The 57,671-nt window shown below is 70.2% G+C and carries 47 protein-coding genes and 1 pseudogene (2 of these 48 running past the window's edge); 18 read left to right on the forward strand and 30 right to left on the reverse strand.

Annotation, left to right across the window (positions count from 1 at the left end):
- The 7 genes from AB0G47_RS12935 to AB0G47_RS12965 form a co-directional block, all read right to left on the reverse strand.
- A protein-coding gene (locus tag AB0G47_RS12935; protein WP_360767859.1) for an ABC transporter permease crosses the window boundary here: on the reverse strand, positions 1-560 show its 5' portion. Its footprint begins 403 nt before the window's first position; 560 of the gene's 963 nt are visible here — the first part of the coding sequence; it begins with the start codon at positions 558-560; its stop codon lies beyond the left edge, outside the window.
- Positions 553-1,482 carry an ABC transporter permease gene (locus tag AB0G47_RS12940; RefSeq protein ID WP_360767861.1) on the reverse strand — a complete coding sequence of 310 codons (930 nt, stop codon included), beginning with the start codon at positions 1,480-1,482 and terminating at the stop codon, positions 553-555. Before AB0G47_RS12940 ends, AB0G47_RS12935 begins: the two co-directional genes overlap by 8 nt.
- Positions 1,483-1,563: 81 nt before the next feature.
- Positions 1,564-3,192, reverse strand: coding sequence for an ABC transporter substrate-binding protein (locus tag AB0G47_RS12945; protein ID WP_360767864.1), 1,629 nt, complete (start codon positions 3,190-3,192; stop codon positions 1,564-1,566).
- A gap of 603 nt (positions 3,193-3,795) precedes the next feature.
- Positions 3,796-5,670, reverse strand: coding sequence for a translational GTPase TypA (typA, locus tag AB0G47_RS12950; RefSeq protein WP_360767867.1), 1,875 nt, complete (start codon positions 5,668-5,670; stop codon positions 3,796-3,798).
- Between the two features lie 167 nt (positions 5,671-5,837).
- Complete coding sequence (locus AB0G47_RS12955; protein ID WP_360767870.1) at positions 5,838-6,143, reverse strand: helix-turn-helix transcriptional regulator; 306 nt, start codon at positions 6,141-6,143, stop codon at positions 5,838-5,840.
- Positions 6,140-6,490 (reverse strand): type II toxin-antitoxin system RelE/ParE family toxin, encoded by a 351-nt coding sequence (locus AB0G47_RS12960; RefSeq protein ID WP_360767873.1) that lies wholly within the window; start codon positions 6,488-6,490, stop codon positions 6,140-6,142. The genes AB0G47_RS12955 and AB0G47_RS12960 overlap by 4 nt, the downstream gene beginning before the upstream one ends.
- A gap of 169 nt (positions 6,491-6,659) precedes the next feature.
- On the reverse strand, positions 6,660-8,975 hold the full coding sequence (locus tag AB0G47_RS12965; protein WP_360767874.1) for an ABC transporter family substrate-binding protein: 2,316 nt from the start codon (positions 8,973-8,975) through the stop codon (positions 6,660-6,662).
- Between the two features lie 338 nt (positions 8,976-9,313).
- Between AB0G47_RS12965 and AB0G47_RS12970 the strand changes: the two genes are divergently transcribed.
- The 6 genes from AB0G47_RS12970 to AB0G47_RS12995 all read left to right on the forward strand — a co-directional run bounded on the left by AB0G47_RS12970 (position 9,314) and on the right by AB0G47_RS12995 (position 15,337).
- Positions 9,314-9,619, forward strand: coding sequence for a hypothetical protein (locus AB0G47_RS12970; RefSeq protein ID WP_360767877.1), 306 nt, complete (start codon positions 9,314-9,316; stop codon positions 9,617-9,619).
- Positions 9,620-9,683: 64 nt separating this feature from the next.
- Entirely contained in the window at positions 9,684-10,517 is an 834-nt protein-coding gene (locus tag AB0G47_RS12975; protein ID WP_360767880.1) for a hypothetical protein, read from the forward strand.
- On the forward strand, positions 10,517-12,469 hold the full coding sequence (locus AB0G47_RS12980; RefSeq protein ID WP_360767883.1) for a fumarate reductase/succinate dehydrogenase flavoprotein subunit: 1,953 nt from the start codon (positions 10,517-10,519) through the stop codon (positions 12,467-12,469). The genes AB0G47_RS12975 and AB0G47_RS12980 overlap by 1 nt, the downstream gene beginning before the upstream one ends.
- On the forward strand, positions 12,466-13,236 hold the full coding sequence (locus tag AB0G47_RS12985) for a succinate dehydrogenase/fumarate reductase iron-sulfur subunit (RefSeq protein WP_360767886.1): 771 nt from the start codon (positions 12,466-12,468) through the stop codon (positions 13,234-13,236). The genes AB0G47_RS12980 and AB0G47_RS12985 overlap by 4 nt, the downstream gene beginning before the upstream one ends.
- A 117-nt stretch (positions 13,237-13,353) precedes the next feature.
- Positions 13,354-14,622, forward strand: a complete 1,269-nt coding sequence (locus tag AB0G47_RS12990; protein ID WP_360767889.1) for a hydrolase — start codon at positions 13,354-13,356, stop codon at positions 14,620-14,622.
- Between the two features lie 37 nt (positions 14,623-14,659).
- The gene (locus AB0G47_RS12995; RefSeq protein ID WP_360767892.1) at positions 14,660-15,337 is read left to right on the forward strand and encodes a phosphotransferase; all 678 of its coding nucleotides are present in this window, start codon (positions 14,660-14,662) and stop codon (positions 15,335-15,337) included.
- On the opposite strand, the gene AB0G47_RS13000 is transcribed toward AB0G47_RS12995, so the two are convergent.
- Positions 15,334-16,101, reverse strand: coding sequence for an SMI1/KNR4 family protein (locus AB0G47_RS13000; RefSeq protein ID WP_360767895.1), 768 nt, complete (start codon positions 16,099-16,101; stop codon positions 15,334-15,336). The two genes, AB0G47_RS12995 and AB0G47_RS13000, sit on opposite strands and share 4 nt — an antisense overlap.
- Before the next feature lie 75 nt (positions 16,102-16,176).
- Positions 16,177-16,526: pseudogene (locus tag AB0G47_RS13005) on the reverse strand (transposase); the annotation flags it as partial.
- On the opposite strand from AB0G47_RS13005, the gene AB0G47_RS13010 reads away from it, so the two are divergent.
- From AB0G47_RS13010 to AB0G47_RS13020, 3 genes are all read left to right on the forward strand, one after another.
- Entirely contained in the window at positions 16,455-16,658 is a 204-nt protein-coding gene (locus AB0G47_RS13010) for a hypothetical protein (protein WP_360768040.1), read from the forward strand. The pseudogene AB0G47_RS13005 and the gene AB0G47_RS13010 sit on opposite strands and share 72 nt — an antisense overlap.
- Positions 16,659-16,806: 148 nt before the next feature.
- Positions 16,807-18,852, forward strand: coding sequence for a TPM domain-containing protein (locus AB0G47_RS13015; RefSeq protein ID WP_360768026.1), 2,046 nt, complete (start codon positions 16,807-16,809; stop codon positions 18,850-18,852).
- 112 nt (positions 18,853-18,964) lie between these two features.
- On the forward strand, positions 18,965-19,678 hold the full coding sequence (locus AB0G47_RS13020; protein WP_360767898.1) for a PspA/IM30 family protein: 714 nt from the start codon (positions 18,965-18,967) through the stop codon (positions 19,676-19,678).
- Positions 19,679-19,717: 39 nt separating this feature from the next.
- On the opposite strand, the gene AB0G47_RS13025 is transcribed toward AB0G47_RS13020, so the two are convergent.
- The 9 genes from AB0G47_RS13025 to AB0G47_RS13065 form a co-directional block, all read right to left on the reverse strand.
- Positions 19,718-22,333 (reverse strand): SpoIIE family protein phosphatase, encoded by a 2,616-nt coding sequence (locus AB0G47_RS13025; RefSeq protein WP_360767899.1) that lies wholly within the window; start codon positions 22,331-22,333, stop codon positions 19,718-19,720.
- A gap of 166 nt (positions 22,334-22,499) precedes the next feature.
- Positions 22,500-22,916 (reverse strand): ATP-binding protein, encoded by a 417-nt coding sequence (locus tag AB0G47_RS13030; RefSeq protein WP_360767902.1) that lies wholly within the window; start codon positions 22,914-22,916, stop codon positions 22,500-22,502.
- Positions 22,917-23,069: 153 nt separating this feature from the next.
- Positions 23,070-23,468: a (deoxy)nucleoside triphosphate pyrophosphohydrolase gene (locus tag AB0G47_RS13035; protein ID WP_360767905.1), complete on the reverse strand. Its 399-nt coding sequence runs from the start codon at positions 23,466-23,468 to the stop codon at positions 23,070-23,072.
- Between the two features lie 18 nt (positions 23,469-23,486).
- Positions 23,487-23,672, reverse strand: coding sequence for an SPOR domain-containing protein (locus tag AB0G47_RS13040; protein ID WP_360767908.1), 186 nt, complete (start codon positions 23,670-23,672; stop codon positions 23,487-23,489).
- Between the two features lie 204 nt (positions 23,673-23,876).
- On the reverse strand, positions 23,877-25,589 hold the full coding sequence (locus tag AB0G47_RS13045; protein ID WP_360767911.1) for a hypothetical protein: 1,713 nt from the start codon (positions 25,587-25,589) through the stop codon (positions 23,877-23,879).
- A 178-nt stretch (positions 25,590-25,767) separates the two neighbouring features.
- Positions 25,768-26,520 carry a GntR family transcriptional regulator gene (locus AB0G47_RS13050; RefSeq protein ID WP_360767914.1) on the reverse strand — a complete coding sequence of 251 codons (753 nt, stop codon included), beginning with the start codon at positions 26,518-26,520 and terminating at the stop codon, positions 25,768-25,770.
- Between the two features lie 112 nt (positions 26,521-26,632).
- On the reverse strand, positions 26,633-27,880 hold the full coding sequence (locus AB0G47_RS13055) for an alpha/beta hydrolase (protein WP_360767918.1): 1,248 nt from the start codon (positions 27,878-27,880) through the stop codon (positions 26,633-26,635).
- Positions 27,881-27,994: 114 nt separating this feature from the next.
- The gene (locus AB0G47_RS13060) at positions 27,995-29,212 is read right to left on the reverse strand and encodes a DUF4190 domain-containing protein (protein ID WP_360767920.1); all 1,218 of its coding nucleotides are present in this window, start codon (positions 29,210-29,212) and stop codon (positions 27,995-27,997) included.
- Positions 29,213-29,436: 224 nt separating this feature from the next.
- The gene (locus AB0G47_RS13065; protein ID WP_360767923.1) at positions 29,437-31,011 is read right to left on the reverse strand and encodes a S8 family serine peptidase; all 1,575 of its coding nucleotides are present in this window, start codon (positions 31,009-31,011) and stop codon (positions 29,437-29,439) included.
- Positions 31,012-31,256: 245 nt separating this feature from the next.
- Between AB0G47_RS13065 and AB0G47_RS13070 the strand changes: the two genes are divergently transcribed.
- On the forward strand, positions 31,257-32,363 hold the full coding sequence (locus tag AB0G47_RS13070; RefSeq protein WP_360767926.1) for a threonine synthase: 1,107 nt from the start codon (positions 31,257-31,259) through the stop codon (positions 32,361-32,363).
- Positions 32,364-32,514: 151 nt separating this feature from the next.
- Positions 32,515-35,151 carry a glycosyl hydrolase family 65 protein gene (locus AB0G47_RS13075; protein ID WP_360767929.1) on the forward strand — a complete coding sequence of 879 codons (2,637 nt, stop codon included), beginning with the start codon at positions 32,515-32,517 and terminating at the stop codon, positions 35,149-35,151.
- Between the two features lie 24 nt (positions 35,152-35,175).
- On the opposite strand, the gene AB0G47_RS13080 is transcribed toward AB0G47_RS13075, so the two are convergent.
- Complete coding sequence (locus AB0G47_RS13080) at positions 35,176-35,622, reverse strand: MarR family transcriptional regulator (RefSeq protein WP_360767930.1); 447 nt, start codon at positions 35,620-35,622, stop codon at positions 35,176-35,178.
- Between the two features lie 91 nt (positions 35,623-35,713).
- Here AB0G47_RS13080 and AB0G47_RS13085 point away from each other — a divergent pair, with 91 nt between their 5' ends.
- The 3 genes from AB0G47_RS13085 to fxsT all read left to right on the forward strand — a co-directional run bounded on the left by AB0G47_RS13085 (position 35,714) and on the right by fxsT (position 42,608).
- Positions 35,714-36,772, forward strand: coding sequence for a superoxide dismutase (locus AB0G47_RS13085; RefSeq protein ID WP_360767933.1), 1,059 nt, complete (start codon positions 35,714-35,716; stop codon positions 36,770-36,772).
- Positions 36,773-36,921: 149 nt separating this feature from the next.
- The gene (locus AB0G47_RS13090) at positions 36,922-38,409 is read left to right on the forward strand and encodes a hypothetical protein (protein ID WP_360767936.1); all 1,488 of its coding nucleotides are present in this window, start codon (positions 36,922-36,924) and stop codon (positions 38,407-38,409) included.
- A gap of 290 nt (positions 38,410-38,699) precedes the next feature.
- The gene (gene fxsT / locus AB0G47_RS13095; protein ID WP_360767938.1) at positions 38,700-42,608 is read left to right on the forward strand and encodes an FxSxx-COOH system tetratricopeptide repeat protein; all 3,909 of its coding nucleotides are present in this window, start codon (positions 38,700-38,702) and stop codon (positions 42,606-42,608) included.
- A 57-nt stretch (positions 42,609-42,665) separates the two neighbouring features.
- Here the strand turns inward: fxsT and AB0G47_RS13100 are convergent, their stop codons facing one another.
- The 4 genes from AB0G47_RS13100 to AB0G47_RS13115 all read right to left on the reverse strand — a co-directional run bounded on the left by AB0G47_RS13100 (position 42,666) and on the right by AB0G47_RS13115 (position 46,207).
- The gene (locus tag AB0G47_RS13100; protein WP_360767940.1) at positions 42,666-44,507 is read right to left on the reverse strand and encodes an HEXXH motif domain-containing protein; all 1,842 of its coding nucleotides are present in this window, start codon (positions 44,505-44,507) and stop codon (positions 42,666-42,668) included.
- 32 nt (positions 44,508-44,539) lie between these two features.
- Positions 44,540-44,707 carry a hypothetical protein gene (locus AB0G47_RS13105; protein WP_266870481.1) on the reverse strand — a complete coding sequence of 56 codons (168 nt, stop codon included), beginning with the start codon at positions 44,705-44,707 and terminating at the stop codon, positions 44,540-44,542.
- A gap of 124 nt (positions 44,708-44,831) precedes the next feature.
- On the reverse strand, positions 44,832-45,893 hold the full coding sequence (locus AB0G47_RS13110; RefSeq protein ID WP_360767944.1) for a trypsin-like peptidase domain-containing protein: 1,062 nt from the start codon (positions 45,891-45,893) through the stop codon (positions 44,832-44,834).
- Positions 45,894-45,907: 14 nt separating this feature from the next.
- Entirely contained in the window at positions 45,908-46,207 is a 300-nt protein-coding gene (locus tag AB0G47_RS13115) for a trypco2 family protein (RefSeq protein ID WP_360767946.1), read from the reverse strand.
- Positions 46,208-46,861: 654 nt separating this feature from the next.
- On the opposite strand from AB0G47_RS13115, the gene AB0G47_RS13120 reads away from it, so the two are divergent.
- The 3 genes from AB0G47_RS13120 (at position 46,862) to AB0G47_RS13130 (ending at position 48,364) form a co-directional block, all read left to right on the forward strand.
- Positions 46,862-47,056, forward strand: a complete 195-nt coding sequence (locus AB0G47_RS13120) for a hypothetical protein (protein WP_360767948.1) — start codon at positions 46,862-46,864, stop codon at positions 47,054-47,056.
- Positions 47,057-47,284: 228 nt separating this feature from the next.
- Positions 47,285-47,542: a chaplin gene (locus tag AB0G47_RS13125; protein ID WP_360767951.1), complete on the forward strand. Its 258-nt coding sequence runs from the start codon at positions 47,285-47,287 to the stop codon at positions 47,540-47,542.
- Positions 47,543-47,635: 93 nt separating this feature from the next.
- A complete protein-coding gene (locus AB0G47_RS13130; protein ID WP_360767954.1) occupies positions 47,636-48,364 on the forward strand; it encodes a chaplin in 729 nt (242 codons plus the stop codon).
- A gap of 470 nt (positions 48,365-48,834) precedes the next feature.
- Here the strand turns inward: AB0G47_RS13130 and AB0G47_RS13135 are convergent, their stop codons facing one another.
- Positions 48,835-50,157, reverse strand: coding sequence for an ATP-grasp domain-containing protein (locus AB0G47_RS13135; RefSeq protein WP_360767956.1), 1,323 nt, complete (start codon positions 50,155-50,157; stop codon positions 48,835-48,837).
- Positions 50,158-50,287: 130 nt separating this feature from the next.
- On the opposite strand from AB0G47_RS13135, the gene AB0G47_RS13140 reads away from it, so the two are divergent.
- Entirely contained in the window at positions 50,288-51,577 is a 1,290-nt protein-coding gene (locus AB0G47_RS13140) for a glycosyl hydrolase (protein ID WP_360767958.1), read from the forward strand.
- 27 nt (positions 51,578-51,604) lie between these two features.
- Here AB0G47_RS13140 and AB0G47_RS13145 read toward each other — a convergent pair whose 3' ends face one another.
- The 6 genes from AB0G47_RS13145 to AB0G47_RS13170 form a co-directional block, all read right to left on the reverse strand.
- Positions 51,605-52,714, reverse strand: a complete 1,110-nt coding sequence (locus AB0G47_RS13145) for a GNAT family N-acetyltransferase (protein WP_360767961.1) — start codon at positions 52,712-52,714, stop codon at positions 51,605-51,607.
- Positions 52,714-53,376, reverse strand: coding sequence for a lipopolysaccharide biosynthesis protein (locus tag AB0G47_RS13150; RefSeq protein ID WP_360767963.1), 663 nt, complete (start codon positions 53,374-53,376; stop codon positions 52,714-52,716). The genes AB0G47_RS13145 and AB0G47_RS13150 overlap by 1 nt, the downstream gene beginning before the upstream one ends.
- Positions 53,377-53,383: 7 nt before the next feature.
- The gene (locus tag AB0G47_RS13155) at positions 53,384-54,562 is read right to left on the reverse strand and encodes a glycosyltransferase (protein WP_360767966.1); all 1,179 of its coding nucleotides are present in this window, start codon (positions 54,560-54,562) and stop codon (positions 53,384-53,386) included.
- Positions 54,559-55,272 (reverse strand): polysaccharide deacetylase family protein, encoded by a 714-nt coding sequence (locus AB0G47_RS13160; RefSeq protein ID WP_360768029.1) that lies wholly within the window; start codon positions 55,270-55,272, stop codon positions 54,559-54,561. Before AB0G47_RS13160 ends, AB0G47_RS13155 begins: the two co-directional genes overlap by 4 nt.
- A gap of 67 nt (positions 55,273-55,339) precedes the next feature.
- Positions 55,340-57,004, reverse strand: a complete 1,665-nt coding sequence (locus AB0G47_RS13165; protein ID WP_360767969.1) for a lipid II flippase MurJ — start codon at positions 57,002-57,004, stop codon at positions 55,340-55,342.
- Positions 57,001-57,671, reverse strand: partial view of an O-antigen ligase family protein gene (locus AB0G47_RS13170; RefSeq protein ID WP_360768032.1) — the 3' portion only. Its footprint extends 619 nt past the window's final position; only the last 671 of its 1,290 coding nucleotides appear in the window; its start codon lies off the right edge, out of view — the gene reads right to left on this strand; its stop codon occupies positions 57,001-57,003. Before AB0G47_RS13170 ends, AB0G47_RS13165 begins: the two co-directional genes overlap by 4 nt.

Below are 57,671 nucleotides of genomic sequence, written 5' to 3' on the forward strand. Positions count from 1 at the left end.
CCCATGACGACCCAGACGGTGCGGTCGGTGAAGGCGTTCAGGACGACCATGGCGCCGAGCAGGAACGGGATGCCGAAGAACACGTCGGTGAGCCGGGAGATGAGGCTGTCCCAGAACCCGCCGAAGTAGCCCGCGAGCATGCCGCACAGGCCGCCGAAGAGGGTGACAAGGACGGTCACGCCGACGCCGACGAGGATCGAGTTGCGCGCTCCGAAGACGACTCGGGCGTAGATGCTGCGCCCCACCCTGTCGTAGCCGAACCAGCCCTCCTGGAAGAACTTGCTGAGCTCGGGCTTGCCCAGGAAGTGGTTCACCTGGTCGCCGGACTCCGGGTCCGCGCCGGTGAAGAGCCCGGGGAAGAGCGCGATGACGATCAGAATCGCGATCAGGATCGCGGAGATCACGAAGAGCGGATTGCGGCGCAGCTCGCGCCACGCGTCGTTCCACAGGCTTCGCGGCTTGCCCGGTGCGGGACCGGCCGCGACCGCGTCCGTCACGTCGGGCGTCACGGCGGTCTTCTCGTCCGTGGCCGTGGCCGTGGTCTTGGTGAGGTCAGGCATAACGGATCCTCGGGTCCAGGACCGCGTAAAGCAGGTCGACGATCAGGCTGGCTGCGAGGTACACGAGCACCAGGACGGTGACGACACCGACGATGACCGCGCCCTCACGGCGGGCGAGAGCCTGGAAGAGGAGGTTGCCGACGCCCGTCACGTTGAAGATGCCCTCGGTGATGACCGCGCCGCCCATCAGGGTGCCGACGTCGGTGCCGAGGTAAGTCACCACGGGGATCAGCGAGTTGCGCAGCAGATGCCGGGTGATGATGCGCTGCCGGGGCAGGCCCTTGGCCACCGCGGTGCGCATGTAGTCCGCTTGCCGGTTCTCGGCGATCGAGGTGCGGGTCAGTCTCGCCACATAGGCGAGGCCCACCATGCCGAGCACGATCGCCGGCACCAGCAGCTGGCCCATGTTCTCCGAGTCCTGAACCGTGGGCGTGATCCAGCCCAGTTCATTGCCGAAGAACAGCTGGCACAGCAGACCGACCACGAAGATCGGTACGGAGATCACCAGGAGCGTGAAGAGCGTGACCGTGTTGTCGACGAACCGGCCGCGCTTGATGCCGGCAAGGACGCCCAGGGTGATGCCGACGATGAGCTCGAACGTCCAGGCCATGGAGGCCAGTCGCATCGAGACCGGGAATGCCTGGGTGATCTCGTCGAGGACCGGCCGGTTACCGGCGATGGTCTTGCCGAAGTCTCCCTGCAGCAGGCCGCCCATGTAGTGCAGATACTGCTGCCAGAGCGGCAGATCCAGACCGCGGTCGTGGCGAATCTGCGCCACCTGTGCCGGGTCCGGCGGCTTGTCGCCCCACAGCGCCCTTACGGGGTCGCCGGGGAGCACGTTGACCATGATGAAGATCAACAGGGTTGTCCCGATGAAGACCGGGATCATCTGGAGCAGTCGCCGCGCGACATAACGCCCCATTGGTGCCTCCGTCCAATCCGGAGCCGCCCGAAGCGACGCCCGGGATCGCCGGGCGTCGCTTCGGGAACGGGCCTCCGACGCCTACTTCTTGAAGACCTCGATGTCGGTGAGGATCGGGTCACCGGCCTGGTCAAACTGCACGTGCTTGACGTTCTGCGAGTAGGCGGAGAGCGTCTTGTTGTACCAGAGCGGGATGCCCGGGAAGGTGTTGACGAGCTGCTTCTCAGCCTCGTTGTACAGCTCCGCGGACTCGTCGATCGTCTTGGCCGCGTCGGCCTTCTTGGTCAGCTCGTCGAACTTCTTGTCCGAGAAGCCGCCCTTGTTGCCGTCGACGCCCGTGCCGTAGAGGTCGGCAAGGAAGTTGCCGTTGAACGGGTAGTCGAGCACCCAGCCCGACCGGTACATCGCCTTGACCTGCTTCTTGTCCCGAATCTCGGTGTCGGCCTGGAAGTCGGTCGTCGGGTCGCCGGTGCACTTCACGCCGGTCGACTTGGTGATGCTGTTGCACACCGCCGTGACCCAGCCCTTGTGCGGCTGGTCGGCGTTGTACTGGATGGTGATCTTGTTGCCCGGGATGCCGCCGCCGTCCTTGACGAACTGCTTGGCCTTCTTCGGGTTGAACTTGCAGAACTCACCACAGGCGCCGGCCTTGTAGCCCTTGACGCCCTTGGCGACCCAGCCGGAGGCGGACTCACGCGTACCGGCGAAGGTGGTCTTCGCGATGGTGTCGCGGTCGATGGCCATCGACAGACCCTGGATGACCTTCACGTCGACGTCCTTGAACGCCTTGCTGTAGAAGGCCGGGTTGACCGTGTTGATCGCCGAGAAGTCCTGCTCGATGGCGCGGTCGCCGAAGTCCTGCTTGAAGTTGGCGAGCTCGCTGTCCGGGATCAGCGGCATCGTGTCGACGTTGTCCGAGCGCAGGTCGTTGTACGCGGCCTGCGGCGTCGTGTACGCCTTGAAGTCGATGCCGCCGTTCTTCGGCTTCTTCTCACCCTTGTAGCCGGACCAGGCGGTGACCTTGATCGACTTCTTGTGGTCCCAGCTCTTGAGCTTGTAGGGACCGTTGCCGACCGGCTTCTCGCCGTACGTCTTCGGGTCCTTCAGGGCGGCCGAGGGCATGGGGTAGAACGGCGCGTAGACGAGCTTGTACGCGTAGTACGGGATGCCCGAGTTCAGCGTGATGGTGAAGGTGTTGTCGTCGACGACCTTCAGACCGGACATGGTCTTGCCGGTGCCCTTCCCCTTCTCGGGGTGGACCTTGTCGTAACCGACGATGTCGCGGTACCAGCCGCTGTTCTGCTGGCCGTTGGCGGGGTTCGCCGCGAAGTTCCAGGCGTCCACGTACGACTTGGCCGTGACGGCCTCGCCGTTGTGGAACTTCCAGCCCGGCTTCAGCTTGACGGTCCACACCTTGTTGTCCTTGTCGGGGGTGACCGACTCGGCGTTCTCGTAGGTGATGTTTCCCTGCTTGTCGTAGTTGACAAGCCCCGTGAAGAGGGAGTTGATGACGACGCTGCCGTACGCCTCCATGGTGTTGGCAGGCTGCAGAGCATTCTGCGGCTCACCATTGGCGTAGCTGACGATCCCCTTGGGGTCGACCTTGCGGTTGCTGTTGTCGCTGCTGTCGCTGCCGCCGCCACAAGCGGTGGCCGTCAGCGCCACAACACCGGCTATCGCGACCCACTTGGCGCTCTTGGCACCACGCATGGGGTTCCTCCTCATGAGTCCACTTGTTCACTACAAGAGGGGGTACAAGAAACCGCGCCGACACCCCTGACGGCGCGAAGATCGACGTACCCCAGTGTGCTCGTGAGTCGGCGCTCCCCACAGCGCGTGACCCATTGACCCGAGCTATACGCGGTCAACTATTAGCCATGAGGTACCGGTCGACCACAGTCTTTTGGTCTCGGTTCAATCACACCTGGTGCGTACAACTTCCAAAATCCGGACAAACCGATCCGAGATAGATGGTTGCGAAACGGACGTGTTACACATCTAACGGTCAACTGTGTCCGCATTCCGGACGGGGCGTCCAGGAAAACCGGTTGCGGCGGGGCGAGTTGAAGACGCCCGGCGGGGCCCTTCGGACGCGGTCCGGTGGACACGCGTAGACCCTGGGAGGTGTGCGCCAGCGTAGCGGCCTGACGGACCGCGCAGGGGGCAACCACCGCAGATACGCGAGAGGCCGGCTCCCGGCCCTCCTTCCGGAGGGGCGGAAACCGGCCTCAGTTGCCGAATTCGCAGAGCGTCAGCGGCGGTTGCGCATGAGCCTGGCGCGGCTCAAAACTTTAGCCAGGCTTTGTCACGGCCTCAGCCGTGCTTGGCGCGCGAAGCGGTGCGCCCGCGCTGCTTCTGGTCCAGGACGACCTTGCGGATGCGCACGGTCTCCGGGGTCACCTCGATGCACTCGTCGTCGCGGCAGAACTCCAGGGACTGCTCGAGCGAGAGCTTGCGGGCGGGCACGACGTTCTCGGTCGTGTCCGCGGAAGCCGCACGCATGTTGGTGAGCTTCTTCTCCTTGGTGATGTTCACGTCCATGTCGTCGGCGCGCGAGTTCTCGCCGACGATCATGCCCTCGTACACCTCGGTGCCGGCCTCGGTGAAGATGACACCGCGCTCCTGGAGGTTGACCATCGCGAACGGCGTGACCGAACCCGAACGGTCCGCGACCAGCGAGCCGTTGTGACGGGTGCGCAGCTCGCCGAACCACGGCTCGTGGCCCTCGAAGATGGAGTGCGCGATGCCGGTGCCGCGGGTCTGGGTCAGGAACTCCGTACGGAAGCCGATGAGGCCACGCGACGGGACGATCCACTCCATGCGGATCCAGCCGGAGCCGTGGTTGGTCATCGTCTCCATACGGCCCTTGCGGGTCGCCATCAGCTGCGTGATGGCGCCGAGGTGCTCCTCGGGCGAGTCGATCGTCATGCGCTCGATCGGCTCGTACGTCTTGCCGTCGACCTGCTTGGTGACGACCTCGGGCTTGCCGACGGTGAGCTCGAAGCCCTCGCGGCGCATCTGCTCGACCAGGATGGCGAGCGCGAGCTCACCACGGCCCTGGACCTCCCAGGCGTCCGGGCGCTCGGTGTCCAGGACACGGAGCGAGACGTTACCGATGAGCTCCTTGTCCAGACGGTCCTTCACCTGACGGGCGGTGACCTTGTGGCCCTTGCCGCCCTTGCCGACGAGCGGCGAGGTGTTCGTACCGATGGTCATGGAGATCGCGGGCTCGTCGACCGTGATCAGCGGGAGCGCGATCGGGTTCTCGGGGTCGGCGAGGGTCTCACCGATCATGATCTCCGGGATACCGGCGATGGCGCAGATGTCACCGGGGCCCGCCTTCTCGGCCGGCTTGCGGGTCAGCGCCTCCGTCATCATCAGCTCGGTGATGCGGACGTTGGACATCGTGCCGTCACGCTTGATCCACGTGACGGTCTGGCCCTTCTTCAGCTCGCCCTGCTCGACACGGCACAGCGCGATACGGCCGAGGAAGTTGTCGGCGTCGAGGTTGGTGACGTGGGCCTGCAGGGGGGCGTCCTCGTCGTACTCCGGAGCGGGGACGTGCTCCAGGATCGTCGAGAAGAACGGCTCCAGGTTCTCGCTGTCGGCCGGGACGGTGCCGTCCTCCGGCTTGGTCAGCGAGGCGACGCCGTCACGGGCGCAGGCGTAGACGATCGGGAACTCGATCTGGTCCTCGTCGGCGTCCAGGTCGAGGAACAGGTCGTACGTCTCGTCGACGACCTCGGCGATGCGCGAGTCCGGGCGGTCCGTCTTGTTGATGCAGAGGATCACCGGCATGCGCGCGGCGAGGGCCTTGCGCAGCACGAAGCGGGTCTGCGGAAGCGGACCCTCGGAGGCGTCGACCAGCAGGACGACCGCGTCCACCATCGACAGGCCGCGCTCGACCTCACCACCGAAGTCGGCGTGGCCGGGGGTGTCGATGATGTTGATGGTGATGACGTCGCCGCCATCCTTGGGGTGGTACTTGACGGCCGTGTTCTTGGCCAGGATCGTGATGCCCTTCTCACGCTCCAGGTCGTTCGAGTCCATCATGCGGTCGTCGAGCGACTCGGCTGCGTGCGCGGCGAAGGAGCCGGCCTGCTTGAGCATGGCGTCGACCAGCGTGGTCTTGCCGTGGTCGACGTGGGCGACGATGGCAACATTACGAATGTCATGGCGCGTGGGCATACGAGCTGCGCTTCTCCCGGGAAGAGTGGACGGCGGCGCGTACGGTCCGGTACGCGTGCCCTGCCGGGCAGAACACGCCACGGCCTCACCCCAGTCTACGTGGCCCACGCGGGGATGGCCTGCGCGGGACCCTTGCAGGGGGCTTGACCAGGGGTTTTACCGCCGGACTAGGCGCTCTCGGCGTGCGGCGACAGCTCCACGCGCAGCTTGAGGTCGAGCGCGCGGGCCAGCCGGTCGAGCACCGGAATCGTCGGCACCGTACCTCCGCCTTCGAACCGCGCCACGGCCGACTGCGTCATGCCCGCCCTGCGCCCGAGCTCGCTCTGCGAGAGCCCCAGGTCCTGCCGCCGCTGACGGACGGCTTCCGCGAGCTCGAAGCGGAGTCGCGCTGCGGCGTACTCCTCCTCGATCTCGGGCGTGAGGGCCCGCGCCGCACGAGCGTCGGCGAGGCTGCTGCGCCTGGTCTGAGTCACGACTCCTCCTCGTCCACGGTGTGTCCTTCTTCCTGACAGCGCTTCATCGCCTGACGCGCCCGCTCGACCTCGGCGAATTCACGCATGCGTGTCTTGGGGAACACCGTGAGCATGATCATGCGGCGGCCCGGGGCGATCCAGTAGGTGACACGGATCCGCTCGCCTCCGCAGTAGAAGCGCAGCTCTCTGAGCTTGCCGTCGAGCTGGCGCGTGTACGGCTCGTCGAGGAGGACTCCGCGCTGTTCGAGAAGGTCGAGGTGCATGAGGGCTTGCGCCCAGCGTTTGTCGTCGAGCCCGGACAGCCACGAAGCAACTTCCGGCTCGAGTTCGACGGTACCCCACGTCATAGCATCAACGCTATGGATCGCGGCGCGCCTGCGGGATGGGGTCGCAGAACTGTCACCCGATCGTGGGGAAGGGCAGGTGTCCCGGGTCAGTGGATGAAAACGACCTTGCCCGCCGGGATGGCCGGCGGGCAAGGGAGTTGAGCGGAATCTGAGCGTAGTTAGGGCAGGCTCACTTCTCCTCGGGCTTGCCCGACGGCTTCGCGCCCGGCTTCAGGAAGCCGATGTCCTCGTAGTGCGGGGACTGGAAGCCGAAGGCTCCGGCGTTCGCCAGGTTCGGGCGGGCCGCCACCAGCTGGGGGCGCTGGTAGAGGGGGATGGAGCCCGCCTCGGCCCAGATGCGGGCGTCGGCCTTCCTGACCAGGGCGCGGTTCTCGTCCTCGTCGAGCTCACCCAGCGCCTGGTCGAAGAGCTGGTCGATGTGGTCCGTGCCGACCCGCGTGTAGTTCTGCTCGACGTTGAGCGAGCCGTCCGCGGCCGGTACCGGCTTGGCGAAGATCGGGCGCGCGTCCGTGGCCGGGAAGGCCGACGCGGGCCAGGAGTAGAGGGCGAGGTCGTACTGGCCGGACGCGATGTGGTCCTTGAAGTAGCTGTCGTCGGCGACCTTCGCCGTCTCCGTACGGACGCCGATCTTCTCCAGCATTCTGGAGATACGTTCCGCCACCGTGCGCAGCGACTCCGAGCCCTCGCCCGAAGGCAGGACGAAGCGGAGCGTGAGCGGCTTGCCGTCCTTGGCCATGAGGCCGCCCGGCGCGGCGGCGGGCGCGGCCGGCGCCGCGGTGCCCTTCGGGGCGTACGCCCCGGGAGCGCCGCCCTTCTTCGCCTTCTTGTCGGTGTGCTGCCTGGCGTGCCCGCCGGGGTCCTTCTTCTTCTCCTTGTCCGCCTCGCGCCGCGACGTGAAGGAATCCGCCTGGCGGGTCAGCGCCGCCTGCTGGTACGCCGCAGCGGGCGCGGGCGCGAGCACCGAGGTGCCGCCGTCGCCCGGCTTCTGGTCGTCCTCGCCGACGATGTACGTTCCGTCGTCGGAGTTACCGGAGTTGCCGGAGTTGCCGGAGTCGCCCGAGCCATCGGACCCGGACTCCGAGCCGGACTTCCCCTTCTCGGCGCCGGCCGTCTTCTCCTTCTTCTCGTACTTCTCCTTCAGCGGACCGCCCGGCACCCACCCCGCATCGGCGAGCAGCGCCCGCGCCTCGGTGGTGTCCTGGTCCCCCAGCGCGCCGCTGTTGTCGGCGTACGCCTGCTGCCCCGCGAGGGCCAGGTGGCTTCCGACCGGCTCGGCGGGCAGGCCGAGCGGGGTCAGGACCGCCTCGGCGATCGCGTCGCGGTCGAGGGCGCGGGCCACCGCGCGCCGCACCCGGTCGTCGGCGAGCGGGCCCCCTGTGCCGTTGAGGGCGAGCTGGGTGTAGGCCGGTTCGAGGGACTTGCGGAGGGTGTAGCCCCGCAGGCCCGACTGTTCGTCGGCGTACTTCTTGATCGCCTTGCCGGTCTTCTCGCGGGCCCGCAGCTCGGTGGCGGCCGCCTCCTCGTCGGAGCCGTTGGCGATCGCCCAGGAGCGCAGCGCCTTCCCCGGGGTGAGCTGCGTCTCGGGGCCGTGCGGGAGCGGGCCCTGGACGCCCTTGTCGCGGGCGGCGTTCAGGATGCGCCCCGCCTCCGGAGCGTCGATCTCGGCGAGGTCGAGCTGCCCGGCGGCGAGCGCTGCGGCCCGCTCGCCGCGCGGCACCTCGCGCAGGACCACCTTGGAGAGCTTGGCGGGCCTGCCCCACCAGCGCGGATTGCGGGTCAGCGTGACCTCGCCCGCCTCGCGGTCGAGGCCCTGGACGGCGAACGGCCCCGCGCTCACCTTGAGCGTGCGCCGCGCCCCGTCGTTGAAGGTGTCAGGGGTGCCCATGACCTCCTTCGGATACAGCGGCGAGAAGAGCGAACGCCAGTCCGCGTAGGGCTTGTTGAAGGTGACGCGCACCTCCAGGTTGTTCGCGCCGCGCTCGATCTTCTCGATGCGGTCGTAGCCGGCGTTGCGAGCCGTCCAGTACGCGCTGTCCTTGCCGGAGAGCGCCCGCTGCTGCGCCGCGAAGTCGTCGGCGCCGATCTCCCGGCCGTCGCTCCACACCGCCTGCTGGTGCAGCTTGTAGAGCACGACCTGCTTCGGCTCGCGCTCGACGACCTTCGCGGACTCCAGGAAGTCCTCGTTGCGCTGCGCCCTGCCCTGCTCGTCCAGGCGGTACATCGACGGCAGGACCGCGCCCGCGACCCGTGTGGTGCCCGCATCGGCGTCCGACTGGAAGGAGTTGAGGGTTTCCGGCACCGCGTCGACGGCCCAGTTCATGGTCCCCCCGTCGGCGACGAGATCCCGCGCGGCGGGCGCGATGTCCTGCTCCGCGGTCGGGGCACCCGCCTCGTCCTGGGAGCTGCAGGCGGCGAGGGCGGGCAGCGCCAGCACGCCCGTGGCGAGGAACACGGCAGATCTCAGTCTGACGCTGTCTGGGGACATGACGGATACCTCCGAGGCTCGCCCGGCCGCCCACTACCAGGCCCATGCCGGGTTTGTTCCTATATGTTGGGATATGGAGTTGATCACATCTATCGCTCCACTCAAGGCGACGCGGCACGGCGGGTAGCGGCGACACGGCGCGGCGGCACCCGGACGCCACCCATGCGGCCCAATCCGGACACCCGGTCCGGCGCGTCGGCCCGTATCAGCGCGTGACCCGGCGCATTCGTTGCGTATGCGCCGCGAATCGATGCAGATCTCTTCCCAAGCCGGATGTGACGCGCAACACTCGCAGGCGCATGAGCGTTGCCACCGCACACCTGAAGTGAGGGCAAGTTATGGCTCTGCAGGATGACCTGACGGCCGTACAGCGATGCGTCGACGAGCTGGTCCGCACCGTCGACAAGCTGACGCAGCATGCCGGTGCCGAGATGCAAGGCATCGACGTACGCCGGGTCCGCACCGACACCGACCATCTGCGCGAGAGCTTCGCCCTGCTCCGCGCCACGACGCCGGGCGCGCCCCCCGGACAGCCGCAGGAGCGGCCCGACCTCATCCGCATCCCCGAGAAGCCCTACGACAACTCGCTGTGGACGGACTCGGACGACGAAGGCCTGGGGGCCAAGGACCGCCACGCCCCCTGAGTCCCAAGCCCTCTGAGTTCCCTGCCCACCACCTCCGGAGGACGGACGAAGGAGTCGAGCCTCGTTGGCCACTGGCACAGAACCCCACCTGAAAAGCGAACAGGAGCCCGGCGGCGTACGAGGGAAGACGCGCGCCGCGATCAGCGTTGCCCATCTGCGGACCGACCGCTGGTGGCTCGCGCCCGCCGCGACGGCCGCCGGGCTCTTCGCCTTCGTCGTCTACTCGACCTGGCGGGCCTTCGCGAACGCTGACTACTACGCGGCGCCCTACGTCTCCCCGTTCTACTCCCCGTGCCTCGCCGAGAACTGCGAGCCGATGCGGGGCGGGCCCAACTGGGAGATCTTCGGCAGCTGGTGGGGCCTGTCCCCCGCCCTGCTGATCCTGATCTTCCCGCTCGGCTTCCGGCTGACCTGCTACTACTACCGCAAGGCCTACTACCGCGGCTTCTGGGCGTCACCGCCCGCCTGCGCGGTCGCCGAGCCGCACAAGAAGTACTCCGGAGAGACCCGTTTCCCGCTGATCCTGCAGAACATCCACCGCTACTTCTTCTACGCGGCGGTTCCGGTGGCGGGCATCCTCACGTACGACACCGTGCTCGCGTTCCGCGACGAGCACTACGAGTGGGGCCACATGGGCCTCGGCACCCTCGTGTTCCTGGTCAACATCACGCTGATCTGGGCGTACACACTCTCCTGTCACTCCTGCCGGCACATCGTCGGCGGCAAGCTCAAGCACTTCTCCAAGCATCCCGTGCGGTACCGCATGTGGCAGTGGGTTGGAAAACTGAACGCACACCACATGCTGCTCGCCTGGGCCTCGCTGGTGAGCGTGGCGCTCGCCGACTTCTACGTGTACCTGGTCGCGTCCGGCGCCTTCGACGATCCGAGGTTGTTCTGATGTCTCAAGTGGAGCGGCAGCAGTGGGACGTTGTCGTGGTGGGGGCCGGGGGCGCGGGCCTGCGGGCCGCGATCGAGGCACGTGAGCAGGGCGCCCGTACGGCGGTGATCTGCAAGTCCCTGTTCGGCAAGGCCCATACGGTGATGGCCGAGGGCGGCATCGCCGCCTCCATGGGCAATGTGAACTCCGGAGACAACTGGCAGGTCCACTTCCGCGACACCCTGCGCGGCGGCAAATTCCTCAACCAGTGGCGGATGGCCGAGCTGCACGCGCGTGAAGCACCCGACCGGGTCTGGGAGCTGGAGACCTGGGGCGCCCTGTTCGACCGCACGGCGGACGGGCGGATCTCCCAGCGCAACTTCGGCGGTCACGAGTATCCGCGCCTCGCGCACGTCGGCGACCGTACGGGTCTTGAGCTGATCCGTACGCTCCAGCAGAAAATCGTCTCCCTTCAACAGGAGGACGAGCGCGAATACGGCGACCACGAAGCGCGGTTGAAGGTCTTCCAGGAGTGCACCGTCACCCGTGTCCTGAAGGAGGAGAGCGGCGTCTTCGGCGAGGAGGGCCGGGTCAGCGGCACCTTCTGCTACGACCGCGAGTCCGGCCGCTTCTTCGTGCTCGAAGCCCCGAGCGTGGTCCTGGCGACCGGCGGCATCGGCAAGTCCTTCAAGGTGACGTCGAATTCCTGGGAGTACACGGGCGACGGCCACGCGCTCGCCCTGCTCGCCGGGGCGCCTCTCCTGAACATGGAGTTCGTGCAGTTCCACCCCACGGGGATGGTCTGGCCGCCATCGGTGAAGGGCATCCTCGTCACCGAGTCCGTGCGGGGCGACGGCGGCGTACTGCGCAACTCCGAAGGCAAGCGGTTCATGTTCGACTACGTACCCGACGTCTTCAAGGAGAAGTACGCGCAGTCGGAGGAGGAGGGCGACCGCTGGTACGAGGATCCGGACAACAACCGCCGCCCCCCTGAGCTGCTGCCGCGCGACGAAGTGGCGCGCGCCATCAACTCCGAGGTGAAGGCGGGCCGCGGATCACCGCACGGCGGGGTCTTCCTCGACGTCTCGACGCGCATGCCCGCCGAGGTCATCCGGCGCCGGCTCCCGTCCATGTACCACCAGTTCAAGGAGCTTGCGGACGTCGACATCACGGCCGAGGCGATGGAGGTCGGGCCGACCTGTCACTACGTGATGGGCGGCATCGCGGTCGACTCGGACACGGCGTCGGCGCGGCGCGTGCCGGGTCTGTACGCGGCCGGCGAGGTGGCAGGCGGCATGCACGGCTCCAACCGGCTCGGCGGCAACTCCCTCTCCGACCTGCTGGTCTTCGGGCGCCGCGCGGGACTGCACGCGGCGCGGCACGCGTCCGAACTCTCCGGGGCCAGGCCCCTGGTGGACGAGACGCAGGTGGACACGGCGGCGGCCGAGGCGCTGCGGCCGTTCAGTGCCGAGGGCCCCGAGGACGGGACCACGCCGGAGAATCCGTACACCCTCCACCAGGAGCTCCAGCAGACGATGAACGACCTGGTCGGCATCATCCGCCGGGAGGCCGAGATGGAGCAGGCCCTGGAGAAGCTCGCCGAACTGCGGGTGCGGGCACGCCGGGCGGGCGTCGAGGGCCACCGCCAGTTCAACCCCGGCTGGCACCTCGCGCTCGACCTGCGCAACATGCTCCTGGTCAGCGAGTGCGTGGCGCGGGCCGCCCTGGAGCGCACGGAGAGCCGGGGCGGGCACACCCGCGAGGACCATCCGGCGATGAACCGCGAGTGGCGCCGAGTGAATCTGCTCTGCCAACTGGCCGATCCGACAGGCGGGTTGGCGGCGACGGATCCCGTGCGCGGCCAGATCGACCTGGTGAAGGTCACGACCGAGCCCATCCGTCCCGACTTGCTCGCTCTCTTCGAGAAGGAGGAGCTGGTCAAGTACCTGGCTGAAGAGGAGCTCTACGAGTGAGTTCGTACGACGCGCAATTCAAGGTCTGGCGCGGCGATCTCGGCGGCGGCGGCCTGGAGGACTTCAAGGTCGAGGTCAACGAGGGCGAGGTCGTTCTCGACATCATCCACCGCCTCCAGGCCACCCAGGCACCCGACCTGGCGGTGCGCTGGAACTGCAAGGCGGGCAAGTGCGGTTCGTGCTCGGCCGAGATCAACGGGCGCCCGCGGCTGATGTGCATGACGCGGATGTCGGTGTTCGACCCCGGCGACGTCATCACGGTGACCCCGCTGCGGGCCTTCCCCGTGGTGCGCGACCTGGTGACGGACGTGGGCTTCAACTACACGAAGGCGCGCGAGGTCCCGGCCTTCGTGCCGCCCGCCGATCTCGGCCCCGGCGAGTACCGCATGATGCAGGAGGACGTGGACCGCTCCCAGGAGTTCCGCAAGTGCATCGAGTGCTTCCTGTGCCAGGACACCTGCCATGTGGTGCGCGACCACGAGGAGAACAAGGCGGCTTTCGCGGGGCCGCGCTTCCTGATGCGGGTCGCCGAGCTGGACATGCACCCGCTGGACGCGGCGGCGGAGACCGGCCTCGACCGCAAGGCCACCGCCCAGGACGAGCACGGGCTCGGCTACTGCAACATCACCAAGTGCTGCACGGAGGTCTGCCCCGAGGGCATCAAGATCACGGACAATGCGCTGATTCCCTTGAAGGAACGGGCGGTTGACCGCAAGTACGATCCGCTGGTGTGGCTGGGGAGCAAGATTCGGCGGCAGGGGGAGTAACCTTCCGCCGGCGGTTGGCTGGGGGTGGCCGGGGTGGGCCGCGGGGGTAATCCCCCACGGCGAAGTCTCGGGATTTCCCACATGGTCAGGGGCGCGGGCCGAGATCAGCATGGAGTCATGAACTTTTCGGCGACTGGCGCGACGCAATCGGCTTCAACTCGACGCTCCTCGGCTCTGACTCGACGCTCGATGATGGGGCTCGCGGCGGCCGGCCTGGCGGCGGCTGTGGTGGCCGCCCCGGCCCCCGCGCATGCGACCTCATCAGGCGTCAAGGCGCGGCTTCCCGCACCCACGGGCCCGCACGAGATCGGCACGTTCTCGACGCGCCTCGTCGACCGTTCGCGGCACGACCCATGGGTGCCCTCGCAGCGGCACCGCGAGCTGATGGTCAGCGTCTGGTACCCGGCGGCGCGGACGTCGGACGGCGACCACCGTCTGGCGCCGTACATGGCTCCAGGAGCGGCCGAGCGCTGGGACTCCATGTCACCGCACGGCATCCCCAAAGGCGCAATCGACTTCGCGGCGATGCGTACGCACGCCCGCGAAGGAGCCCCGGTGGACATGAGCGGCGGCCGACGCCCGGTGGTGATCTACGCCTCGGGCGCCAACGACCCACGGACGTGGGGAACTTCGGCCGTCGAGGAGCTGGCGAGCCGCGGCTATGTGGTGCTGACGATCGACCACACCTATGAGGCCCCGGCGGTGCAGTTCCCCGACGGCTCGGTGAAGGACGACGCCCCGCTGCGCAAGGCGCTGAAGGAGGCACAGCAGAACAACACGATGTCGGGGCTGCTGAAGAAGGTCCTCGACATCCGGGTGGCCGACTCCAAGTTCGTCTTGGACCGCATCGACACCTTGCCGCACGGCCTCTCCAAGGCCGTCGACGCGCGGCGTGTGGGCATGTTCGGCCAGTCGGCGGGCGGTATAGCGGCCGCCGAGACGATGTACGAGGACCGTCGCGTAAAGGCGGGCATAGACCTGGACGGCACCTTGGAGTACAACCCCGAACCGAACGGCACGGACCTCATGCCGGTGGCCCGGCACGGCCTGGACCGCCCGTTCCTCCTGATGGGCAGGCAGGGCAGCGACCGCACGACGGAGCCGTCCTGGCGGAAGTTCTGGTCCCACACCACGGCCTGGAAGCGGAACCTGACCCTGCGCGGCTCGATGCACCAGACGTACACGGACCTGGCCTCGCTCCTGCCACAGGCCGGGGTGAGCCAGAAGGTGATCGAGGAGAACATGGGCAAGGTCGCCCCGGCTCGTGCGGTGGCGGCCCAACGGGCCTATGTGGTCTCGTTCTTCGACCGCTGGCTGCGGGGCGACGACGATCATCTGCTGGACGGGCCTTCGGGCAGGTATCCGGAGGTGGAGTTCGCCGGTTGACGCGGTTCGGGCCACTGGTTCGGCTTACGCCCCCCGGATGGGGATAACTGGTCCGTTGATCGGTTCCGGCCGCACCGCCGATGTCTTCGCACTGGACGACGCCTGGGTGCTGCGGCGGTACCGAGGCTGGGGTGACGCCGCGCGCGAGGCCGTCGTCATGGCGTACCTCCATGAGAAGGGGTATCCCGTGCCGCAGGTGCGGGAGGAGGGGGCCACTCGCAGCGATCTGGTGATGCAGCGGCTCTCCGGGCCGACGATGGCGGAGGCGGGGATGCGGGGCTCGATCACGCCGGAGGACGCGGGGCTGTTGCTCGCCCGGCTGCTGCGCGACCTCCACGCGATTCCCGCGCGCGCTTCGGCCGTCGCCGCCGGCCACCGTGTGCTGCACCTCGACCTCCACCCGGAGAACGTGATCCTGGCACCCAGCGGCCCGATGGTGATCGATTGGTCCAACACGGAGGAGGGGCCGCCCGGCCTGGACTGGGCCATGTCGGCACTGATCCTCGCGGAGGTGGCGGTGGGCGCCAGGGTCGAGTCGGGCGTGGGCCGTGCCGCCCTGGCCGGGCTCCTCTCGGACATCCCGGCCGGCCTGCGGCTGACGGCCGACGGCCACCTCGCGGCGGCCCGCGCCAGACGGGCCACCAATCCCACGCTGAGCGCCGCCGAGGTGCGGCGCCTCGACGAGGCGGTGGACGCTGTGGTGGAGCTGAGCTAGTCGGGCTGTTCCGCCAGGGCCTGGCGTTCCGCGTAGGCCAGCCAGTGCAGGTACCACTCCGCGAACGTCACCCGCTCCTTGTCCTTGCCCTTGCCCTTGTCCTTGCCCTTGTGCCGGATCGGAACCACTCCCTCGCCGACCGCCCGCACGTCGTCCCACATCGTGCCGCGCTCGGGGCCGGTGACGGCGAGCAGCGTGTAGTAGGCGCAGCCCTGCTCGCTCACGCAGAGGGTGCCCTCGGTCAGCTCGTCGTGGAGCTCGTCGTAGCGCGCGTCCCAGGCGCGGTAGTCGCGCACGAACCTCGCCTCGCCCTCCGTCGTGTCGGCGTAGGCCGCTCGCTGAGGTTCAGCGGATTCATGCGCGTCCAGTTCCTGGGTGAGCTCAGGGCGGAAGGGCCGCTCGTGGCGCCGGGCCTCCGGCGCGGTGTCCTCGGCAGGGGCACCTTCCGGCACCGTGCCCTCGGGAACGGTGCCCTGTGGCGCGGCCGGCTCGGCCGCGGCTGGTCCCATCGGCCTCACCGGGAACAGCCCGTAGTCCGGTCCCGCCCCGCCCGCGCCGACCTCGAGGAGAAAACTCCGGTACTCCGGCGGGAAGCCGAAGCCGAGCCGCCGCTCCACCGCCCGCACCTGCTCCTCGGTCAGGACCGGGCTCAGCTCGAACCCATGGCCGTGTCTCCCGGCGTCCGCGCCGAACACCAACCGCCAGTTCGGCGCCTCGCGGAGGGCAAGCACGCGTTCCCGTACCCCGGTCCAGATCCCGCCCACCCTCGCTCCTTCCCCTCACGACCGACGCCCGAAGCAGACCCGGCCTTGCCCGGGGTCACCGTATCCAGTGGATGCGGCAGGCGAACGGTCCGGTCCGACCCTGTAGGCCCACTCCTGGCCCCGGTGTGCGAAGGCCACCCGGGCCGCCAGCACGTAGCGGCCGTGCGGGGCGTTGGCCAAGTGGGCGAGCGGGGCAGGGAGTTTGAGCGACACCTGGCTGTCGGGGGTGACCCGGATCGTCTCGTTGCCGAACCGTTTGCCGCTCTCTTCTGCCGCCCCGCCCATGACGCGGCATCATGCCCGCTGTCCTGCGCACACCGCTGCCTCAGGTCCCCGGCAGCCAGAGATCCCAGATGCGCGCCGACCCCCTCGAGGACCTCCACGTCCCGGCCCGCCAGGCCCTTGAGTCGGTCCCCGACGGCCACCCCCGAGGGCCCGGGAGCAACGTACGGCCCGGCGATGGCCCGCACCGCACGGTGGACGACGCCGCCGAGCGGTCCGGCGGCTTCACCTCGCGCGTGCGGCCGCTCCTGGCCAAGGAGCGGTTCAGCATCTGAGCGGGGCGGCGCCTGAGGCCGGGCCATCAAACCGGAGGCCGGGCCATCCCCCGGCCCCCGGTCGCGCACCCCCGAAGACGGCCATACGCTCCCAAATGTGACGCCGCCCTCGCACATACCCGTGCGGGCGGCAGCGGCAGCCGCCGTACTGCTCACGTGGTGCCTGCTGCTCCTGCCCGCCCCCGCGGCACTCGCCGTACCGGCCGAAGACCCGGTCACGCTCTCCCGTGACGGCCAGACCACCGACAGGGCAGGCGCACTCGGCGACCGCGAGGACGTCACCGAGCAGGCACTCGACCGGCTCTACGACGACCGTGGCGTGCAGCTCTTCGTCGTCTACGTACGCGATTTCTCCGGCCGCTCGGCGCAGGACTGGGCGGACACCACCGCCGAGCTCAACGGCCTGGGCCAGGACGACGTGCTGCTCGCCGTCGCCACGCACGACCGCCAGTACGCCTACTCCGTAGAGCGCGGTTCGCGGCTCACCGAGGATCAGCTGCGGGATGTCGCCACCACCGCGATCAAGCCGGCGCTGCGCGTGAACGACTGGGCGGGCGCGGCCATCGGAGCCGCGAACGGCTACAGCGCGGTCCTTGCGGGCGGCCCCGTGCCCACCCCGACGATCACTCCGGGGGACCCCGATCCGGGCGGCGGAGCCGGGGGCGGCGGAAACGACACGTCGAGCAGCGACCTGGTCCTGCCGGTCGTGGCGGTCGGCGCCGCGGGGGCCATGGCCGCGGTCTCCTACACCCGCCGCAAACGACGCGCGACCACGCGTACGACGCCCGGGGGCGGCGGATGGGGCAAGGGAGAACAGCCGGCCTCGCTCCCCGAGCTCGACAAGAAGTCCAGGCGGCTCCTGGTGGAGACCGACGACGCGATCCGTACCAGCGCCGAGGAACTCGGCTTCGCCACCGCCCAGTTCGGCGACGACGCGGTGCGGCCCTTCACCGACGCGCTCACGTACGCCCGTGACGAGCTGACGACGGCCTTCCGGGTGCGCCAGCGCCTTGACGACGCGCATCCCGAGGACGACGCGACCAGACGGGCGATGCTCGAAGAGATCGTCACGCGCTGCACGGAGGCGGGCCACCGCCTCGACGAGGAGGCCGCGGGCTTCGACCAGCTGCGCGCCCTCGAACGCGACGCGGCAGAGGCCCTGGAGCACGCCGAGACGGTGTTCCAGCAGGTCAGCGGGCGTACCACCACCGCGCAAGGCACCCTCGCCACCCTGCGCGAGAAGTACGCGCCGTCCGCTTCCGCGCAAGTCGTGGGCCATGTGGAGCAGGCCAAGGACCGTCTGGTCTTCGCCACGACGCACCTGAACGAGGCGCGGCAGGCGATCGACGCGGGCGACAACGGCAGAGCCGCCGTCCATCTGCGGGCCGCCGAGGGAGCCGTCGACCAGGCGGGCACCTTCGTGGACGCGGTCGAGCGTCTCGCGGACGAGCTCAAGCTGGCCGCGGAGAAGCTCCCCCAGGCCCTCACCGAGGCGGAGACCGACCTGGCCGACGCGCGCGGCCTCCTCAAAGGCACCCTGGAGGGCGTCCCGACGGCCGATCTGCACGGTCGTATCGCCCGCGCGGAAGCGGTCGTCGCCGGGGTCCGCAAGCGGGTGGCGGCGGGACCCCACGACCCGATCGACGCCCTGCGCCGGGTCGAGGAGGCCGACGCCGCCCTCGACGCGTCCCTGGCGGGTGCCCGCGAACGCGAGGTGACCGACCGGCGCACCGTCGTCCTCCTCGGCCAGGCCATGCTCACCGCGCGCAGCGCCGTGGGCGCGGCGGCCGACTTCATCGGCACGCACCGGGGCGCGGTGGGCAGCGAGGCAAGGACCCGTCTGGCGGAGGCTCAGCGGCATCTGGCGGACGCTGAGGCCGCCCATGAGGCCGACGCCGCCACCGCGCTCGCCGAGGCCCAGCAGGCCGACGCCAGGGCCCGGCAGGCGCAGCAGCTCGCCGAGGGCGACGTACGCGGCTTCGGCAACCCCTACGGAGGCGGTGACAGCCGCGGCGGCGGCATGGGCGGCGCGGTGCTCGGCGGCATCATCCTCGGCGAGCTCTTGGGAGGCATGGGCCGCGGGGCGGGCGGCGCGGGCGGCGGCTACGGAGAGGGCGGTTTCGGCGGCGGCCGCCCCGGGAGCTTCGGCGGCGGGGCAACGCGGGGGCGGATGGGCGGGGGCGGCCGGTTCTGAGCCGTCGAACGAAGCCCTCCTCGCAAAAGCCTTCTCGTACGTCTCTTAGAACCCCATCAGCCCTACCCGTCCGCCCCCCTTCCTCCCCCATCCTCATAGAGAGAGTCCTGACATGACCAAGCAGACGATCCTCGGCCGCGTCGCCCAGCTCGCGAAGGCCAACATCAACTCCCTCCTCGATCAGGCGGAGGATCCGCAGAAGATGCTCGACCAGCTGATCCGTGACTACACGAACAACATCAGGGAGGCCGAGGAGGCGGTGGCGACCACCATCGGCAATCTGCGGATGGTGGAACTCGACCACAAGGAGGACCAGGACGCGGCCAATGAGTGGGGCACCAAGGCGATCGCCGCCAGCAGGAAGGCGGACGAGCTGCGGTCCGACGGGAGCGCCGCGGACGCCGACAAGTTCGACACGCTGGCCAAGGTCGCGCTGCAACGGCAGCTGCAGTCGGAGCGCGAGGCCAAGGACGCCGAGCCGACGATCGCCTCGCAGACCGAGGTCGTCGACAAGCTGAAGTCGGGCCTCGACCAGATGAAGATCAAGCTGACGCAGCTCCAGTCGAAGCGCAATCAGCTGGTCGCCCGCGCCAAGACGGCGCAGGCGCAGAACCGGATGCTTGACGCCGCACAGAACATCGACGTCCTCGACCCGACCAGCGAGTTGGCCCGCTTCGAGGACAAGGTGCGCCGCGAGGAGGCCAGGGCGATGGGCAAGCAGGAACTCGCCGCGTCGTCCCTGGACGCGCAGTTCGAGCAGTTGGACAGCCTGGACGACGAGGCGGAGGTCGCGGCCCGGCTCGCCGCCCTGAAGGCCACTACGTAGCGGCGCGACAGCACAACGGGCGCCTAGAAGGCGCAGCCCTCAGAACAGGCTGAGCAGCGCCTCCGCCGCGTCCATCGGCTCCACCCCGCTGTCCGGCAGCGGCAGCTCGAACCACACGGTCTTGCCGCGCGGCGTCCTGCGCGAGCCCCACGCGGCGCTCAGCAGCCCGACCAGCTGCAGCCCGCGGCCGCCCTCGTCCGTGTCCCGCGCGCGCCGGCGGCGCGGCTGCACGAGGCCCGCGTCCCACACCTCGCACACCAGGGTGCGGTCGAGAAGCAGCCGCAGCCTGATGTCGCCTTCGCCGTACCGCAGAGCGTTCGTGACCAGCTCGCTGACCAGGAGTTCCGTGGTGTCGCAGAGCGGTTCCAGGTCCCAGGTGCGCAGCTGTGCGCAGGCCAGTTCGCGGGCCCTGCCCACCGACTTCGGGTCGCGCGGCAGCGTCCAGTCGCCGACGGCTTCGGCGGGCAGGCCCTGGACGCGCGCCATCAGGAGCGCGATGTCGTCCTCTCCGTGGTGGGTGTCGAGGGTGTTCAGGACGTGGTCGCAGACGTCCTCGAGGGCCGACAGCGGGGTGTCGAGGGCGCGTACGAAGGCGTTCAGGCCCTCGTCGAGCGGGTGGTCGCGGGATTCGACGAGGCCGTCCGTGTAGAGCGCGAGCAGGGAGCCCTCGGGGAGTTCGACCTCGACCTCTTCGAAGGGCTCACCGCCGACGCCCAGCGGCATGCCGGGCGGCACGTCGAGCATGAGCGGCGACTCGTCGGGCTCGACGAGGACGGGCGGCAGGTGGCCCGCGTTGGCGAACGTACAGCGGCGTGTGACGGAGTCGTAGACCGCGTACACACAGGTGGCGAGGTAGACCTCGGAGAGGTCCGTCTCGGCCGACGAGCGCGTCTGACGGGCCGCTCGGGTGGCCTGCTGGGTGCCCGAGGGGTCGCCGAGGCCGCGGGCGATCTCGTCGAGCGCGGAGAGCACCTCGGCCGGCTCCAGGTCCAGGAGCGCCAAGGTGCGCACGGCGGTGCGCAGTTCACCCATGGCGACGGCGGCGCGCAGGCCGCGGCCCATGACGTCACCGACGACCAGGGCGGTGCGGTGGCCCGGCAGTTCGATGACGTCGAACCAGTCGCCGCCGACCTCGGTGGCCGCGTTGCCGGGCAGATAGCGGCAGGCGATGTCCAGGCCGGAGGCCTCGGGGTCGCCGGGCGGCAGCAGGGAGCGCTGCAGTATCAGCGCGCGCTCGTGTTCGCGCCGGTAAAGGCGGGCGTTGTCGATGCAGACGGCGGCGCGCGCGGCGAGTTCGACCGCCAGGGAGCGGTCGCGTTCCCCGAAGGGCTCGCTGCCCTTCGTACGGGAGAACTGGGCGAGGCCCACGACGGTGTCGTGGGCGACCATCGGAACGGCGAGCGTCGACTGGACGAGCCCCCCGGTGAGCCTGCTCGCGGAGCCGTCGTCGACGGCGGACACGAGGCGCGGCCGTGCGGTGCGCAGGGCGTCGGCGCAGGGCGATGTGAAGGCGAAGCGGTGCACGGCGCCCACGTCCACGGGGGTGCCGCCCTCCGGAAAGGGCGCGTCGGCGACGGCGCTCGCGAAGGCCACGCGGCGCAGTTCGGCGCTTCCGTCGGCGAGGCCGGGCGGGGTCTCGTCGCCGTCGAGCAGCCCCTGATAGAGGTCTACGGAGGCGAGGTCGCAGAAGCCGGGGACGGTGACGTCGAGCAGCTCGCGCGCGGTCGTCTCCAGGTCCAGGGAGTTGCCGATGCGGGCGCCCGCTTCATTAAGAAGAGCGAGGTTACGGCGGGCATGGGCGGCCTCGCGGGCGGCTGCGTGCCGCCGGGTGACGTCGGTGCCGAGCCCCGCGATGCCGATGGGGGCGCCCGAACCGCTGTGCACGCGGTAGAGGTTGATCGACCAGTGGCGGCGGTCGTTGCTGCCGGGGGCGGGGCCGACGATCTGCATGTCGGTCACGGCGTCGCCGGTCTCCAGGACGCGCCGGAGCGCGGCGGCCATGCGGTCGGCCTCGTGGCGTGGCAGATAGTCGTGGACGGTGCGGCCGCGGTGGTCGTCGACGCCGCCTCCGAAGACCGCGGCGAAGCGGCGGTTGGCGCGCTGCACCTTAAGATCCGTGCCGAACAGCAGGAAGCCGAAGGGAGATTGGCCGAAAATGGCCTGCGATGCGGCGAGGTCGGTCTCGATCTGCCGCAGCGCCCGTACGTCGACGACGATGCAGACGGCGGCCCGTTCGCCGTCCTCCGTGGCGGTCGGCATCACATAGACCTCGGCGATCCCTTCGGAGATGCCGGCCAGCGGAGCGGGCTCGCCGCTCTCCTCCGGCACCCGGAAGCGGACGGATCCCGTCCACTCTCTGCCGTCGAGGATCTCCGCCATCTTGCGGTGGCCGCTGCTGCGCAGCTCGGGCGGGACGAACGCCTCGATCGGGTCCTTGCCCACGGCGTCCGCGGCCCGCACGCCGAACAGCTGCTCAGCGCGCCGGCTCCACTGGTCGATCAGTCCGTCGGGGCCGATCGAGAAGGCGGCCACCTTGATGTAGTCGTAGATCGAACCGGGTGGACTGCTCTGCCACATCACGTCATCCGCAGCTTCGCCCCTAGCGTCACCCGACGGCCCGTCCTGCTCCGTCGCCTTCGCTGGTATCTCGCTCACGCGAACCGTCCCCTCCAGCTCACCACGTCCGGCACCGGTCACCGGATGCGGCTGCCCGCAGTATCCAGCACTACGGCGCCACGCCACATGGCGTTCACGATCACAGCACGGACTCAACTCTTTTTGGCCCGTCACCGTCTTGTGCCCGTCCCACGCTGCCAGTCTTCTAACCCGGCAGCACCAGCTCGAACCACACCGTCTTCCCCGTCTTCCCCGTCCTGCCCGGCCGTGTCCCCCAGCGGCGCGACGAGCGGGCCACCAATTGGATCCCCCGGCCACCCTCGTCATCAAGGCCCGCGGCACGTTCCTGAGGCGGGTCGGGGAGCGGATCGGAGACCTCTACGAGGAGGGCGCCCACGGGGTCGGCGGGGCGTACGAGGCGTACGCCGATGGGGCCCGAGGCATGGCGCAGGGAATTGGTGACCAGCTCGCTCACGAGCAGGGCGGCGATGTCACCGAGGGAGGCGAGGCCCCAGTCGCGGAGCTGTTCACGGACGACGGCACGGGCCGTGCGCACGGCGCCGGGGTCCGCGGGAAAATTCCACTCGGCGCAGTCGCCTTCGGTGTCGATCACGCCGATCACTTCCAGACCAGCAGCAGGGGACCCTGTCCGGTTTCATGGGGTTAATGGGCACATACCCGATATCCCGGCGGAATTACCGCTTACTGGGGTGCACTGTGGCACGAACGGCGTACGTGAGCCTCAAGGTCCTTGCGATGGGAGCGTGCACGCCCCTCATCGAATTCCGTCAACGAGGGCGACAAGGGCGGTGACGGCGGGCATGTCCGCGTCCAGCCAGTCCACCGACCAGATCTCGTCCGGCGCGAGCCACCGCAGCTCATCGTGGTCCTCCAGCGGCTCCGGGTCCCCCGACAGGAGCTTCGCGGTCCACACCCACAGGACATAGCCGGGCTTGAGCGGCCACTGGCCGGGCACCCGGGCCACCGGCTCGGCGGCGACGCCGAGCTCCTCGCGCAGCTCCCGCACCAGGGCTTCCTCGGGGTGCTCCCCCGGCTCGACCTTGCCGCCCGGCAGCTCCCAGCGGCCCGCGAGCTCCGGCGGCGCGCTGCGCCGCGCGGCGAGGAGGCGTCCGTCGTCGTACAGGGCGGCGCCCACCACGATCCGATCCGTCATGCGCCGGAGCCTATGCGGTCAGTGCGCGCTGCCGTTCTGGCTCAGCTTCTCGACCCAGTAGAGCTGCCTCTGCCCGCGGTCGTCGAGGCTGTCGGCTATCTTCTCGGCCTCCGCCTTCGTCGCGTACCTGCCCACGCGATAGCGGTTGCCGTTGTCGTCCTGCCGGATCACCTGCCAGGGAAGTACGACCGTCCCGTCATTCATCGCGCCCCTCCGCTCGCCGCCCCCGGCGCGCGCCACGCCTCGATCAGTAAGGAAACCGCATTCCGCATATGCCCGAGCCTACGCCCGACCTTCACGCAGCGGATACGACTTTGCACAAAGAGGTACGCAATTGGCCATGACCGAGGGGCGCATCCCGCCGGATGCGCCCCCTGACGGCACCGGTTCGACCGGTGCGAGCCCTCGTCAGCCGTCGTGCGCCACGGGCATCGAGGGCATCGTCGGCACCGGCATGAGCACCGGTTCGCTCGACGGCGACGTACGGCAGACATCGCCGCACTCGGCGTCAAGGGAGCAGCACAGCGAGCAGATCGGTCCCGACTGGACGGGGCAGTCCGCGATGTCAGGGAGTTCGTACGCTGTCTCGCAGACGCTGCACGCGTGCGTGGCCGTCACGTCGGGGACATCGACGTGCGGACCGTTCACCGGGTTGGGCCGCGCCAGGTAGTACTTGCCCTTCGTCGCCCAGGCGATCAACGGGCAGAGGACGACAGCCAGTCCCGCCGCGATGAAGGTCGAGAAGGCCTCCGCGTACTCTCCGAAGAGGCCGAAGAAGGCCAGGATCGACACCACCGACGCGATCACCATCGAGCCGAAGCCCGCCGGGTTCACCGCGTACAGATACGCCCTCTTGAACTCGATGTAGGGCGGGCTCCAGCCCATCCGCTTGTTGATGACGAGGTCGGCGGCGACGGCCGCGATCCAGGCGATGCCCACGTTCGAGTAGAAGCCGAGCAGCTTGTTGAGGGCCGCGAACATGTTCATCTCCATCAGCGTCAGCGCGATGGCGAGGTTGAGGAAGATGTACCAGACCCGGCCCGGGTGCTTGTGCGTCACGCGGGAGAAGAAGTTCGACCAGGACAGCGAACCGCTGTAGGCGTTGGTCACGTTGATCTTGATCTGCGAGACGATCACGAAGAGGGCGGCCGCGGGCAGCGCGAAGGAGCCGAGCCACGGCTTCAGGGCCTCGATCTGCGGGGCGATCGGCTCCAGGGCGTGCGTCTTGCCGACGGCCTCCAGGGCCACGAACGCGAGGAACGCGCCGCCCAGCTGCTTGGCCGCGCCGATGATGACCCAGCCGGGGCCTGCCGCGAGAACGGCCAGATTCCAACGCTTCTTGTTCTGCTCGGTCTTGGCGGGCATGAAGCGCAGATAGTCCGCCTGCTCGCCGATCTGGGCGATGAGGGAGAGCGCGACACCCGTGCCGAGCCCGAAGGAGAGCCAGGAGAAGCCGCTGCCCGCCCCCTCGGTGCCCCCGAAGGAGCCGAACGCGCCCCAGGCGTCCGGAGCCTCGAAAGCGAGCACCACGAAGGGCAGCACCATGCCGATGAGCCAGATCGGCTGCGTCCAGGCCTGCACCTTGGCCAGCGCGCCCATGCCGCGGAAGACGATCGGGATCACGATGAGCGTCGTGATCAAGTAGCCGATCTCCACGGGGAGTCCGACGGCCTGGTGCATGGCCTGCGCCATGATCGAGCCTTCGAGCGCGAAGAAGATGAACGTGAACGAGGCATAGATGAGGGACGTCAGCGTCGACCCGAAGTAGCCGAAGCCGGCGCCACGGGTCACCAGGTCCATGTCCAGGCCGTACTTGGCGCACGCCCGGGCGATCGGGATGCCGGTGACGAAGATGATCGTCGCGGCACAGAGGATCGAGGCGAGTCCGCTGGTGAAGCCGTAGGTGAAGACGATGGACGCGCCGATGGCGAAGTCCGCGAGATAGGCGATGCCGCCCAGTGCGGTGGAGGCGACCATCGTCGGTGACCAGCGCCTGAAGGAGTGCGGCGCATAGCGCAGCGAGTAGTCCTCGCGGCTCTCGTCGGCCGCCATCTTGGCGTAACTGCGCTTGGGTGGCGGGCCTGCGGCGGCGCTGGTGTCGCGGGTGGCCGTATCCGTCATAAGGGTTCCTGTCGTCCGACCGGATTGCGGGTACGGACGAGGAAGTTAGGAGCCGTGCATGACAATTTGTTGCAAGGCGCGATTGCTCCGGCGTTACGGAAGTTGAGCGCGCGTTAACTCGCGATCACGGCGGGCGGACGGGCCCGTCCGGATTCCGGGCGTGCGCCGGAGCACTCGGTCACCGCACCGGCAGGTGGTATGCGATCCGGTAGCGGTCGGCGGGCACGACGACATCGGCCGTCTCGACCGGGCGCCCCGATGCGTAGTACGTCCGCTGCACGACGATCACCACATGTCCGGGGACGCCGCCGAGCGCCATGAGCTCCTCCGCAAGCCCCGGGCGCGCGCCGACCTCCTCCGCCACGTTGTCCACGACCACATCGATGGCCGCCATCCGTTCGACCACTCCGCAGCCGCCGAGCGGACCCTCTTCAGGGAGCATCACGGGCGTGCGCCCGGTGACGGCGAGGGGCTCCCAGGACGTGGAGAGCATCATCACCTCGCCCGCGTCCCGGTAGACGTACTTGGTGCACATCACGCGGTCGCCTGCGCGGATGGCGAGCCGCTCGGCGATCGCACTGCTCGCCTCCACCTGGTCGCTGCGGGACTCCCAGGTGCCGCGCGCGCTGTCCTCCGCCTGCTCCTGGCGGAAGGGCGTCGAGCCGCCGGAGGCCCGATAGCCGGTGCGGGCGACGCGGCGGGGCACAGGTCGCTCGCGCACATACGTGCCGGATCCGGAGCGTCCCTCGACCAGGCCTTCGGCCATCAGGACCTTGCGGGCCTCCAGGGCGACCGTGTCCGAAACGCCGTACTCCTCGCGGATTCTGGCCTGCGAGGGGAGCCGGGTGTGCGGCGGCAGCGAACCGTCGACGATCTTCTTGCGGAGATCACCCGCGACGCGCAGATACGCCGGCTGCTCACCGAAAGTCACTGGCCACTCCCATCAGGTTGACAGACAGCAACAGCCTGGCAACCGTGGGTTGTTGACCGCAACCCAAGGCCAAGGAATCACCCGAAGTGATGATTTCTGGGCGTGCAGGTCTTTACGCAGGGGCCTTTCCGGGGCTATGGCGATCGTTTTCGGCGGCCTCACCCCGGACGGACAGGAAGCGGGAGATCGCCGATCGGGCGATCTGGCTGCCCCAGCCGCCCCAGTTCACGTCGAAACAGTGGTCCGCCCAGGGCAGTTCGACATACGTCGCCGGAGCGCCCGCCGCCTTCAGGCGCCGCGCGAGCTCCCGCGCCTGCGCCACCGGCACCGCACGGTCCGCGCTGCCGTGCAGGAGCAGGGTGGGCGGCACATCGGTGCGTACGAGCTTCGCGGGCGAGCCCAGGCGGTAGCGGGCGGGGACGGTCACCCCGCCGCGCTTCTTCGCCGAACCGCCCATCAGGCGCGGGATCATGGGGTCGCGGCGCAGCGCGGTGCCGGCGATGAGGCGGCGCATGTCGGTCGGCCCATAGAGGGAGATCACCCCGGAGACCGAGCTGTCACGCACCGCACAGGACGCCGGGACGCGGTCGTCACCCTCCGTGTAGGCGGCCGCCAGCGCGAGGTTGCCGCCCGCCGAACTGCCCGCAAGGACAAGGCGGTCGGGATCGATGCCGTACACGCGCGCGTGCCGCCGCACCCAGCCCACCGCGCACTTCACGTCGCCGATCTGGTCGAGCTGGGTCACGCGCGGCGCGAGCCGGTAGTCGATGTCGAAGACCGACCAGCCGCGCTCGTTGAACCAGCGGTTCCACTCGGGCGTCTGGCCGCGGTGCCCCTTGTTCCAGCCGCCGCCGTGCACCCAGACCACGGCCGGATGCCGCACGCCGTCCCGCTTCGGAAGGGTCCAGAGGTCGAGCTTTCCGCGCTGCTTGCCGGTGCGGGCGTAGGAGCGGGTGCGCTCCCCGTCGGGGGCCTTGGCGTAGTTGACGCCTTCGAAGTAGGCGGCAGGGTCCAGGGGTTGCCCGTAGTCATCAGCGGTGCCGTGCGCGGCCGCGTAGGGCATCACTCCGTAGACGAGCGCCGCGAACGCGCTGAGCGCGGCGAAGCCGGCGCTCCAGGGGTGCCGCCGCCCGCCGGCCATGGCGGCCGCGAGGCCGAGCGCCGCGGGCAGCGCGAGGACGAGCCCCCAGGAGGTGACCGCCGCGGCGACGAGCACCAGGAGGGAGATGCGGGGCAGCGGGGCGGCCACGAGGACCGCGAGCGCGGTGTTCAGGAGGGTGGCGGTGACGAGGAGGACGCGGGAGAGGGTGCGGGGAACCCGGGGGCGGGTCGGGGTGGTTGGCGACTTGGCGCACGTCACGCCGAAGAACTATCACAGAAGCGGACAAAAGGCCCTTAAGGTGAGCGGGATGAGAGGCGTCTGAGGCGACCCGCCGCCCCGCTTCGGACAGCCGGGGCCGAGACGCCCCTGACCTCAGACCGCCGCGCCCTCACCGCCCTCGTGATCCCCGCCCCCACCCCCGGGGTTCGCATCCCTCGGCGAGGTGGTGGCCAGGCCCAGAGCCTTGCGGGCCGCGGCCTCCGCCTTGCCGCTGATGTGCTTCTGGGCCGGTACGTAGTACTCGTAGAAGGCGTCCGCGTCCTTGGCGGTGGCCGCCTTCGCCCACTGCTCGCGGTTGCGCTCGATCGCGCCGATGAGGGCGGCGACATCGGCGTCCGCCTTCGCCGGCCAGTCGTGCGCGCGCAGCAGCCGGGCCTGCTCGGCGAGGCCCTTGTCAACGCGGCCCGCCCACTCCTTGTGCCCCTTCAGGTCGTCCTCGATGTTCTCCTCGACGGGCTCCGACTCATACGCCTCGTAGAGGGCCTTGTCCGCCTTCAGGTAAGCCAGCTGGTCGGCGTCGAGGTTCGTCGCGTCACGCCGGAACGAGCCCTTCAGGCCACGCTTCTCCTCCGCGTCGCCATAGAGGCAGGTGATGTGGCGGTCCCCCTGGCCCCAGGTCTCCCGGTCGGGCATGTAGTACGTGAGTTCCGCGTCACCGATGTCGACCCAGGAGTCGAGTACGTAGGAGGCGTCCAGGTCCACGCACTTCCGCTCGGCGAGCGAGGTGAGCGCCGCCTCGCCCGGGAAGGTCGGGTGGTTCACCCGGACCGAGGCGATGACCTCGCCGTCGTGCCGCGACGAACAGGGCACCTCGTCGATCTCGAAGGCGTACTGCGCGCCTTCGAGATCGCTGTCGGGGACGTTGAAGCACTCGCCCTTGTCGATGGGGAACGCGGAGGAGTTCCGGGACTCGCGCGCGGCCTCCTTGAAGCCCTCCACGAAGTCCCGCGCGCCCCCGGTGGCGACGGCGAGCACCAGAAGCACGATGCCGACGACGGAGAGGATGCTGCCCGCGATCGCCATCCCCTTGCCGCGCTCGCCCTTCTTCGAGATCTGCGCGAGCGCGATCAGGCCGAGGATCAGGCCGACGGCGGGCAGGAAGCAGAGGATGCCGAGCACGAGCGAGGCGATCGCGAAACCGTTGACCGGCGGGCGGGAGTACGGCGAGTACGCACCCGGCCACCGCTGATACGGGACCTGGGGTCCGCCGTGCGCGCCCGGGTACGGAGCCTGCGGAGGCGGCCCGTAGACCCCCTGCCCGTGCTGCTGCGGAGGGCGGCCACCGAGGTCGGGCGGCGGGGGTATGTCCACGAGTACCGTGCTCCTGGTTCGGATGGGTCGGTCGATGCGGGAGCTTCGCATCGTATGCGGGACACAGACGGGGGATGAAATGGGGACATGCGGCGCAATAGTCCCCGGCCTCGTCCTCACGGCGGGCCGAGTCACCGACCCGGAGCCGTACCGCGAGGACGAGGATCAACAGGAGCAAGTCAGTTCAGGACCTCAGGCCTAGCACTGACGCCTATGACTGCTGCCTAGAACTGCAGCCCCCAGGAGTCGATCTTCCCGACGTCCAGCGCCGCGTTGTCGCTCACGCGCAGCTTCCAGGTGCCGTTGGCCGTCTCGGACGACGCGTTCACCGTGTAAGTGGTGTTGATGTCGTCCGAGCTGCCGCCGGTGCCGTAGCCCTTCAGCGTGTACGCGGTGCCGTCGGGCGCGATCAGCTGCACCTGGAGGTCACCTACGTAGGTGTGCTTGATGGCGACCGGCACGCTCAGGGCGGCGGGAGCGGAACCCGCGACGCCGCTCACGGTGACCGGCGACTCGACGGTGGAGTTGTCACTGATCGCGTAGTCGGTCGTGTTTTCAAACTTGGGACCCGGAGGGTTCGTAGAGCCGGCGCCCACGTTCAGGAGGCGGTTCGGCGAACCCGATCCGGGGCTGGTGACAACGCCCGTGGAGGACGCGGCGACCAGCGCCGCGGACACCTGCGCCGGAGTCGACGTGCGGTTGTCCGCGAGGTAGAGCGCCGCGGCACCCGCGGTGTGCGGGGACGCCATCGACGTACCGGAGATGGTGTTCGTCGCCGTGTCGCTGGTGTTCCAGGCCGAGGTGATGGACGAGCCGGGCGCGAACAGGTCAAGGATGCTGCCGTAGTTGGAGTAGCTCGCCTTGGCGTCCGTGCTCGTGGTGGCGCCGACCGTGATGGCCTCCGCCACGCGCGCGGGGGAGCGTGTCGAGGCGTCGACGCTCTCGTTGCCCGCCGCGACGGCGAAGGTGATGCCGGACGCGACGGCGTTGCGTACGGCCGTGTCCAGGGCGCTGTCGGCGCCGCCGCCGAGCGACATGTTCGCGACGGCCGGCTTGACCGCGTTCCGGGTGACCCAGTCGATGCCGGCGACGACCTGCGCGGTGGTGCCGGAGCCCTGGTTGTTCAGGACGCGGACGCCGACGACCTTCGCCTTCTTGGCGACTCCGTAGGCACCGCCCGCTACCGTGCCCGCGACATGCGTGCCGTGGCCGTGGCCGTCCTGTGCGGTGTTGTCGTTGTCGATCGCGTCATAGCCGTACGAGGCACGGCCGCCGAAGTCGCTGTGGCTGATGCGGACTCCGGTGTCGATGACGTACGCGGTGACGCCCTCGCCTGCGGTGTCCGGGTAGGTGTAGGAGTTGTTCAGGGGGAGCGTCTTCTGGTCGATGCGGTCCAGGCCCCAGGACGGCGGGTTGGGCTGGGTGCCGTCGACCGTGAACGTCCGGTTCTGCACGACGGATTCGACCGCCGGGTCCGCGGCGAACTTCTTGGCCTGGGCGGCGGAGAGCTCGACCGCGTAGCCGTTGAGGGCCTCCTTGTACGTGCGCTTGATGTCGGCGCCGTACTCCTTGGCCAGTGCCTTGCCCGCCTTGGAGTCCGCCTTCGCGGCGTCCTCGTCGAGGCTGACTATGTAGCTGCCCGCTATCGTGCCGGGCGCGCCGGCGTTCTCGATCTTGCCTTCCGCCTGGCCCGGCTGAGCGGTCGCGGGGAGGGCGGAGACGACGCCGAGGGCGAGGGCCGCGACCGCTGTCGCGCTGATCCCGGCCAGTCTTCGGCGGGTATGACGCATCACTGCCATCTGAGGGGTCCTCCTCAATAGGTGGTGCGTTGGTGGGGGATTGGTGCTGGTGGTGCCCACACACACGGAGGCAAACGGCAGGAACATGTCAAACCATGGGGCCGACGGCACCCGCTCTCGCCTTCGTCGGGACGAAAGATTGGCGGATCCATAGGAATCCCACAAGGGTCAGGACCGGACGTAACACGACCGCCACGCACCCGCCATGACACAACGGCCCCAACTGTCACAACTAGCCTGGCCACATGACAGCATTGCCGGATTATTTCTGTCCCACCGACGGTACGCGCGTCCCCCCGGGCACCCTCGCCTGGTGCTGCCCCGTCTGCCGCGGCCCTCTGGACCTGGACTTCTCCCCCAATCCCGGCCCGCTGAAGTCCCTTGCCGGAAGGGTCAATTCACTGTGGCGGTACGCGGAATCCCTGCCGCTGCCCGCCCCCGATTTCTCGCTCGGCGAGGGCCGCACGCCGCACGTACCGCTGGATGGCGGGATTTCGGCCAAGCTCGACTTCCTGATGCCGACGCTCTCCTTCAAGGACCGCGGCGCGGTCATGCTCGCCGCGCTCGCTGCGCGGCTCGGCCCGGACCGGGTGATCGCCGACAGCAGCGGCAACGCGGGCACGGCGATCGCCGCCTACTGCGCGCGGGCCGGACTGCCCTGCACGGTGTACGTCCCGGCCGGCACGTCGCCGAAGAAGCTGGAGCAGATCGGCGCGCACGGGGCGCGGCTCGAAATCGTCCACGGGGGCCGCGAGCAGACGGCCCTGACGGCCCGCGAGGCCGCGGACGAACCCGGCACGTTCTACGCCTCCCACGTGTACAACCCGTACTTCCTGCACGGCACCAAGACGTACATCCTGGAGCTGTGGGAGGACCTGGGCGGCCGACTGCCCGATGCCCTGGTCGTGCCCGTGGGCAATGGCACGCTGCTCCTGGGGGCCGCGCTCGCGGTGCGGGAGCTGCACTCCGCGGGGCTGATCGCGAAGGCGCCCACGCTGTACGCCGTGCAGGCCGCGGCGGTCGCCCCGCTGGCCGAGGCATGGCGCGCGGGCGCCGACGAGCCCTTGGGCAACACCCCGATGGTGCCCACGTTCGCCGAGGGCATCGCGATCCCGCAGCCGCCCCGCGCACGGCAGATCCTGCGGACGGTCCGCGGATCCGGCGGCGCGTTCCTGACGGTGACGGAGGACCAGATCAGGCATGCCCAACTCGACTTGGCGGGACGGGGGTTGTACGTCGAGGCGACCGGGGTGGCGTGCTGGGCGGCCGTACGGGACGGGGCACTGGGCGAGCGGACGGCCGTGATCCCGCTGTGCGGGGCGGGTTTGAAATCGGGACTCGCCTCGGTCTGAGATCGAGACTCACCTCAGTTTGAAATCAGAACTCGCCTCAGTTTGAGATCAGGACGGACGCGCAAACACCGCCCCGCGGCCAGGCACCCACCCGTGGGACCCAGAGGCGCGCCACCCCACTTCCGGTGGCGCGCCCGCGCATCGTCGCCCTGTGACCCTCCGCACCGCCACGCTCCTGGCCGCCGCCCTCGTCGCCGCGTCCACTCCCGTACCGGCCGCGCAGGCCGACCAGCCACGCCCTCCGGCCGACTGCGCGCCCACACCCGGCTGGGCGCCCTCCACCACGAAACGCACCTCTCCGAAGGACACGTACGCCCCCTACGTGGGCAACGGCTACCTCGGCACCCGCGTCCCGCCCGCCGGAGCCGGCTACTCCGCGCCCGTCAAGGACCAGAAGACGGGCTGGCCCCTCTACACACCCCGGTACGACGGCGCCTTCGCGGCGGGCCTCTACGCGCGCGGGCCCCGCAACACCGCAGGACGCGAGGCCATCGCCGCCCTGCCCGCCTGGACGGCACTCGACGTCACCGTGGGCGGCGAGACGTACGGACCCCGCAGCCGCGTGTCGGACTACCGGCAGACCTTGCACCTGCGCTGCGGTTTCGTCCGGACCTCGCTCACCTGGACCACCGCCGACGGCCGCCGCACCGACCTGACGTACGATGTCCTGGCCGACCGCGAGCACGCCCACACCGGCGCCGTACGCCTGCGCCTCACCCCTCACTGGACCGGCGACGCACAGGTCACCGACCGCATCGACGACCGGGGCGCCCGCCGCATGGCGCAGACGGGCGGCGGCGCGAGCGGGGAGCGCACCATGGACGTCACCTTCCGCACGGACGGCACCCGTACGGACGGCGCGGTGGCGTCCACCCTCGTGGCCCCTGGAGAGGCCCACCGGGCCCACCAGGCGCGCCCGGCAGGCAAGTTGAGCGCCAGCCAGTCCGCCGCCTTCCCCGTCCACGACGGCGCCACCTACGACGTCACCAAGTACGTCGGCGTCGACACCGCCCTCACCTCGCGCGCCCCGCACAGCGACGCCCGCAACGCATCGCTGCGCGCGGCCGAGCAGGGCTGGCCCGCGCTCTTCGCCGCACACACCGCGGCCTGGCGGCAGCTGTGGTCGTCCGGCATCGAGATCCCCGGACGGTCCGATCTCCAACTCTGGGCGCGTTCGGCCCAGTACGGCCTCCTGTCGTCCACCCGCCGCGGCGCCCGCGACAGCATCGCGCCCGCCGGTCTGACCAGCGACAACTACGCGGGCATGATCTTCTGGGACGCCGAGACCTGGATGTACCCGGCGCTGCTCGCGTTCCGCCCCGAACTCGCCCGCCCCGTCCTGGAGTACCGCAACGCCACCATGGAGGCGGCCCGCGACAACGCGGCGAAGACCGCCGTGAAGGGCCTCTTCTACCCCTGGACGAGCGCGAGCCGCGGCGCCCTGTGGTCGGAGTGCCAGAGCTGGTATCCACCGCACTGCGTCCAGCAGAACCACCTCCAGGGCGACATCGCGCTGGCCGCCTGGCAGTACTACCTCGCGACCGGCGACCGCGCCTGGCTCCGCTCGCGCGGCTGGCCGCTCCTGAAGGGCATCGCCGAGTACTGGACGTCGCGCACCACTTCCAATGAAGACGGCAGTCATTCAATCCAGAACGTCGCGGGTCCGGACGAGTACAGCAACGGCGTGACGGACGGCGTCTACACGAACGCGGTCGCCGCCACCGCCCTGCGCTCCGCCGTCCGCGCGGCCCGCGTGCTCGGCAAGACCGCCCCTGCGGCCTGGGCCAGGACCGCCGACCGCATCCGGATCCCGTACGACCCGAAGCGCAAGATCTACCTCCAGTACGCGGGCTACAAGGGATCGACCATCAAGCAGGCCGACACGGTGCTCCTGACGTACCCGCTGGACTGGCCGATGCCCAAGGGCGCCGCGGCCGCGACCCTCGACTACTACAGCGCGCGCACCGATCCCGACGGGCCCGCGATGACGGACTCCGTGCACGCGATCGACGCGGCCGCCATCGGTGCGCCGGGCTGCTCGGCGTACACCTTCCTGCAGCGGTCCGTACGCCCCTTCATGCGCGGCCCGTTCGCCCTGTTCTCGGAGTCGCGCGGCGAGAAGGCGGGCGCGGGCGACGCGCTCGCGGGCTCCCCCGCGCAGGACTTCCTCACCGGGAAGGGCGGCTTCCTTCAGGTCTTCACGCACGGCCTGACGGGGCTGCGCCTGCGCGAGGACTCCGTAGAGCTCGATCCGACGCTTCCCCCGCAGCTCAAGAGCGGTGTGACCGTGCGCGGGGCGCACTGGCGCGGACGCACGTACGACATCGCGATCGGCCCCAAGGAGACGACGGTCCGGCTCGCTTCGGGCCGCCCCTTCACCATCGACACCCCGAAGGGCCGCGTCACGGTCGCCGGGAACGCCCCCGCGGTCCTGAAGACCCGCCGTCCCGATCTGACGCCGACGGCGAATCTGGCACGCTGCCGCCCCGCGAAGGCCACCTCCGAAGACCCGGGTCTGTACGCGGGCGCCGCCGTGGACGGCAACCGCGTCACGACCTGGTCGCCCACCGCGGACAAGTCGTCCCTGACGGTGGACCTGGGGCGAAGGACGAAGGTCGGCACGGTCACTCCGAAGTGGGCGGTCAAGCCGGCCCGCCACCGGGTCGAGACATCGGCGGACGGCCGCTCGTGGCACTCCCCGGGCACCCGGCCGGTCCGCTACGTACGTCTCACGGTCCAGGCGGCCGAGAAGGCACCGGAGCTGAGCGAACTGACCGTCACCGACTGAGCGCCGCAGACATCCCCTGCCTGGTCACTGGCCGGCCCGCACCGAGTCGAGCAGGTCGGCGCACCGGCCGAGCAGGCCGACAAGCGCCGCCCGCTCCTCCTCGGTGAACTCGGCGGCCAGCGCCCGCTCGACCCGCACCGCCGCGCCGTCCGCCTGCGCCATGACGGACTCGCCCTCCTCGGTGAGGCGGGTCTCCAGGACATTGCGGTGCCACTCGTGGGGGGTGCGCTCGATGAGGCCGCGCTCCTGGAGGTTCTTCAGGACCGTGTTCATGGTCGGCGGCGTCACCCCGCACAGCCGGGCCAGGGCGGCGGCGGAGATGCCGGGCTTCTCGCTGAGATAGAGCAGCGCCGCATACTGCGGGACGGTCAGCCCCGCCGGCTTCAGGGCCGCGTGCTTGGCCGCGTTGAGGGCCCGCTCGGCCCGCTTGATGTGGGAACCGAGGCGCTCGGACGCGGGCAAGGAGGTCATCTCCGCATCGTAATGGCCATACGAAAAGCGATACCTCTCATCAAAATTCGAACCTTGACGAGCATTAGAGCTCTAACTTAGCTTCGTATTCATGCCCAACGCGAAGAGGTACCGCAGCTCCCTGACCATCGCCGCGACACTGACCGCCCTGGCCGCCACCCCGCTCCTGCCCACGGCCACCGCACAGCCAGGACCGCCACCGCGCACGCCCAACTCCCAGACCCAGCACCACACACGTATCTCCACGGCCTACGAGCTGCCCGGCGACCGCGTCTACCCCGAGGGCATCGCCGCCGACCCCCGCACCGGCGACATCTACGTCGGCTCGTACGCGACGGGAGCCGTCTACAGGGCGACACCGGGCAAGCGAGCCGCCGAAGTGTTCCTGCCCGCGGGAACCGACGGCCGCAAGACCGCCAACGGCCTGAAGGCGGACCGTTCCGGGCGGCTGTGGGTGACCGACTCGACGGCCGGAGTCGCGGTGTACGACCTGCGCAGCCGCGCTCTCATCGCCCGCTTCGACGTCCCGGGCACGCCGGGCGGCGAGCCCCGGATGGTCAATGACGTGACCATCGCGGCGGACGGCACCGCCTACCTGACCGACAGCATCCGCGCCGTCATCTACCGCGTCACACCTGCCCAGTTGGAGAAGACCGCCCGGCACGAGGGACGCCGCGGCGAGCTCACCACACACCTCGACCTGAGCGGCGCCCTGGAGCCGCAGCCGGCCGGCACCTTCACCCTCAACGGCCTCGCGGCCGACCCCACCGACCCCACGGGCCGCCGCCTGTTCACCGTCGACATGACCGGCGGCGACCTCTACCGCGTCGACACGTCATCCGGCGAGATCCGCAAAGTCGCCCTACGCGGCGGTGACTTGACCAACGGCGACGGTCTGGAACTGCGCGGCAGCACCCTGTGGGCCGTACACAACACGACCAACTCCATCACCCGCTGGCACCTGACGGACGGCGGGGCGGCGGCCCGCCTGGAACGCCGTGTCACGGACGAGGCACTCCAGATCCCGACCACTCTGGTGCGGTCGCACGGGCGCACACTGGTGGTCCGCTCACAGTTCGACAAGGGCGGCCCGATGGGACCCGGCACTCCGACAACTCCGTTCACAGTGGCGGCAGTTGACGGAATCTGACGGATGAAGTCGGCAGCGAACAACAAATGACCAACGGTTCTCCCCGGTGATGGCCGGAGACCTGCCATGCGCGTAACTGTGGTCGTACGCTTGTCGGCACCATCGATACGACAGCGCTGGCTGCTGGTGGCGATCGGGAGGTCACGGGGGTGGAACGCAGCCCTGCGAGGGTTCGCAACGAATTAGTCGCCGACATCGTCGACGTACTGCAGGAATCGAGCACGGTACGGCAGGGGAACAGCGCGGATCTCTGGGTGAGCATGCTCAACAAGGAGCTGAGTTCACCGGTTGAACCCCTGCGCGGCGAAGCGCTGCGGCCCTGGCTGCTGCGCCTGGTGGAGCACTGCGCGGTAATCCCCGACGGGCTGCCGTGCCTCGTCCGCTGCCTGGGGTATCTGGAGCAGCGGTCTACCGCCATTTCGTCGCTGCTGCGCCTGGTGGACGAATGGGAGGCCGTGGACTTCTTCGACGGTGCCGACCTGCATCCGCTGCAGCCGGTCCTGCGGGAGATCCGCTCCACTTCCGCGCTGGCCGCCCTGGCCCGGCGCGCGAGCCGCTCACGCACCCAGGAGCTGCCCGCGTGGTGCGACACGGGATGGGCAGTCTTCCTACGACTGGCCGGCGGCAACTCCGCCGCGAAGGAACTCCCCGTGAGCATGGCGTTCCTGGCCCTTGCCGCCGACCGGCTCGTGGAGGAAGGGAACATGGAGGCAGCCGAGGACCTGCGTCGCTGGAACCGCCAGCAGGCCCGCGCCTGGGGCCTCGAGGAGAAGATGGCCGACTGGCAGCGCGGTGTCGTCGACCAGCACGCACCACAGCCTCCTATGGTGCCCGCGTATCTGATGATCCAGTTCGAGCCCGACGGGGTGGATCCGGACCGCTATTTCCTCTCCCACTGGCGGCAGTCCGACGCGGAAGGCTGGCATCCGGTCCCCGGCGAGACCCTCCATCTGCACCGCGACGATCTGCCCGCCGAAGTGGAGACGCTCATCGAGCAGACCGAGGAGCGCTGGTCGGACCTGAGGCAGCCGGTCGTCCTGGAATTCATCCTCCCGTGGGAACTGCTGGGGGAGCCGGTGGAGTGGTGGCACAAGGAGTCCTCCACCCTGTCCCCGACCCCGCTGGTGATGGACTACGCCGTACTCGTACGCAGTTTCGAGCGCCTGCGCAAGGCGGCCTGGCACCGCCCCTGGCACAACAAATGGCGGCAGCTCAAGGAACGGCCCGCCGACAGCCACCCCTACTGGAAGCAGCCCGAGCAGTCGCACTTCCACCTGGAGCGCGAACTGAAGGAGGACGACCACGCGGTCTGTCTGGTCCTGAGCCAGCCACCGGGCACCGACTCCCGCTCCAGTCACCAGGAGTTCATGGCGGGCCTGCGGGCGGGGGTCCCCGCGATGATCTGGCACCGAGGCGACTGCGGCGATCCGGCCTTCAGGGAAGCGGTCGCCGACCTGGTCCAGGACCGAGGGCTCTCCGGACTCCTCAACCGCGCCGGAAATTGGCGCAAGGAGGCTCTGGCGCTGGGCCCCGAGGGCTGGGACAACCACGTGGGACGCCACCTGGCGATCCTGCTCGACGATCCGGAACGCAGACCCGGGCCGCCCGGCCCCGACCGTGCGCCGGTGACGACTTGAACGGGATCACCGGCCACATGTCCCTGAACCTCCCGCACCCGGCGAGAGGGGGTGCCGCGCCGTGAACCGGCAAGACTCCGCTGCCGTGCGGCTGTTTCACGCCGGAAGCGCCAGAAGCGCCACAAGCACGCCTCCTAGCATGTTTTCCGTGCGCCCCGGCCCATGCCGCCGTACCCCCTTGCTTGCAGTGCGGGCGCACTGCCACGCTTCGCGTGTGGATGTCACGCACGCCCGCGCTCTGCGGGACTCCGCACAACTGTCAGCGTCACCACCACGCCTTGAGGGCGCATATGCGGAACGATGACGATGGGCAGCGGCAAGGACCGGCTACGCGGGCACGTCGTGAAGCCGCGTCCGTCCTCGGCAGGCTCGGGCAGTCCGACCCCGGCCGGCCGGGCAGACAGGAGCGCGCGGAAGCGATCCTGGTCATCGACACCCATGTGACGATGCGCGTCTGGGACCAGGCCGTCGGCGAACTGATCGGCGAGCTGAACCGCGCGGGGGACTTCTCGCGCGTACGCGTACTGCGACTGCTCGGCACCGACGAGACGGACCCGGCCCGGCTGCGCCCCGAGGAACCGCTCGGGGGCGCAACCGACGACCCGCGCCGGGTGATCCTCGTGGTGACCGACGGGCTCGGCGCCGCATGGCGTTCGGGCGCCGTCATGCCCCTGCTGCGCGCCTGGGGGCGCATGTGTCCGGCCGCCGTGGTCCATGTGCTCCCCCAGCAGCTCTGGTACCGCACGGGGCTCGACGTCTCCCGGTTCCGGCTGCGTGCCGCCCGCCCCTGGGCCGCCAACAGCGAGCTGGAATGGGAGCTGCGCGAGGCCCCGGTGGAGTCACGCGACCCGGACGAGCCGGACATCGAATCGGACGCGGTCCTCGTACCGGTCCTGGCACTGACCAACCGCTGGGCAGAGGCCTGGACACACCTCGTCATGGGCCCCGAGTCGCCATGGCTGGAAATGACCGCCGTCCGTGCGCGGGAGTGGAAGCGCAGGCCCGACGCCGCGCGTGCCCTGCCCTGGACGGACGACGTTCCCGACCCGCACAGCACGGTGCCGGCGGCGGAACGCGTATCGGACTTCAGGGCCGGCGCGTCTCCCACGGCCTTCACTCTCGCCACCCGTTTATCCGCCGTTCCTCTCAGTCTTCCGCTCATCCGCAAGGTCCTGGAGACCACACCGGGAGCGGGCCCCGTGCACGCGTCGGAGCTGCTGATGAGCGGACTCGTCCGGCCCAGTGGGGCACAGGGCGACGAAGTGACGGATGTGACGTTCTCCTTCGCCCCCAACATTCGCGAGGAGCTGCTCGCACTGGGCCGCCGCAGCGACACGGCACGGATTCTGCACGACGTACGCGCCTTATTGGCAAGGGACGGCACAGCAGCGGCCGCCCTCCTGCCCTCGCCCGCAGAACCCCTGGACACCTTGGCCATGCCTCGGGTGAACAGCCGCAATATCGGTTTCCTCCGCGTCGAATTAGCCGCGCTGAGGGCACTCTCCGGACGCTTTATGCAGCGCGCCGCCCTGCTCGCAGGGGTACTTGGCTGGCACGATCGTCGCTACGCAGTCAGCCTGGAGAAAAGCGGTGGAACCCCTGTCTCTCGGCCCGATTCCGAAGGAGCATCGGTGATGTCGACTACGCCCCAGCAAACGGTAGAGGGGGACCGCACATCACAGCCGCGCGTCTGGGGAAATCTACCGCCACGGAACCCCAATTTCACCGGCCGCACAGAGCTGCTCGAACTGCTCGGCGAGCGCTTGCGGGAAGGCACGACGACCGTGCTTCCCGAGGCGATTCACGGCATGGGCGGAGTGGGCAAGACCCAGCTGGCCATCGAGTACGCATATCGCCATCAGGGTGAATACGACATCGTTTGGTGGATTCCCTCCGAACGGCCCGGACAGATCGGCCAGGCGCTGGTGGAACTGGCCGGGCGCCTCGGCCTCGAAACCAGCACCGAGGCGAACATCGCCGGTCCCGCGGTGCGTGAGGCACTGCGCGAGGGCCGTCCCTTCTCCCGCTGGCTGCTCATCTTCGACAATGCCGACAACCCCGAGCAGGTACGCCATTACTTCCCCACCGGAGGCAACGGCACGATCCTGGTGACCTCCCGCAACAGGCGGTGGGGGCTCGTCGGCGGCTCCCTCGAAGTGGACGTCTTCACCCGCGAGGAGAGCAAGGAACTGCTGCGTCACTCGGGGCCGCCGCTCCAGGACGAAGAGGCCGATCAGCTGGCCGAAGCCCTTGGAGACCTGCCGCTCGCCCTGGAACAGGCAGCGGCCTGGCGCGCGGAGACGGGAATGCCCGCATCCGAATATCTGCGGCTCTTCGAGAACAAGCGCACGGAACTCCTCGAGGTCGCACCGCCGCCGGACTACCAACTGCCGGTCGCCGCCGCCTGGAACGTCTCGTTGGACCATTTGGAGACCCGCAGCCCCTCGGCCCTGCGCCTGCTGCAGCTCTGCTCGTACTTCGCGCCGGACCCGATTTCACGTTCCATTTTCTCCGGGCTCGGAAACAGCAGCATTTTCCCCGAGCTCGACGCGACACTGAACGACCCGATGCGCCTGGCGCGAGCCATAAGGGAGGTGAACCGCTACTCCCTCGCACGCATCGACCACCGTACGAACTCGATTGAAATGCACCGCCTCGTTCAGCTGGTCCTTAACAACCGCATGACCCCCGAGGAGCAGTCCCGCATGCGCCATGGCGCCCACACTCTGCTGGCCGCCGCTGACCCGAAGGCGCCCAACGCGGCCGCCAACTGGCCGCGTTACGCGGAGCTCTACGGTCACGTCATCGCCTCTGACGCCATCAAGTCCGATCAGCCCTGGGTCCGTCAGCTCGTCATGAACATCGCCCGGTATCTCTACTACTGGGGCGACCACGAGGTGTCGCTCGACTTCTCCGAGCAGGCCTGGGAGACCTGGCAGACCGTGTTCGGCGAGGAGGATCAGCAGACACTGCTCATGGGGCAGTGGCTCTGCTACATCTACTGGGTCCTCGGCCGCCACCGCGAAGCCGTCGACCTGGTCGCCAAGCTCAAGGAGATCTACGAACGCACCGCCCCCGAAGGCCGCGAGGACACCCGCGAGGACGCCCTCGCCGCGATCAACCTGGAAGCGGCCGTGCGCCGCGTCGAGGGGGAGTTCGCCGCCGGAGCCCAACTGGACGCCACGGTGTACGAGCGGGCCCGCGTCGCCTTCGGCGAGGAGGACCCCACCACGCTCGAAGCCGCCCACAACCTCGGCACGAGCCTGCGCCAGGCCGGCGAATTCCGTAAGGCGCTCGAACTGGACGAGCACACCCTGGCACTGCGCCTGCGTGTCCTGGGCCAGGACCACCAGCGGACGCTGATGACGGAGAGCAACGTAGCCATCGACGTACGCGAAACAGGTGACTACGTAGGAGCACGCGCCCGCCAACAGGCCGTCCTGGACGCCTACCGCGATGTCTTCGGCCGCGGCAATCCCGCGACCATCGGCACGGTGCGCCAGCTCAGCGAGGCGTGCCGCAAGGCGGGCGACCACACCCAGGCGCTTGAGCTCGCGACCGAGGCGTACTCGAAGTTCACCCGGCGCTACGGCGACACCCACCCCTCGTCGCTGATCGCCGCCCTGACCCTGTCGGTGGCGCTGCGCCAGAACGGCGACCTGAACGCGGCACGCGAGCGCGGCGTGAAGGCCTGCCAGGAGTACCGCAACGTCTTCGCCCCGCAGCATCCGCACGTCCTTGCCGCGGACGTCGACCTCGCCGTCACGCTGCGGCTCCTCGGCCAGCCCGAGGAGGCCCGCCGTCTTGACGAGGCCGCGCTGTCCTCGCTCACCGAACGGCTCGGCCAGTCCCACCCGATCGTCCTGGCCACCGCCATCAACCTGGCGAGCGACCTGGCGGCGCTCGGCAACCACCGCGAGGCCCGTGCGATCGGCCGGCAGACGCTCGAACTCTGCCGTGCCGTCCTCGGCGACGACCACCCGACCACGCTGGCGTGTGCGGGGAACCTCGCGATGGACCTCATCGAGCTGGGCGAGGAGGCCGAGGGCACTCCGCTGCGGGCCGACACCCTGGCGCGGATGGAGCGCGTGCTCGACGCGCCCCGACTGCTCTCGGAGCCGGCCACTCCGCACCCGGCCACCTTGCAGGCCAAGGCGGGACAGCGCGCCAACTGCGACATCGACCCGGTACCGCTGTAGCGACGCCGGAAGCCATGAGCGGGGCGGGCACCACCCGCCCCGCGGTCCCCTCAGGCGCTATAGACCCGCACGCCCCAACCACCCCGCGAGCCGCACCGGATCGGCACCCTGCCCGGTGGTGTTCTCCAGCGCGCTCTGCACGGCGCAGGCCCGCTCCGGGAAGTGCCGCAGCAGCCACGCGGCGTCCCTGTGGGGCGCCGCACCGGCAAGGGCCCGCCCCAGACCGGCCCAGGCGTCCAGCGGGGCGCCCTTGCCCGTCAGGCGGGCGGTGAAGGCGTCCCGCGCCGCTGCCCGTTCGCCGCGGCACAGGAGTACGTCGGCCTCGTCGGCCCCCTCGACTCCGTACATGTCCCGGTCGGCGCCGCTGAGCCGGTGCCTGGCCAGGACGGCCGCGGTGTCCAGGAAGCGGCTCTCCGTGTCCGGTACGAGAACGGGCTCGCCCGCGAGACCCGCCGGAGGCCCCTCGTCCCCGCGCTGCCAGGCAAGCACCGCTTCCTCCACGGCCGCGGCGGGCGGCCGCAGATGGTGCGCCCGCCAGCGGGCCCGGTGGTCGGCGGCCACCTCCTGGGCCAGCTCCAACTCGGCGGCGGGCACGTCATCGCCCATCCACTGCGCGCAGCGCTCACCGAGGACCTCCAGGACGCGACGTCCCAGCGGGGTCAGCCCTTCGTGCGTCCGTACGAGGCCCACCGTGGACGTCACTTGGGTGCGCCACAGCGCGAACTCGAAGTGGGCGAGCGGGGCTCGTCCGGCATCGGCGGAGTGCCGATGGGCCCGCCAGAAGCGCGTGACTCCCACGAAGGCGTAGATCCCCTGCAGCAGTCCGCCCAGCGGGCGCGGATCGTCACGCCATGGAGCGTAGAAGAGCTCCTCGGCCGACTCGGGCCCGTTCACGTTCAGCGGCCGCAGCCGCATGAGGCCGCCCAGCTTGATGTGCTGGAACTCGTGCACCAGCGTCGCGGCGAGCTGCGCGGCATCGTCCGGAAGTGACGCCATCACGCCCCCGAAGGCGTCCCCGGCGGTCACGCTGTGCGGCCGGAACCTTTCTCTCGCCGGTGTCGGTGTCACCGACTTCAGCCCGACCCGCATGGCCTCCGCGGTCTCCGGCTCGTCCCGCAGCAGCACCTCCCAGGCGTCGGCGAGCACGCCCTCCCACGTCCGCGCGTCGGCAGGGGACAGCAGCACGGGGTCGCTGGGGCGGGGAAACGTCCGGTAGGGATCCAACTCCTCTAGGGACAGACGCTTCTGATGTTCCGTCACCCCGAGCTCAAGTCGGCGCACTGAGTGCCACCCCGGTCCGCCCCGAGCAGGACCCGTCGAAACCACCACAGCACCCACCGGCGCCCCGGAGATCCGCACCTGCCCGTCCCGCGCGACGACTTGGGCCGTGCCCCATGGCTCCGCACCCTCCAGTTCCGCACACCCCAGCGTCGGCAGGAACGCGACGCCACGGCGGACCGGCACGGTGATCGAGAAGTCGAGTCCGGCCCGCGCTCCCGCGGCTGCGGCCAGCGCAGACAGATGCCCCACCACCGCCCACAGCGGCGCGTCCTCGGAGGGCACACCCCTGAGCCTGCGCAGCGCCAGGGACATCCACATCCCCGTATGCGGAGACATCAGGATGTCCTCGAAGACGTCAGGCGCCCGCCCCTGCGCACGCTCCAGCAGGGCCCATGCCTCGCGGTACGAGATCGCGTCCCCATCCGCGGCGGGCGACGCGCCGCCCCCGGAAAGACCGTCATGGAGCGCCCGAAGGAGCAGCATGCGGCGGCTCCGCTCGGCGGCGAGCAGCTCTTCGACCACCGCCTTGCCGCCGTCACCCCGCGCGAGGGCGTGGAATCCGGCGGCCGAGAGCCGGTGGACCGGCAGCTGCCCCGATCCCACAGGCCTAACCGGCATGGGCCGTCCGCCACGGCGCGGCTAAGGCCCCGTCAGTCGAAACGGGACGGCCCTCCGTACGACATCGTGATGGCCCGGGCCTCGTCGATGTGGTGCAGCAGCGAGTCGAGCGACTCCGCGATGGCACTGCCGTCCATGGAACGCAGCGCTTCAAGAGAAACCCCCGAGAGATCTACGAGATCGGACTCGACGGCAGGCATCGATTGCTCCACGGCTGCCAAGTCCCCTCCCGCGATTCCGTGCATGCGCTGTCCCTTTCCCCCTCATGATGACCCAGCACGGCACGCCGCGAAACCCCGCATCCGAGCCGCCCCCGACATCAAGTCAGCAGTAATGCTCGGCCAGTTGAGCCGCTTCGCGGTCCATCCGGGCCACTTGTGACGACGGCCCTTCCACCAGACGCACGGCCTCGAGAAGCTGATCGAGCGTGCCCCGGTAACGCAGACAGGTGTGCACGATGCCGTAGATGTCCATTCTGAGCCGCGTGTCACGTGGCCGGTTGGCGGCGATCTCCGAGCTGATGCTGGCGAGCACCAGATGCAGACCATTGGTGTCACGGAGTGCCGGAATTTCCACCAACGCGTCGACCAGTCCCATGAGTTCCTGCAGCGGCAGATCCGCGGGAAGCCCGGCAAGGCTCACCGGAGCCGGCGGCCCCTGCACCACGGTGGACCCGCTCGTCTCACGCAGGGGCAGCCCCGCGTAGTGGTGGAGCTGCTCGAGATCGGCGGAGGACAGCGTTTCGTACCACCGCTCGACCCGGCTCGCCGCGAGGCGGCCGCTCCCCTCCCCGCGGTGATGGGCGCTGACCACACCGACGATCGCGCCCTCGCACCACACCGTCGCGCCGGACATCCCCTCCCAGGGGGAGTGGCCCGGTTCGGGGTCGGTGCCCGGCGCGAGGACGGCCAGTTCGAGTGTGCCCTCGCGGCGGTTGGAGAGCACGGAGATGGTCCCCGTGAGATGACAGGAGTCGCGGTACTGGCTGGGCGAGCCGTCGTCGAGGAGCCGCATGCTGTCGTTGCGCAGCTTGAAGCGGGGAAAACCGAGCGCGCTGAAGCTCAGCACCACATCGGCCTTGGGAACACCTTCGTATCGGGGAGGTTCGAGCGTGGGCCCCTGCGGTGCGCCCACGATCTCGAGAAGCGCGATGTCCACGGCTTCGGCGACGAGCACGACGCGTACGTCGGCGCTCCACTCCCCCGCCAGATCGGCGTCGAAGCGCACCCGCACCGACGTCACAGGACCGGCGACCACATGCGCGGCGGTCAGCACACACCCGTTCCCCACGCGGTATCCGGACCCGCGCCTGCCGGGCTGCCCGCCCGGCCTGCTCACCAGCACTTCGGCGACGCGCGCCGCTTCAAGACCCGCTGACTGCGGCATGGCAACGGCCCGGCTCAGCGCTCGCGCGGGCTCTGGTCACCCGCGACGTAGGGCGGTTCCCCCGTGGCGCGGACGCGCGGCTGCAGGGTGAGGTGGACCCGGTGGGTGTTGCTTGCCGTCTGCTGGGCGGAGGCGCCTGCCTCGACGACCCAGAAGCGGATCCTGCCGTCCGCCGTACCGGTCCGCTGGACGGCGAACTCCGCCTCCAGCTCCACGGCGCCCAGTTCGAAGCGCAGTTCGTCGCGCTCGGCCGCCGCCATGGCCGTGGCGAGTTCTCCACGTAACTGCGCGATCATCTCGGCGAGTTCAATCACGCCGAGCACCTACCCCCGGCGTGTCACCCCCACACGGAGGCCGGGCCCCCGGGGAAGCCGAAGGGGCCGGCCGGCACGACGGCGGCCGGCCTCGACGGCTGATCAGCCGTTGCCGTGCCGCCCTGGCCGGGTCGGTGAGCACGTTCTCCGTACGCAGACTGCTCAACACGGCGACGAGAAAGCGTTGTTGGCGCTGGATCCGCCGGAGGTCGGTGGCCTTGTCCACATGCCGGGAGCGGATCTACTGGAGGGGGCGCGAGGTCGAACTTCGTCGTGGGCTCCTTGAGCCGCCGCTGCATGCAGATCTGCACGCCGCCCACGGCTTCCACGACATCCGGAATTCGCGCTTCTCCCGCCGCGTGATGGTGTCGCGGCCGTCCGTCCCCATCAGCAGGATATTCGTACCCCCGTCCCTCATTCGGACGATTCCTCATGTCGCCGAAAACATCGACGCGTTGGACAGGGTGCGGCAATGCTTTGTCGGTTCTGACACCCTGCCGCGAGAGCGAGCCTGTCCGCGTTGACCGGTGCGGCACCTTCGCGGCACGCACGAAGAACAACTCGTTCGCCCCAAGCACCGCGGTTTCGCCGGTTTCCGAAACTGGAACAGTTGGAACAGATTGCTCGACACACGCCCGTCGATGGCGAGGGGATATGACTGACTTCGCGATGCGCTGGAATCGTCAAGGCCTGATTCCAGCGAGCAGGAATTCCCCGGAACGTCGAGTTCCGGAGCCCATCTACACCTCCCTTCAGGACTCCTGGGAGCGGCAGGGCAAGACCGTGCCGGGGCGCCCCGACAAGGAGTGGCTCGCCCTCATGGCACGCGACCACTGGCCACGGGGCTGACGCGGAAGGAAACCACGGGGCCGACACGGACAGAACAGCGGGCCGCCGGTGAACCGGCGGCCCGCCGGCGATGCCGAGGGGCCCCTTTTCCCTTGCGGTGATCCGGGTGAATTTCTCGGGCAGCGAAAATCCGACGGTTTCTTTCACACGTTTAACTCGTTTGCAGACTGCCGGTCATGGCGCGGGGCGTAAATGATGTGCCCGCTCGGTTTCGACTGCCATATGGGCATGACCGCGGAGAAGGGAAGATCCGTGAAGCACAAGAAGAGCGCGATGATCATCGCCGGTGCCGTGATGGCGATGGGCATGGCGGCTCCGGCGTTCGCCGACGCCGGCGCCAAGGGCGTCGCCGCCCACTCCCGGGGTGTCCTCTCCGGCAACCTCGTCCAGGTTCCCGCCCACGTCCCGGCCAACGTGTGCGGCAACACCGTCGACGTCATCGCCCTGCTGACCCCGGCGTTCGGCAACACCTGCGTCAACAAGTGATGTAGCGCAGCCACCAGGCTGCTCATGGCCGGCCTTGGACCGTCACCTCGACTCCAAGGCGGGCTTTCCACTGCTCAGAGGAAGACAACTAGAGTGCGACAGGCCATTAACAAGGGAATGCTCACGGCCGCGGCCGCGACCAGCATCCTCTCCCTGTCCGGTGCGTCCGCGTTCGCCGCGGACGCGGACGGCGCGGCGTCGGATTCGCCCGGGATCTTGTCGGGCAACAGCGTGCAGGCTCCCGTGGACGTACCGGCGAACGCGTGTGGCAACAGCGTGAACGCGGTCGCTGCCGCCAACCGGGCCACCGCCAACTCCTGTGCGAACTCCGGGGGTTCGACGGCACCGCGCGAGCGGCCGGACAAGACCGAGCCGACGGCCGGCACCAAGGCCACAGCCGCCCGGGGCGAGGCCAAGAAGTCGCCCGGCGTCCTGGTCGGCAACAGCGTGCAGTCCCTCCTGGAGGAGGGGACGCCGCACCTGCCGCGGACCGCGCGCGTGCCCAAACAGTCGGACGGCCAGGACCGGGCGATGCGACACACGTCGTCGTCCCCGGCCGTCACGGAGCGGTCGGAGCCGTCGCCCGCCGGTGCGCCGGCGGACGGCAAGGACCGGGCGATGCGGCACACGTCGTCGTCCCCGGCCGTCACGGAGCCGTCGGAGCCGTCGCCCGCCGGTGCGCCGGGTCCGCAGGTGCGTGACGTGCTCGCGGCGACCGGCAGCGACGAGAACCTGCTGGCAGCTGCTGCCGCGGGGAGCGCGGCGCTCATGATCGGCGGCGGAATCCTGTACCGCCGGGGAGGCGCGGCATCCCGCCGCTAGTGCGGCCGGACATGCCGACTGGCAGGGAAGAGACGCCCTGAGGTCTCTTCCCTGCCAGAAGGAGAGAGGGAAGGGCCGGCCCGGTCAGGGGTATTGCCCACCTACGGCGGAAACGCCGACGGCTGGCGGAGGACAACCTGGCCCGTCCCACGAAGGCACAGTCCACCACCTGGCCACCGCCACCGAAGAACCGATTCACCCGTTCGCCGACCGCATCACCTGCACGGGTTCTTCCCGTACACAAGGACGACGGCACCGCTCGACGACACCGCCACCGGCAGAGCCCGCGCTGCGGGGACTCGAACTCGGCTCTCACGCAGGGCTCTTGGGACGAGTTGACCGCCAGGCTCTCGCGTACGTCAGGGTCCGGCATCCCGAGGCGGTCGCTCGTCGCCAGTTGCGCCATCCGCAGCCCAGGCCGGTGTGCGGGGCGCCGTAGGGCCCCGCCCCGACAACCAACAGGTCGTACATCAGCGACTGCTCGCTCTCTCGTCGTCGGTCCGAGCATCGTCGATCCGGGCGCCCTCGATCCGGGCGCCCTCGACGCAGGTGCCTTCCGGCTCCCTGGGCGGGGCCCCGAGGCGTACCGCCCGCCGCAGCCGGTCGAGCAGGCGCCGCGTGACATGGCGGCACCACAGCACCCCCATGGCGAACGCGGGCGCCAGGTCGTCGCGGGCGAGCCAGGCAAGCTCGCGGCGGTACATCGCGGTGGCCGCGGGGCCCGTCGGCAGCAGGGCCCGCAGCGCGGTCAGCGGCGCATAGTTCTCCACCACGAACGAGCGCCCCGGAAGGACGGCGCCCGACGGCAGCGGACGGTGCGTCATGTCCAGGTGCAGGGCGCGTACGACGTCCAGGTCGGCGCCGTCGGCGAAGAGCCGGAACTGGGCGCCGGGCCGCGGGTTGAAGTCGAGCAGGCAGTGCTCGCCCGTCGCGGAGTCCACCCGGAAGTCGAGGTCGAAGATGCCCCGGTAGCCCAGCGTGCCGATCAGCCGCTCCGTGCCGGCCTTGAGGTCCGGGTCCGGCGTCCACTGCCCCACCGCCGTCAGGCCCGCGCTCCGCGGCCAGGAGCGATGCTTGCGGCCCGAGCCGCCGCCGCGCACGACGCCCGTCCGGTCGACGTATCCGTGTACGAACCAGTCGCGTCCTGGCCCGTCCGGCAGGAAGGCCTGGAGCAGCAGCCGGCTGCCCGCCTCGTCGCTGCGCCGGTACAGCTCCTGCGCCTCCCCCACCGAGCGCACCAGGACGGTGCTGCGCAGCCCCGCCCCGCCGGGGACGAGCCACGGCCGGCTCCACTTGGCCACCACGGGGAGCCCCAGCCGCCGTACGGCGACGGCCGTTTGAGCGGTGGATTCGGGCAGGAGCGTCACCGGGTGCGGAATGCCGACGGTCTCGCACATCTCGGCCAGCGTCGCCTTGTCGGCGACCCGCTCCGCGAGTCCGCTCGCCTGGTCGGGCAGGAGATAGAAATCGGCGAGTTCCTGTTGCAGATGCCCGATGGCGAGGGCGCCCGCGTCATCCATCGGAATGAGCACGGCGGGGCGCGCAACGCGCCGGGAAATACGGCGCAATTCCTCGGAGATCTCCCCGAGCGACGCGTCCGGCGGCGGCGCAGGGTGGGTCTGATGCAGATAGCGGGATCTGCCGACGGGGCTCCACCCGGAATCGGCGGCGGCCACATGCACCTCCACTCCCGCACGGCCCAGTGACCGGACAGCGCCGAGCGTGCCGTGATGAAAGGGGTTCCGGTCGATCCGCAGCAGAACCGCGGGGACCCGGGTGTCGAGAGTCAGCACCGTCAAATCCTCTCAATTCGATCCCCCATGCGGGCGATGGGCACGCCCAAAGGGTTAACGGCTCGATTGGCGCAATAGAAATACATATGACTGAGTGTCAGTGGATGGAGGAGCATCTTGAGGAGCCGCCATGAACCCGCAAAGACACCGGCGCAGTAGAAGACGGCCGGTATTCATCGCCACCGGAATCGTCGTGTCGGCGGCGCTCGCGATCGGCCCGGGATACGCGTGGGGAGCCGGGCAGGAGCCCGATCCGCCGGTCTTGCGCCCCGCGCTGCCGACGACGGCGCCCGCACCGTCCCCGCCCGCACCGCCCGCGTCGCCGTCCCCGCCCGCGTCGCCCACCCCGACTCCCGCCGCCCCCACGCCACCCGTCCCGCCGAGCCCCACCGCACCCGACCCGGCGGAGCGGAGCCCGGCGTTCGGCGCCTATCTCGACTACGGCCCCGAGGGCGTAGAGCGGATCGCGGAGCTCAGCACCTGGCTGGGCGGCGCGGAGCTGCGCGTCGGCCACACCTATCTGCCGGGTGACGTGTGGAGCAATATCGAGGGTGCTCCGAACTTCCTGGAGAACTGGGCGCAGTGGCGGCGCGAGAAGGACGACCGGCTCTTCGTGCTCAACGTCCCCATGCTGGAGCGCAACGAAGAAAATGTCGGTGACTGGGAAGTACGCTCGCAGCTCCGCAAGGGCGCAGCGGGCGACTTCGACGATCATTTCCGCACCCTGGCCGAACGCCTCGTGAAGCTGAAGGTGCCCGACACGGTCATCGTGCTCGGCTGGGAGATGAACGGCACCACGTACACCCACCGATGCGGTCCCGACCCGGAGTCCTGGAAGAAGTACTGGAAACGCATCATCACCACGATGCGTTCGGTGCCGGGCCAGAAGTTCAAGTTCGACTTCACCCCGAGCCGGGGCCGCGACGCCATTCCCTGGACGCAGTGCTACCCCGGCGACGACGTCGTGGACATCATCGGCATGGACTCCTACGACCAGCCGGCGGGCCAGTCCTTCGCCGAACAGGTGAGTGAGCCGTACGGGCTGCAGGAGCACGTGGAATTCGCCGCCGCCCGCAACAAGCCGATCTCGTATCCCGAGTGGGGTCTTTTCCGCAACGGAGACAACGAGGAATACATGCGGAAAATGCTCGTCTGGATGGACAAGCACAAACCGCTCTACAACACCGTCACCGACTACTGCCCGCACGGCGTGTGGCAGTGCGAGGACAACCCCAAGGCGTCCAAGGCCTACCGGTCCCTGCTCTTCGGCCGCAAGGACACCGGGCCGGCCCCGCAGCCGACGCAGCCGGTCGCGCCGACGCATCCGCCCAACTGTTCCCCGCTGGAGCTGGGCGACTGGGTCGAGTACTGGCTCGGCGGCAAGCTGTGCATGCGCCTCGACTGGTGGAGCCGCCGCTGATCCGGCATCGCGCGGTGGCGGTCCGGCTCAGGAACCGCCGCCGCGCTCCTCCCGCCGGCGCAGGTACTCCTTGCAGCGGCTGCGGGCGGCCGCGTCGCAGGCGGCCGCCCGCAGCACGGGGGCGGTGCGGCGGCGGGCCAGCAGGAAACGGTGGTTGGTGACCGCATCGGGGCGCCAGTGGTGTTTGTACGGCTCGTTGCCGCGCAGCAGGCTGAGCACCCGGGCGCGGTCGCCATCGGCATGCTCCATGCAGGCGTTCAGGAGCATGGTCGCCACGTCGACCTTCCGCTCCCGCAGCCGCGGATGCGCGCCGTAGAGGTAGCCGCCGACCAGGCCGGGCGAGAGCAGCGTCAGATCGGCCGCGACCACGGTGTCGTCGAGCCGGAACTCGGTGACGACCGCATCGCCCGCCCTGACCATGAGCCCCACCGACCTGATCAGGTGCTCGGAAAACCGTGGCCGGAGGTGTTCGGACGTCACCTTCCGTCCCTGCCACTGGAGTTGGTGCAGATGAAGGAGCTTGCGCACCGAGGCGTCCACCTCGTCGTGGCGTACGATCCGCCACTCGACGCCCAGCGCGTCCAACTTGCGGATGTTGGCGCGCACCCGCTGGGCCCGCCGCGTGGGCAGCCGGCCGAGCAGTTCGCCCATGGAGGCCGTGGGCAGTTCGAGGCAGAGCGAGTCCGTCAGGCGCAGCCGGGGCCCGTGCCACCGTTCGTAGATCCGCTCCACGGCGGCACCCGACCTGACCTCGCGGAAGTCGATCAGCGCGCCGAGCGCCAGCCTCGACAGGCCGTCGGCGAGCGCCTCCAAGGCCTCGTCGGCGCATGCGTCGTCGAGCAGCACATCGGTGAAGTCGGAGATGGCGCCGCCCAGCGGCACAAGCGCCGGGAGCGGCAGATACGTCCGCATCAGCGGAGCGGCGGCGACCAGCTCGCCGTCCCTGCGCACGAGCACCACCCGGAGCCGGCCGCGCCTGCCGTAGGAGAGCCACCACGAGTGCAGCCACGCATGGCTCTGGAAGGGCGTCGCCGTCCGGCACCGGCGGTGCAGCCGCGCCCACGCCGCCGCGAGCCCCCCGAACTCCTCCTGGTCCGTGCAGACTTCGGCGGTCAGGGCGGGGCCGTGCGGAGCCATCACGTCTCCCGGCCGAGATCGGCGGCCTGCGCGGGTCCCGGCACGGGGGCCGCCACCGGCTCCTCGGTGCGCCGGGGCCGTACGAGCAGGGCGAGGCCGCCGAGCAGGCCGCCCGCGCTCGCGCCCACCAGGGCCGTCATGGGCGGTGCCGCCGACGCGGGCGCCGCCGGCTTGATCGCCCGGGAGAGCTGGAGCAGCCGTACCTGCGTGCTGTCCTTGGTGTGGTCGGCGTTGTTGGTCAGGGACCGCGACACCGCGTTGGCGATGTCGCGCGCCTTGCCGGGCTTGGCCGCGGTCGCCGAGATGGAGATCATCGGCGCGTCGGGCGAGGTGGCCGCCTGCACGCTGTCACGCAGCGTCTGCGGCGACACCCCCGACTCGACCTGGGCGTCGCCGAGCACCGCGAGCTGGGTGGCGACGCGGCCGTACGCCTGGGCGAAGCCGAGCGCCGCGGCGGGGTCGGAGTTCTCCTGCGGCACGGCGAGCACGTAACTCGTGGCGGTGTACGTCGGTGTCTTCACCACGCCGTACGCGCCACCCGCGATGGCGCCTGCCAGCGCGCCGGCGGGCAGCAGCCACCACGCGGGAAGGCGCTTGACGCGCGCGAGCACCGTGGTCGGCGGTCCTGCCGGGCGGTGCCTGCGCTTGAGGGTTTCGGTCATCGGGAACTCACTCTCGGGGTCGAGCGTCTCGGGTCGGGCATCTCGGCGCCGGGCGTCTCGGGCTCGGGCCGGCGGCAGCTGTCTCGTACACACGCATCAGCTGATCGGCGCTGCGCGTGATGCTGTAGTGGTGCGCGGCGTCCAGCGGCAGCCGCAGCCGCGGCCCCGCGTCCCGGGCCCGCAGCAGCGCCCGGGCGAACGAATCCGGGTCCCCCTGGACACGCAGCGCCCCGCCGGACGCGCCCGGCGGCAGGTCCTCGACGGCCGGGCACCTGACGTAGAGCACCGGCAGACCGGCGGCGAGACCCTCGACCACGGCCAGGCCGAAGGCCTCCTCGGGCGAGGGCGACGCGAGGACGTCCATCGCGGCGAGGAGCGCGGGCAGGTCACCGCCCTCCGTGGCCGCGTCCGTGGCCAGGTGCGGGCGCTCCCCGGCGAACAACACCCTTTCCGCGACGCCCAGTTCACGCGCGCTCGCGCGCAGCCTGGCCTCGTCAGGGCCGCCGCCGACGAGCAGGACGCGTACGTCACCGGGCAGCGCGGCCAGGGCGAGCAGCAGGACGTCGAAGCGCTTGCCCGCCGCGAGCCGCCCCACCCCGCCGACGACGAACGCCTCGTCCGGAAGGCCCAGTTGACGGCGGGCCGCGATCCGGGCCCGTGGATCGAAGCGGAACCGCTCGACGTCGATGCCGTTCGGTACGACATGGATGCGCTGCCGGGGCACGCCCCACCGGCTGAGCCGCTCGGCGACGGACGGCGAGACCGCCACGGTGGCCCGCCCCAGGCGCTCACCGGTCAGGTACAGGGCGCGGACACCGGCGGTCAGGGGGCGGCCCTCCATCTGGGAGTCGCCCAGGGAGTGCTCGGTGGCCACGACCGCACGGGTCCCCGCGATGCGCGCGGCGATCCGGCCGTACAGGCAGGCGCGGTAGAGGTGGGTGTGCACCAGGTCGTAGCCGCCGCCCCGGATCAGCTTCACGAGGCGGGGCAGCGCGCCCACGTCACGGTTGCCGGACATGCCCAGGTGGATGACGCGCACCCCGTCGGCCGTCAGACCGTCGGCGACCGGGCCGGGATTGGTGAGGGTCACGACGTCGCAGGAGGCGGGCAAGTGCCGCAGCAGCAGCCGCAGTTGCTGCTCGGCGCCGCCCACGCCGAGGCCGGTGATGATGTGCAGGGCCTTCAAGCGGTCACCGCCGGTTCACGGACCGCGCGCCGGCGGAACCGGTTGAGGCGCAGCTTCAGGTGCAGCCGCAACGCGGTGTCCCGCCCGCCGATGTGGACACGCGGCAGGGCGTGGATCCCGGTCAGCGGGCCGGGGGAGATCGCGCACGCGTAGCGGTAGCCCGCATCGCGCACGGCGTCGACGACCCGCGCGTCGACCGTTCCGTACGGATAGCAGAAGCCCTCCACCTCGCGGCCCACGAGCTCGGCGAGGGCCTCCCGGCTGCCGCTGGTCTCCTGCCGCAGCTCCCGGTCGTCGGCGAGCGTGAGGTCGGCATGGGTCAGGCCGTGCGAGGCGACCTCCATCCCCTCGGCGGCCGCGCGCCGGATGCCGTCGGCGTCGAGCAGCAGCTTGCGCGGGCCGAGCGGGTCCCAGGCGTTCTCGCCGGCCAGCCTGCCCGGCAGGACGAAGACGGTGGCGTCGAAGCCGTACTGGTGAAGGAGCGGCAGCGCGTGGTCGACGAAGTCGGTGTACCCGTCGTCGAAGGTGAGGCCGACCAGGCCCCTTCCCTCGCCGCGGGCGCGCGCGTCGAGGAGCCGCGTCATGCTCACACCGCGCAGGCCCTGCCGCCGCAGCCAGCGCAGTTGGGCCGCCAGGCGCTCGGCGGGGACGGTGATCTCGTACGGATCGTCGGCGCAGTCGTCCACGGAGTGGTACATGGCCACCCACATCGGCGCCTCGGGCAGCAGCCGCACGCGGCGCGGGCGGGCTGTCCGGGACGTCTCACCCAGTGCTGTGTCAGCGGACATGCGAGCGCCTTCGTGTGACGGATCGGATGACGGAACGGATGGAAGGGGCGACGGGTTCGAAGGCCTTGGCCCGCAGCACCCAGAGCACCAGCGCGAAGACACCGGCGACGGTCAGGCTCCCGGCAGCGACACCGGCCAGCGGGGACGCGACGCGCAGCGCCACCGCCGCGCCGAAGCCGGTGGCGCACACCGCCGCGGCCGCCGGCTTGACCAGCTCGGCAAGGACCCGGCGGATCCGGATCGGCACACTGCGCGGCCCCATCCCGCACAGCAGCACGACCGCCGTGATGCTGATGCCGGCCGCGTTGGCGAGCGCGATGCCGCGTACGCCCCACAGGTCCACGGCCCGGCTGCCGATGGCGGCCGTCGCGGCGACCCCCACCGCCATCGCGCCCAGCGGGTACCACGTGACCCGATGCCCGGAGAAGTACGAGCGCACCAGCGCCCCCACCAGCGTGTGGCCGATGAGCCCCAGGGCGTACACGCGCATGACGGCCGTCGTGGCCGCGGTGTCGGCGGGGGTGAACGCGCCCCGCTGGAAGAGGAGTTGGATGATCTGCGGCGCGCACGCGATCACCACGGCGGTGCCGAGCAGCACGACGCACGAGGCGAGGCCCAGGTCGCGTTCGACGCGGGACCTGGCCCGCTTGACGTCGCCCTCGGCCAGGGCCTGCGCGACGACAGGGAGCGTGACCGTGCACAGCATCAGGGAGAGGATCATCGGCACCTGGGCGACTTTTTGCGCGTAGTTGAGGTGCGAGATCGCCCCGGCGGGCAGCGACGACGCGAGGAAGCGCTCGATGAGGACCTGCGACTGCCGGCACAGCGCGAACAGCAGCACGGTGGCGATGAGCGCGCCGCTCATCAGCCGCGCCGCCGACGCCTCGTCCGTAGCGGTGCCGCCCGGCGGGGGCGCCGCACGCCGCCGCAACTGCCGCCAGAGCGACGGCGCCTGCACGGCCACCATCAGTACGCCGCCGATCGCCACGCCCAGCGCCGCGGACCGGACACCGCCGCGCCCGTCGAGGACGAGCACGGTGCCGATGATGCCGACGTTGTAGGCGACGTAGATGGCGGCGGGCGCCACGAACCTGCGGTGCGCCCGCAGCGCCGCGCTGCAGTAGCCGGCGAGGCCGAAGCTCAGGGCGCAGGTGGCGGTCAGGCGGGTGCAGTCCACGGCGAGCCGCGGGTCGGGCAGGCCCGGCGCGAGCAGCGCCACCAGGTGCGGCGCCTGCGCCATCAGGATGAGACCGACGCCCGCGAACGCCAGCGAGAGGCGGGGCAGCGTGGCGGACACGAGCTCCCGCACCGGGTCCTCCCGCGCGCTGCGGCGGCGGGCCAGGGCCATGCTGAAGGCCGGTACGAGGGCGAACGCGAGGCCGTCCTCGATGAGCAGCGTGGTGGCCACCTCGGGCACGGTCCACGCGACCAGGAAGGCGTCGGTCTCGGAGCCCGCGCCGAAGAAGTGCGCAAGGGCCTGGTCGCGCCCGAGCCCGAGCACCGCCCCGGCCACGGTGAGCACGGCGGTGACGAGGGCCGCCTTGGCGAGAAAACCGTTGGAGGGGTCGGAGCCCTTGGGAGGCGCCGCCTCGGTGGCAGGGGCGGGCACCTTGCCGGACGGGGCGGCATCGACGGAGCGGGTGGTCGACGTCATCGCGGGACCTCACCGGCCGACGCCCGCCGGGACAGCGCCCACCAGGCGACGAGCCCGAGGACGACCGCCATCAGGACCGTCGAAGGGCCGCCGATGTCGGCGTACGCGAAGTCCACAAGGAGCCACGTGAGCAGCCCGCACGCGACCAGGGCGCAGTCCAGGCCGCCGCCCGGTCCGCCGCGTACCTGCACCAGGCGCCGCAGCCCGAGCACGAGGCAGGCCAGCCAGCTGCCCGCGAGGGCGCACAGGCCGAGCAGCCCCTGCTCGCTGAGGACGAGGAGATACATGTTGTGCGGGGAGAGCAGCGGCTGTCGGCGGAACTCCGCGCCCGCGCCGCCGGTGTCGCTGCCCGAGGAGAGGGCCAGCGACGCGTGGCTGTCGCGGTGGTCGGGGAACCCCTTGAGCCCGACGCCGGTCAGCGGCTTGTCGCGCCACATGTCCACGGCCGCCGCCCACATCGTGTACCGGTCGGTGACCGACTGGTCGGGGGCGTCGGTCACCTGCGTGATGCTGGTGATCCGCTCCTGCAGCATCGCGGTGCCGATCCCGAACCCGCCGACGAGTACGACCGCTGCAGCAGTGACGGCGGTGAGCACCCGCAGCGCCCGCCGCACTCCCGCGAACGCCAGCTGCGCGCCGCACGCCACGGCCGTGGCGATCCACGCGC

The organism is Streptomyces sp. NPDC021622 (genome assembly GCF_040640795.1).
Lineage (GTDB): Bacteria > Actinomycetota > Actinomycetes > Streptomycetales > Streptomycetaceae > Streptomyces.

Bases quoted from the DNA above. Each gene is read 5' to 3' on its own strand.
- AB0G47_RS13120 (WP_360767948.1), top strand. From the start codon at position 46,862: ATGACTGACTTCGCGATGCGCTGGAATCGTCAAGGCCTGATTCCAGCG.
- AB0G47_RS13045 (WP_360767911.1), bottom strand. From the start codon at position 25,589: ATGACGGATACGGCCACCCGCGACACCAGCGCCGCCGCAGGCCCGCCA.
- AB0G47_RS13160 (WP_360768029.1), bottom strand. From the start codon at position 55,272: ATGTGGGTGGCCATGTACCACTCCGTGGACGACTGCGCCGACGATCCG.
- AB0G47_RS13110 (WP_360767944.1), bottom strand. From the start codon at position 45,893: ATGCCGCAGTCAGCGGGTCTTGAAGCGGCGCGCGTCGCCGAAGTGCTG.
- AB0G47_RS13020 (WP_360767898.1), top strand. From the start codon at position 18,965: ATGACCAAGCAGACGATCCTCGGCCGCGTCGCCCAGCTCGCGAAGGCC.
- AB0G47_RS13085 (WP_360767933.1), top strand. From the start codon at position 35,714: ATGCCCAACGCGAAGAGGTACCGCAGCTCCCTGACCATCGCCGCGACA.
- AB0G47_RS12960 (WP_360767873.1), bottom strand. From the start codon at position 6,490: ATGACGTGGGGTACCGTCGAACTCGAGCCGGAAGTTGCTTCGTGGCTG.
- AB0G47_RS13145 (WP_360767961.1), bottom strand. From the start codon at position 52,714: ATGGCTCCGCACGGCCCCGCCCTGACCGCCGAAGTCTGCACGGACCAG.
- AB0G47_RS13010 (WP_360768040.1), top strand. From the start codon at position 16,455: ATGCGCGCCGACCCCCTCGAGGACCTCCACGTCCCGGCCCGCCAGGCC.
- AB0G47_RS12995 (WP_360767892.1), top strand. From the start codon at position 14,660: ATGGGGATAACTGGTCCGTTGATCGGTTCCGGCCGCACCGCCGATGTC.
- AB0G47_RS13140 (WP_360767958.1), top strand. From the start codon at position 50,288: ATGAACCCGCAAAGACACCGGCGCAGTAGAAGACGGCCGGTATTCATC.
- AB0G47_RS13080 (WP_360767930.1), bottom strand. From the start codon at position 35,622: ATGACCTCCTTGCCCGCGTCCGAGCGCCTCGGTTCCCACATCAAGCGG.
- AB0G47_RS13105 (WP_266870481.1), bottom strand. From the start codon at position 44,707: ATGCCTGCCGTCGAGTCCGATCTCGTAGATCTCTCGGGGGTTTCTCTT.
- AB0G47_RS12970 (WP_360767877.1), top strand. From the start codon at position 9,314: ATGGCTCTGCAGGATGACCTGACGGCCGTACAGCGATGCGTCGACGAG.
- typA (WP_360767867.1), bottom strand. From the start codon at position 5,670: ATGCCCACGCGCCATGACATTCGTAATGTTGCCATCGTCGCCCACGTC.
- AB0G47_RS12980 (WP_360767883.1), top strand. From the start codon at position 10,517: ATGTCTCAAGTGGAGCGGCAGCAGTGGGACGTTGTCGTGGTGGGGGCC.
- AB0G47_RS12940 (WP_360767861.1), bottom strand. From the start codon at position 1,482: ATGGGGCGTTATGTCGCGCGGCGACTGCTCCAGATGATCCCGGTCTTC.
- AB0G47_RS13035 (WP_360767905.1), bottom strand. From the start codon at position 23,468: ATGACGGATCGGATCGTGGTGGGCGCCGCCCTGTACGACGACGGACGC.
- AB0G47_RS13125 (WP_360767951.1), top strand. From the start codon at position 47,285: ATGACCGCGGAGAAGGGAAGATCCGTGAAGCACAAGAAGAGCGCGATG.
- AB0G47_RS12965 (WP_360767874.1), bottom strand. From the start codon at position 8,975: ATGTCCCCAGACAGCGTCAGACTGAGATCTGCCGTGTTCCTCGCCACG.
- AB0G47_RS12990 (WP_360767889.1), top strand. From the start codon at position 13,354: ATGAACTTTTCGGCGACTGGCGCGACGCAATCGGCTTCAACTCGACGC.
- AB0G47_RS13150 (WP_360767963.1), bottom strand. From the start codon at position 53,376: ATGACCGAAACCCTCAAGCGCAGGCACCGCCCGGCAGGACCGCCGACC.
- AB0G47_RS13070 (WP_360767926.1), top strand. From the start codon at position 31,257: ATGACAGCATTGCCGGATTATTTCTGTCCCACCGACGGTACGCGCGTC.
- AB0G47_RS13100 (WP_360767940.1), bottom strand. From the start codon at position 44,507: ATGCCGGTTAGGCCTGTGGGATCGGGGCAGCTGCCGGTCCACCGGCTC.
- fxsT (WP_360767938.1), top strand. From the start codon at position 38,700: ATGCGGAACGATGACGATGGGCAGCGGCAAGGACCGGCTACGCGGGCA.
- AB0G47_RS12945 (WP_360767864.1), bottom strand. From the start codon at position 3,192: ATGCGTGGTGCCAAGAGCGCCAAGTGGGTCGCGATAGCCGGTGTTGTG.
- AB0G47_RS13165 (WP_360767969.1), bottom strand. From the start codon at position 57,004: ATGACGTCGACCACCCGCTCCGTCGATGCCGCCCCGTCCGGCAAGGTG.
- AB0G47_RS13040 (WP_360767908.1), bottom strand. From the start codon at position 23,672: ATGAATGACGGGACGGTCGTACTTCCCTGGCAGGTGATCCGGCAGGAC.
- AB0G47_RS13065 (WP_360767923.1), bottom strand. From the start codon at position 31,011: ATGGCAGTGATGCGTCATACCCGCCGAAGACTGGCCGGGATCAGCGCG.